Annotated in this window: 65 protein-coding genes and 1 pseudogene (2 of these 66 cut by a window edge); 9 read left to right on the top strand and 57 right to left on the bottom strand. The window is 43.6% G+C overall.

Annotated features, from left to right (window positions below; genetic code table 11):
- From ftsY to IGI76_RS01350, 14 genes are all read right to left on the bottom strand, one after another.
- Positions 1 to 1129, bottom strand: partial view of a signal recognition particle-docking protein FtsY gene (ftsY, locus tag IGI76_RS01415; RefSeq protein WP_194185205.1) — the 5' portion only. It extends 164 nt beyond the left edge of the window; the window shows 1129 of its 1293 coding nt (coding positions 1-1129); its start codon is at positions 1127 to 1129; the stop codon falls past the left edge of the window.
- A gap of 1 nt (position 1130) precedes the next feature.
- Positions 1131 to 1949 carry a Cof-type HAD-IIB family hydrolase gene (locus IGI76_RS01410; RefSeq protein ID WP_005227138.1) on the bottom strand — a complete coding sequence of 273 codons (819 nt, stop codon included), beginning with the start codon at positions 1947 to 1949 and terminating at the stop codon, positions 1131 to 1133.
- A 12-nt stretch (positions 1950 to 1961) separates the two neighbouring features.
- Positions 1962 to 5540 (bottom strand): chromosome segregation protein SMC, encoded by a 3579-nt coding sequence (gene smc / locus IGI76_RS01405; protein ID WP_015508819.1) that lies wholly within the window; start codon positions 5538 to 5540, stop codon positions 1962 to 1964.
- Positions 5541 to 5555: 15 nt separating this feature from the next.
- Positions 5556 to 6248, bottom strand: a complete 693-nt coding sequence (rnc, locus tag IGI76_RS01400) for a ribonuclease III (protein WP_005227136.1) — start codon at positions 6246 to 6248, stop codon at positions 5556 to 5558.
- Between the two features lie 213 nt (positions 6249 to 6461).
- Positions 6462 to 8249, bottom strand: coding sequence for an oligopeptide ABC transporter substrate-binding protein (locus IGI76_RS01395; RefSeq protein WP_194185206.1), 1788 nt, complete (start codon positions 8247 to 8249; stop codon positions 6462 to 6464).
- 16 nt (positions 8250 to 8265) lie between these two features.
- The gene (locus IGI76_RS01390; protein ID WP_153883525.1) at positions 8266 to 9135 is read right to left on the bottom strand and encodes an ABC transporter permease; all 870 of its coding nucleotides are present in this window, start codon (positions 9133 to 9135) and stop codon (positions 8266 to 8268) included.
- A gap of 63 nt (positions 9136 to 9198) precedes the next feature.
- Entirely contained in the window at positions 9199 to 10155 is a 957-nt protein-coding gene (gene opp4B, locus IGI76_RS01385; RefSeq protein ID WP_005227132.1) for an oligopeptide ABC transporter permease, read from the bottom strand.
- Complete coding sequence (locus IGI76_RS01380) at positions 10155 to 11099, bottom strand: ABC transporter ATP-binding protein (protein WP_005227131.1); 945 nt, start codon at positions 11097 to 11099, stop codon at positions 10155 to 10157. The genes opp4B and IGI76_RS01380 overlap by 1 nt, the downstream gene beginning before the upstream one ends.
- A complete protein-coding gene (locus IGI76_RS01375; protein WP_005227130.1) occupies positions 11100 to 12107 on the bottom strand; it encodes an ABC transporter ATP-binding protein in 1008 nt (335 codons plus the stop codon).
- Positions 12108 to 12431: 324 nt separating this feature from the next.
- A complete protein-coding gene (gene acpP / locus IGI76_RS01370) occupies positions 12432 to 12674 on the bottom strand; it encodes an acyl carrier protein (protein ID WP_005227129.1) in 243 nt (80 codons plus the stop codon).
- A gap of 110 nt (positions 12675 to 12784) precedes the next feature.
- Positions 12785 to 13804: a phosphate acyltransferase PlsX gene (plsX, locus tag IGI76_RS01365; protein ID WP_016609182.1), complete on the bottom strand. Its 1020-nt coding sequence runs from the start codon at positions 13802 to 13804 to the stop codon at positions 12785 to 12787.
- A 45-nt stretch (positions 13805 to 13849) separates the two neighbouring features.
- Complete coding sequence (gene recG / locus IGI76_RS01360) at positions 13850 to 15880, bottom strand: ATP-dependent DNA helicase RecG (protein ID WP_015508817.1); 2031 nt, start codon at positions 15878 to 15880, stop codon at positions 13850 to 13852.
- A 111-nt stretch (positions 15881 to 15991) separates the two neighbouring features.
- Positions 15992 to 17674, bottom strand: coding sequence for a DAK2 domain-containing protein (locus IGI76_RS01355; protein ID WP_005227126.1), 1683 nt, complete (start codon positions 17672 to 17674; stop codon positions 15992 to 15994).
- Between the two features lie 46 nt (positions 17675 to 17720).
- On the bottom strand, positions 17721 to 18083 hold the full coding sequence (locus tag IGI76_RS01350) for an Asp23/Gls24 family envelope stress response protein (protein ID WP_005227125.1): 363 nt from the start codon (positions 18081 to 18083) through the stop codon (positions 17721 to 17723).
- A gap of 266 nt (positions 18084 to 18349) precedes the next feature.
- Here IGI76_RS01350 and rpmB point away from each other — a divergent pair, with 266 nt between their 5' ends.
- Positions 18350 to 18538 (top strand): 50S ribosomal protein L28, encoded by a 189-nt coding sequence (rpmB, locus tag IGI76_RS01345; protein ID WP_003128045.1) that lies wholly within the window; start codon positions 18350 to 18352, stop codon positions 18536 to 18538.
- 162 nt (positions 18539 to 18700) lie between these two features.
- Complete coding sequence (locus tag IGI76_RS01340) at positions 18701 to 21349, top strand: YfhO family protein (protein ID WP_208773307.1); 2649 nt, start codon at positions 18701 to 18703, stop codon at positions 21347 to 21349.
- Positions 21350 to 21558: 209 nt separating this feature from the next.
- Here the strand turns inward: IGI76_RS01340 and IGI76_RS01335 are convergent, their stop codons facing one another.
- Positions 21559 to 22545, bottom strand: a complete 987-nt coding sequence (locus IGI76_RS01335) for an Rgg/GadR/MutR family transcriptional regulator (protein WP_194185208.1) — start codon at positions 22543 to 22545, stop codon at positions 21559 to 21561.
- 299 nt (positions 22546 to 22844) lie between these two features.
- On the opposite strand from IGI76_RS01335, the gene IGI76_RS01330 reads away from it, so the two are divergent.
- The gene (locus tag IGI76_RS01330) at positions 22845 to 24158 is read left to right on the top strand and encodes an MFS transporter (protein WP_194185209.1); all 1314 of its coding nucleotides are present in this window, start codon (positions 22845 to 22847) and stop codon (positions 24156 to 24158) included.
- A 57-nt stretch (positions 24159 to 24215) separates the two neighbouring features.
- Here the strand turns inward: IGI76_RS01330 and truA are convergent, their stop codons facing one another.
- From truA to thiD, 34 genes are all read right to left on the bottom strand, one after another.
- Positions 24216 to 24962, bottom strand: coding sequence for a tRNA pseudouridine(38-40) synthase TruA (gene truA / locus IGI76_RS01325; RefSeq protein ID WP_010748617.1), 747 nt, complete (start codon positions 24960 to 24962; stop codon positions 24216 to 24218).
- 155 nt (positions 24963 to 25117) lie between these two features.
- Positions 25118 to 25915 carry an energy-coupling factor transporter transmembrane component T family protein gene (locus tag IGI76_RS01320; RefSeq protein ID WP_005227113.1) on the bottom strand — a complete coding sequence of 266 codons (798 nt, stop codon included), beginning with the start codon at positions 25913 to 25915 and terminating at the stop codon, positions 25118 to 25120.
- Positions 25905 to 26771 carry an energy-coupling factor ABC transporter ATP-binding protein gene (locus tag IGI76_RS01315; protein WP_005232516.1) on the bottom strand — a complete coding sequence of 289 codons (867 nt, stop codon included), beginning with the start codon at positions 26769 to 26771 and terminating at the stop codon, positions 25905 to 25907. The genes IGI76_RS01320 and IGI76_RS01315 overlap by 11 nt, the downstream gene beginning before the upstream one ends.
- Positions 26747 to 27583: an energy-coupling factor ABC transporter ATP-binding protein gene (locus tag IGI76_RS01310; protein WP_005227109.1), complete on the bottom strand. Its 837-nt coding sequence runs from the start codon at positions 27581 to 27583 to the stop codon at positions 26747 to 26749. The genes IGI76_RS01315 and IGI76_RS01310 overlap by 25 nt, the downstream gene beginning before the upstream one ends.
- A 271-nt stretch (positions 27584 to 27854) precedes the next feature.
- On the bottom strand, positions 27855 to 28235 hold the full coding sequence (gene rplQ / locus IGI76_RS01305) for a 50S ribosomal protein L17 (protein WP_003128038.1): 381 nt from the start codon (positions 28233 to 28235) through the stop codon (positions 27855 to 27857).
- 70 nt (positions 28236 to 28305) lie between these two features.
- Positions 28306 to 29244, bottom strand: coding sequence for a DNA-directed RNA polymerase subunit alpha (locus IGI76_RS01300; RefSeq protein ID WP_008376367.1), 939 nt, complete (start codon positions 29242 to 29244; stop codon positions 28306 to 28308).
- Between the two features lie 79 nt (positions 29245 to 29323).
- On the bottom strand, positions 29324 to 29713 hold the full coding sequence (gene rpsK, locus IGI76_RS01295) for a 30S ribosomal protein S11 (protein ID WP_005227104.1): 390 nt from the start codon (positions 29711 to 29713) through the stop codon (positions 29324 to 29326).
- 27 nt (positions 29714 to 29740) lie between these two features.
- On the bottom strand, positions 29741 to 30106 hold the full coding sequence (gene rpsM, locus IGI76_RS01290) for a 30S ribosomal protein S13 (protein WP_005227102.1): 366 nt from the start codon (positions 30104 to 30106) through the stop codon (positions 29741 to 29743).
- A 17-nt stretch (positions 30107 to 30123) separates the two neighbouring features.
- Positions 30124 to 30240, bottom strand: coding sequence for a 50S ribosomal protein L36 (rpmJ, locus tag IGI76_RS01285; RefSeq protein ID WP_002288710.1), 117 nt, complete (start codon positions 30238 to 30240; stop codon positions 30124 to 30126).
- A 32-nt stretch (positions 30241 to 30272) separates the two neighbouring features.
- A complete protein-coding gene (gene infA / locus IGI76_RS01280; protein ID WP_002288695.1) occupies positions 30273 to 30491 on the bottom strand; it encodes a translation initiation factor IF-1 in 219 nt (72 codons plus the stop codon).
- Positions 30492 to 30679: 188 nt separating this feature from the next.
- Positions 30680 to 31324 (bottom strand): adenylate kinase, encoded by a 645-nt coding sequence (locus IGI76_RS01275; protein ID WP_005227100.1) that lies wholly within the window; start codon positions 31322 to 31324, stop codon positions 30680 to 30682.
- A gap of 60 nt (positions 31325 to 31384) precedes the next feature.
- Positions 31385 to 32680 carry a preprotein translocase subunit SecY gene (secY, locus tag IGI76_RS01270; protein WP_005227099.1) on the bottom strand — a complete coding sequence of 432 codons (1296 nt, stop codon included), beginning with the start codon at positions 32678 to 32680 and terminating at the stop codon, positions 31385 to 31387.
- The gene (gene rplO, locus IGI76_RS01265; RefSeq protein ID WP_003128016.1) at positions 32680 to 33120 is read right to left on the bottom strand and encodes a 50S ribosomal protein L15; all 441 of its coding nucleotides are present in this window, start codon (positions 33118 to 33120) and stop codon (positions 32680 to 32682) included. The genes secY and rplO overlap by 1 nt, the downstream gene beginning before the upstream one ends.
- A gap of 40 nt (positions 33121 to 33160) precedes the next feature.
- A complete protein-coding gene (gene rpmD / locus IGI76_RS01260) occupies positions 33161 to 33340 on the bottom strand; it encodes a 50S ribosomal protein L30 (protein ID WP_003128015.1) in 180 nt (59 codons plus the stop codon).
- Between the two features lie 13 nt (positions 33341 to 33353).
- On the bottom strand, positions 33354 to 33854 hold the full coding sequence (gene rpsE, locus IGI76_RS01255) for a 30S ribosomal protein S5 (RefSeq protein ID WP_003128014.1): 501 nt from the start codon (positions 33852 to 33854) through the stop codon (positions 33354 to 33356).
- 20 nt (positions 33855 to 33874) lie between these two features.
- Positions 33875 to 34231: a 50S ribosomal protein L18 gene (gene rplR / locus IGI76_RS01250; protein ID WP_005227097.1), complete on the bottom strand. Its 357-nt coding sequence runs from the start codon at positions 34229 to 34231 to the stop codon at positions 33875 to 33877.
- A gap of 57 nt (positions 34232 to 34288) precedes the next feature.
- The gene (gene rplF, locus IGI76_RS01245; RefSeq protein WP_005227095.1) at positions 34289 to 34825 is read right to left on the bottom strand and encodes a 50S ribosomal protein L6; all 537 of its coding nucleotides are present in this window, start codon (positions 34823 to 34825) and stop codon (positions 34289 to 34291) included.
- Between the two features lie 31 nt (positions 34826 to 34856).
- Positions 34857 to 35255, bottom strand: coding sequence for a 30S ribosomal protein S8 (gene rpsH, locus IGI76_RS01240; RefSeq protein ID WP_005227093.1), 399 nt, complete (start codon positions 35253 to 35255; stop codon positions 34857 to 34859).
- Between the two features lie 32 nt (positions 35256 to 35287).
- Positions 35288 to 35473, bottom strand: a complete 186-nt coding sequence (locus IGI76_RS01235; RefSeq protein WP_003128010.1) for a type Z 30S ribosomal protein S14 — start codon at positions 35471 to 35473, stop codon at positions 35288 to 35290.
- Positions 35474 to 35491: 18 nt separating this feature from the next.
- Positions 35492 to 36031, bottom strand: coding sequence for a 50S ribosomal protein L5 (rplE, locus tag IGI76_RS01230; RefSeq protein ID WP_005227088.1), 540 nt, complete (start codon positions 36029 to 36031; stop codon positions 35492 to 35494).
- A 27-nt stretch (positions 36032 to 36058) separates the two neighbouring features.
- A complete protein-coding gene (rplX, locus tag IGI76_RS01225; protein WP_003128007.1) occupies positions 36059 to 36370 on the bottom strand; it encodes a 50S ribosomal protein L24 in 312 nt (103 codons plus the stop codon).
- A 35-nt stretch (positions 36371 to 36405) separates the two neighbouring features.
- On the bottom strand, positions 36406 to 36774 hold the full coding sequence (gene rplN / locus IGI76_RS01220) for a 50S ribosomal protein L14 (RefSeq protein ID WP_003128006.1): 369 nt from the start codon (positions 36772 to 36774) through the stop codon (positions 36406 to 36408).
- Positions 36775 to 36834: 60 nt separating this feature from the next.
- Positions 36835 to 37101, bottom strand: coding sequence for a 30S ribosomal protein S17 (rpsQ, locus tag IGI76_RS01215; protein ID WP_003128005.1), 267 nt, complete (start codon positions 37099 to 37101; stop codon positions 36835 to 36837).
- Between the two features lie 24 nt (positions 37102 to 37125).
- Entirely contained in the window at positions 37126 to 37314 is a 189-nt protein-coding gene (gene rpmC / locus IGI76_RS01210) for a 50S ribosomal protein L29 (protein WP_002288664.1), read from the bottom strand.
- Positions 37304 to 37738 (bottom strand): 50S ribosomal protein L16, encoded by a 435-nt coding sequence (gene rplP / locus IGI76_RS01205; RefSeq protein ID WP_005226918.1) that lies wholly within the window; start codon positions 37736 to 37738, stop codon positions 37304 to 37306. The genes rpmC and rplP overlap by 11 nt, the downstream gene beginning before the upstream one ends.
- Positions 37739 to 37740: 2 nt before the next feature.
- Positions 37741 to 38397: a 30S ribosomal protein S3 gene (gene rpsC / locus IGI76_RS01200; protein WP_005226916.1), complete on the bottom strand. Its 657-nt coding sequence runs from the start codon at positions 38395 to 38397 to the stop codon at positions 37741 to 37743.
- 13 nt (positions 38398 to 38410) lie between these two features.
- A complete protein-coding gene (gene rplV, locus IGI76_RS01195; protein ID WP_003127973.1) occupies positions 38411 to 38758 on the bottom strand; it encodes a 50S ribosomal protein L22 in 348 nt (115 codons plus the stop codon).
- 23 nt (positions 38759 to 38781) lie between these two features.
- Positions 38782 to 39060: a 30S ribosomal protein S19 gene (gene rpsS / locus IGI76_RS01190; protein WP_005226914.1), complete on the bottom strand. Its 279-nt coding sequence runs from the start codon at positions 39058 to 39060 to the stop codon at positions 38782 to 38784.
- 42 nt (positions 39061 to 39102) lie between these two features.
- Entirely contained in the window at positions 39103 to 39936 is an 834-nt protein-coding gene (gene rplB, locus IGI76_RS01185) for a 50S ribosomal protein L2 (protein ID WP_005226912.1), read from the bottom strand.
- A 39-nt stretch (positions 39937 to 39975) separates the two neighbouring features.
- Entirely contained in the window at positions 39976 to 40269 is a 294-nt protein-coding gene (locus tag IGI76_RS01180; protein ID WP_005226911.1) for a 50S ribosomal protein L23, read from the bottom strand.
- Positions 40269 to 40892 (bottom strand): 50S ribosomal protein L4, encoded by a 624-nt coding sequence (gene rplD / locus IGI76_RS01175; RefSeq protein ID WP_005226910.1) that lies wholly within the window; start codon positions 40890 to 40892, stop codon positions 40269 to 40271. The genes IGI76_RS01180 and rplD overlap by 1 nt, the downstream gene beginning before the upstream one ends.
- A gap of 29 nt (positions 40893 to 40921) precedes the next feature.
- Positions 40922 to 41551 carry a 50S ribosomal protein L3 gene (rplC, locus tag IGI76_RS01170; RefSeq protein WP_003127967.1) on the bottom strand — a complete coding sequence of 210 codons (630 nt, stop codon included), beginning with the start codon at positions 41549 to 41551 and terminating at the stop codon, positions 40922 to 40924.
- Between the two features lie 22 nt (positions 41552 to 41573).
- Positions 41574 to 41882 (bottom strand): 30S ribosomal protein S10, encoded by a 309-nt coding sequence (rpsJ, locus tag IGI76_RS01165; protein ID WP_003127966.1) that lies wholly within the window; start codon positions 41880 to 41882, stop codon positions 41574 to 41576.
- Positions 41883 to 42223: 341 nt separating this feature from the next.
- Positions 42224 to 43054 (bottom strand): bifunctional hydroxymethylpyrimidine kinase/phosphomethylpyrimidine kinase, encoded by an 831-nt coding sequence (gene thiD / locus IGI76_RS01160; RefSeq protein WP_438780921.1) that lies wholly within the window; start codon positions 43052 to 43054, stop codon positions 42224 to 42226.
- A gap of 107 nt (positions 43055 to 43161) precedes the next feature.
- Here thiD and IGI76_RS01155 point away from each other — a divergent pair, with 107 nt between their 5' ends.
- Together IGI76_RS01155 and IGI76_RS01150 are read left to right on the top strand one after the other, a co-directional pair.
- Entirely contained in the window at positions 43162 to 44607 is a 1446-nt protein-coding gene (locus tag IGI76_RS01155) for a PLP-dependent aminotransferase family protein (protein WP_194185212.1), read from the top strand.
- Positions 44591 to 45315, top strand: a pseudogene (locus IGI76_RS01150) (nitroreductase family protein). Before IGI76_RS01155 ends, IGI76_RS01150 begins: the two are co-directional and overlap by 17 nt.
- 128 nt (positions 45316 to 45443) lie before the next feature.
- On the opposite strand, the gene tuf reads toward IGI76_RS01150, so the two are convergent.
- From tuf to rpsL, 4 genes are all read right to left on the bottom strand, one after another.
- Positions 45444 to 46631, bottom strand: coding sequence for an elongation factor Tu (gene tuf, locus IGI76_RS01145; protein ID WP_005226902.1), 1188 nt, complete (start codon positions 46629 to 46631; stop codon positions 45444 to 45446).
- A 148-nt stretch (positions 46632 to 46779) separates the two neighbouring features.
- Positions 46780 to 48864: an elongation factor G gene (gene fusA, locus IGI76_RS01140; protein WP_005226900.1), complete on the bottom strand. Its 2085-nt coding sequence runs from the start codon at positions 48862 to 48864 to the stop codon at positions 46780 to 46782.
- Positions 48865 to 48944: 80 nt separating this feature from the next.
- Positions 48945 to 49415, bottom strand: coding sequence for a 30S ribosomal protein S7 (rpsG, locus tag IGI76_RS01135; protein ID WP_003127957.1), 471 nt, complete (start codon positions 49413 to 49415; stop codon positions 48945 to 48947).
- Between the two features lie 70 nt (positions 49416 to 49485).
- Positions 49486 to 49899, bottom strand: a complete 414-nt coding sequence (gene rpsL, locus IGI76_RS01130) for a 30S ribosomal protein S12 (RefSeq protein WP_003127956.1) — start codon at positions 49897 to 49899, stop codon at positions 49486 to 49488.
- A gap of 304 nt (positions 49900 to 50203) precedes the next feature.
- Between rpsL and rpiA the strand changes: the two genes are divergently transcribed.
- The 4 genes from rpiA to IGI76_RS01110 all read left to right on the top strand — a co-directional run bounded on the left by rpiA (position 50204) and on the right by IGI76_RS01110 (position 53240).
- On the top strand, positions 50204 to 50878 hold the full coding sequence (rpiA, locus tag IGI76_RS01125) for a ribose-5-phosphate isomerase RpiA (protein ID WP_010748612.1): 675 nt from the start codon (positions 50204 to 50206) through the stop codon (positions 50876 to 50878).
- Positions 50879 to 51028: 150 nt separating this feature from the next.
- On the top strand, positions 51029 to 51610 hold the full coding sequence (locus IGI76_RS01120) for a recombinase family protein (protein WP_005226873.1): 582 nt from the start codon (positions 51029 to 51031) through the stop codon (positions 51608 to 51610).
- A gap of 194 nt (positions 51611 to 51804) precedes the next feature.
- Positions 51805 to 52491 carry a 2,3-diphosphoglycerate-dependent phosphoglycerate mutase gene (gpmA, locus tag IGI76_RS01115; RefSeq protein WP_005226871.1) on the top strand — a complete coding sequence of 229 codons (687 nt, stop codon included), beginning with the start codon at positions 51805 to 51807 and terminating at the stop codon, positions 52489 to 52491.
- A 101-nt stretch (positions 52492 to 52592) separates the two neighbouring features.
- Entirely contained in the window at positions 52593 to 53240 is a 648-nt protein-coding gene (locus IGI76_RS01110; protein ID WP_010748610.1) for an SGNH/GDSL hydrolase family protein, read from the top strand.
- Positions 53241 to 53292: 52 nt separating this feature from the next.
- Here the strand turns inward: IGI76_RS01110 and IGI76_RS01105 are convergent, their stop codons facing one another.
- The 4 genes from IGI76_RS01105 to deoB form a co-directional block, all read right to left on the bottom strand.
- Positions 53293 to 54480, bottom strand: coding sequence for an iron-containing alcohol dehydrogenase (locus IGI76_RS01105; RefSeq protein WP_010748609.1), 1188 nt, complete (start codon positions 54478 to 54480; stop codon positions 53293 to 53295).
- Between the two features lie 198 nt (positions 54481 to 54678).
- Positions 54679 to 55383 carry a purine-nucleoside phosphorylase gene (gene deoD, locus IGI76_RS01100; protein ID WP_005226852.1) on the bottom strand — a complete coding sequence of 235 codons (705 nt, stop codon included), beginning with the start codon at positions 55381 to 55383 and terminating at the stop codon, positions 54679 to 54681.
- A 25-nt stretch (positions 55384 to 55408) separates the two neighbouring features.
- Entirely contained in the window at positions 55409 to 56227 is an 819-nt protein-coding gene (locus IGI76_RS01095) for a purine-nucleoside phosphorylase (protein ID WP_005226849.1), read from the bottom strand.
- A gap of 10 nt (positions 56228 to 56237) precedes the next feature.
- Positions 56238 to 56937: the 3' portion of a phosphopentomutase gene (gene deoB, locus IGI76_RS01090; RefSeq protein ID WP_015508806.1), read on the bottom strand. It continues 467 nt past the right edge of the window; 700 of the gene's 1167 nt are visible here — the last part of the coding sequence; its start codon lies off the right edge, out of view; it ends in the stop codon at positions 56238 to 56240.

Raw genomic sequence — 56937 nt, 5'->3', positions numbered from 1 at the left:
TTAAGACGAGACCAGAAACATCCGTCGTTTCTTTAAATTGTTTTGCTTGATTCATCGCGTTTTGACCTGTTGTTGCATCCAACACGAGCAGGACTTCATGAGGGGCCGTTGGGTCCACTCGTTGAATGATCCGTTTGATTTTTTCTAGTTCGTTCATCAAATTGACTTTGTTTTGCAAACGACCCGCGGTATCTACTAATAAAACGTCAGCATTTTCTCGTTTTGCGCGCTCCATCGCATCAAACACGACTGCTGCAGGATCGCCTCCCGCATTGCCACGAACGACTTCAACACCAGCCCGTTCACCCCAGACCACTAATTGATCGATGGCACCGGCACGGAAAGTATCCGCTGCAGCCAATAAGACTTTCTTGCCTTCGGCTTTGAATTGGTGGGCTAATTTCCCGATACTGGTGGTTTTTCCAACACCGTTCACGCCAACAAATAAAATGACGGTCAACCCCGACTGCATATTCAACTCGTTGACTTCACCGACACCCGCTTCCCCATATAGGTCAACCAATTTTTCGATGATGACATTTTGGACATCTGCCGTTTTCTTCACATTACGTAGTTTGACTTCTTGCCTCAATGCATCCGCGATTTTCATCGCCGCATCAAAGCCGACGTCTGCGCCGATCAGCGTTTCTTCCACTTCTTCGAAGAAGTCTTCGTCCACCGTACGGAAGTTGGCAAACAATTCGTTCATCCGTTGCCCAAAGGTTTTCCGCGATTTCGTCAATCCTTTGGTGTATTTATCCTGCACACTTTCCGTTTCTGGCGCTGGTTGAAGGATTGGTTCAGAAGCTGGTACTTCCTCTGATGGTATATTCTTAGCCACTTCTTCTGGAATACTTGGTGCCTCTTCTCCTTTATTCGCTGTCGTTGCTTCTTGCTGCGGGGACACTTCCGCAGTTTCTTGCTCTGCCTCCAAATCACTGGAGTCGGCGGTTTCTGCTGGTGCCACTGGTTCTGAAGCGCCTTGTTCAGCAGGAGTTTGTGCTGGCTGGCTTTCTTCTGAACGCTGTGCCTCTGGTGAGTCAGCATCGACTAACGGTTTGTCGGTTTCTTGCTCTGCTTCTTTGGTTTCTCCAATCAGCGCTTTTTTGATTTTGTCAAAAAATCCCATCTTACGCACCTCCTTTTAAGACATATTCTTCAATCACTGCTGCCACACCGTCTTCTTGGTTTGAAACGGTGACAACGTCAGCTGCCTCTTTAATGATTGGCACGGCATTGGCCATCGCTACGCCAATCCCTGCATAGCGAATCATCGGCAAGTCATTTTCTTCATCACCGATCGCCATCACTTCTTCTTGCTTGATCCCTAAATCTTGCGCCAATAGGCTGATACCATAAGCTTTGGTGATTCCTTTAGGCATAAATTCCAACAGGTTATTCCGGCTTTTGATGATTTCATATTTCTCGCGGATCTCTGAGGAAATCTCAGGGATCTTAGGATCCAAGACTTCCTGATGGTAGGCGATCACCGCTTTATTATAGAGCATCGATTCATCAAGATCAGCTACGGCAAAAGGACGACAATCCAATAAAGGATTTAACGAGCCATAAATCGATGGATGCGCTGCTGAAGTGGGTAAACTCAAGACGATCTCTTCGGAAACCACGTCTAGAGGCAAATTCAAGTCTTCCGCTACTGAAACCAATTCATGGATATCTGCCAGCTGCATCGCTGCTTTTTCAATAATCTCGCCAGTCTCATTTTTTTGAACCAAACCGCCGTTAAAGGTGATGCTATAGTCGCCGGGTTCTTTCAGCGATAATTCTTCTAAGTACGGACGGATCGCCCGTAATGGACGTCCCGTACAAATGACGATTTTTACGCCTTGTGCTTTGGCACGAGCAAGTACCTCTTTGTTGCGAGGAGTCACTTCTTTTTTGTCATTCAATAACGTTCCGTCTAAATCGATCGCAATCAGTTTAATCATATCATCCCTCCTCTATGCTTGATCTGCTGCAAAACTACCGCCTTCACGCACTTCTTCTAAGCGCACGGACACGGTCTTCGACACTCCAGATTCTTGCATGGTCACACCATACAACACATCTGCTGCCTCCATCGTTCCTTTACGGTGAGTTACGACGATAAACTGTGTATCATTTTGGAAAGCACTCAAGTAATGACCGAAACGAGAGACATTGGCTTCATCCAATGCTGCTTCCACTTCGTCAAGCACACAAAACGGTACTGGACGAACTTGAATAATGGAAAACAATAACGCAATCGCAGTCAGTGCCCGTTCGCCCCCTGATAGCAAGCTGAGGTTTTGCAATTTCTTGCCCGGTGGTTGGGCTTCGATCTCGATCCCAGTGTTCAATAAATCTTTCGGATCTGTTAAGACTAATTCCGCATGACCGCCGCCAAACATATTAGGAAATACTTGTTTGAATTGCAAACGGATCGCATCGAAGACTTCGCCGAAACGGGTTTTGACTTCTTCATCCATTTCAGACATCGTATCAAACAGCTGTGCTTTAGCCGACAGCAGATCGTCTCGCTGACTCGTCAAGAACAAATGCCGTTGATTGACTTGCTCATATTGTTCGATCGCATTTAAATTGACTGGACCAATTTGCTCGATCGCTTGTTTTAGTTCCTGAATGTCGACTTTGGCTTGTTCTGCATCCTCGATTTCAGGGAAATCTTGCGCTGCCTTTTCAAAGGTGAGATTGTATTCTTCTTGTAAATACAACAAACGATTATCCATCACCAATTCTGCGCGATTTTTTTCGATCTCAACTTCGGTTTTTTCTGACAGCTTTTCTTTTTGCGTTAAGTTTTCAGCACTCAGGGCTTCGTCTAATGCGCCGATTTCTTGTTGAACGACTTGACGTTGTTCACGAATCACCGTCAATTCCGCTGTTACCTGCTGCTTGGTTTTTGTGAAGGTTTCAATTCGCTGAAGAATGCTTTCTTCTGAAAACTCATGATCGCTGACGTTGCTTGTCAAGGCAGCTAACTGCCGTTCTAAGGAGAGTTGACGCGCTTCGTTTTCTTCTAATGCTTGATTCGTAGCGGCAATTTTTTGCTGCAAATGCGCCACTTGTTCTTTTTGAACTGCGAAAGCTGCCTGCAAGCGCGCACTTTCTTGTGCTAAGGTTTGGCGTTTTTCCTCGATCAAGTCTTCTTCGGCATTCATTTGATGAATATCTTGGTCGATTTTCGCCAATTGCGCTGCAATATTCTTTTGCTGTTCTTCCAAGCTCGTCTTCTTCTCATCATATTCCTCAAAGAAGGCTTGCACTTCGCGATGTTCAAAATCAAACACTTGCTGCTCTTGCTTCAAGCGGCTCAGGTCATTCTCAAGATTTTGTAAGCGGCTTTGCAGCTCATGCTCCGTCATGCGAGCCTGTTCTCCTTGCGTCCGCAATTCTTCTAATGCTGCTTGTGCTTCTTTGGTCGCTGCTTCAAAATGCTGGACTTGCTTTTCCGTTTTTAAAAGCCGCTCATCCAGTTGCGCCGCTTGTGCCGTCAATTGTTGCAGCTCGTTGCTTTGGCTAAACAAACTACCGGCATTTTTCTTCGTTGCGCCACCCGTCATGGAACCGCCAGCATTCATGACATCCCCTTCTAAGGAAACGACCCGATAGCTATAGTTCAATGCCCGTGCTAACGCATTGGCACTTTGCAAGTCTTCGGCAATCAAGATACTGCCTAACAAGTTATCCGTAATCGTTTGGACGTGTTCGGGCGACTGGACCAATTCGCTGGCAACGCCGATAAAGCCAGACACTTGCTTGGCTTGATTGCGGGCATAATCTGGCAAATGACGGGCTTTGATGGTCGTCAGCGGTAGGAAGGTTGCACGCCCCCCTCGATTTTCTTTCAAATACGTGATGGCTGCTCGCGCATCCCGCTCATTTTCAACGACGACATGCTGTGCAGCGGCGCCTAATGCGGTCTCGATCGCCACGGTATAGTCTTGCGGCACATCGATCAACTCCGCTACTGCGCCAACGATGCCGCTGATCTGCTGTTTGTTTTTCAAAATCAAGCGAACGCCTTGATAAAAGCCGCTATAATTTTCTTGAATGTCTTGCAGACTGCGCTGTTTCGCTCGTACCTGCTGCACTTGACTCATTAACTGATACATTTTCTTTTGTTCTTCATCAAAGCGTTTTTTGTTGGTCTGAGCTTTTTCTTGAAGATGGATGTATTGCTTGCGTTGTTCTTCTAAAATCGCTTTAGCCTGCGTCAGCTGCTCTTCCACGATTTGCGCTTCCGTCGTCTTTTCTTTCAACGACGTATTCATTTGCGTCTGCTTGCTTAGCGCCGTTTGATTTTTCGCGGCTTCTTGTTGGTATTGACGCTCCAAGTATTTCAATTCGTTTCCAATCGTTGCCTGCTCCTGCATGGCTTCAACATATTGGCTACGCAACTCTTCAATGATTTCTTTTGCTGAACGTTGGTACTTTTCCTGCTCTTGCTGACACGCCAGCATCGCTGCTTCAACTTCCTGCACACTACGATTTTTTTGTGAAAGCAAGCCGATCAGTTCCGTTTTTTCTTCATTTAAAAGTGTGACCCGCTCTGTGACTTCCTCTAAAGTTTCTTGGTATTCGGCAGAGCTTTTTTGCGTATGCTTTGAACGTTCATCCAAGACTTCTTTTTGCCCTTCGGCTTGCTTCAGTCCTTCGGTGACCTCTAAAAGCTGCTGATTCAAACGCTCCAACGTTTCATCAAAAGCAGTACGTTGTTGCCGCAAAGAATGTAGCGACAGTTCCCCTTGGTTGATCTTTTCGGAAATCTGCGCCAGTTCTTGGTTAAAGGTACTCAGTTGAGCTTTGGCTGTCTCCCACGCTTCTTTTGCTTTCGTGATCTCTAAGACCGCATAGGCCACATCGACCGTCGTCAATTTTTCTTTTAACGCTAAAAAGCGGTTGGCTGCTTCACTTTGGGCTGCCAGAGGCACCAACTGATCTTCTAGTTCATAAATGATATCTTGTAGACGGCTTAAATTGTCTTCAGTTTCAAACAATTTTTGCTCGGCTTTCTTTTTCCGCTGTTTGTATTTCAATACCCCCGCCGCTTCTTCAAAAATCCCACGACGGTCTTCTGGTTTGCTGCTGAAAATTGCTTCTACCTTGCCTTGGGAAATGATCGAAAATGATTCTTTCCCCAACCCAGAGTCCATAAACAGCTCTTGGATATCCTTTAAGCGGCAAGCTTGTTTATTTAAGAAAAAGTCGCTTTCGCCGGTTCTTCTCAAGCGGCGAGTCACGCTGATCTCACTGTAATCCATCGGCAAGTAATGATCGCTATTGTCTAAAACGATCGTCACTTCCGCTATATTTAGCGCTCTGCGGGTGTCAGAACCTGCAAAAATAACATCAGGCATTTTGCCACCACGTAGATTTTTGGCAGATTGTTCTCCTAAAACCCAACGAATCGCTTCGGTAATATTGCTCTTGCCGCTGCCATTTGGTCCGACGACTGCAGTCACTCGATGTTCGAAATCAATGACTGTGCGGTCGGCAAAGGATTTAAAGCCGGCAATCTCTATTCGTTTTAAATACACTCCGCCAGTCCTCTCTTACTGTTCAAGATCCGCCAAGGCATTCGCAGCGGCGTCCTGTTCTGATAATTTCTTCGATTTTCCTTGTCCTTTTCCGATCAAGGTATCATCGCAATAGACTTCCGTCCAAAAAATCCGTTCATGGGCGGGGCCTGCTTCTTTGATCAAACGATAATTGATGGAAACATCGCCGCCACGCTGCAAGACTTCTTGCAAGCGGGTCTTGTGATCCATCTCATGGGAAAAAGCACCTGCTTTTACTTTTGGAAAGACAACTTTCGTCAAAAAGCCGCTGACACTTTCCAGTCCTTGGTCCAAGTATAACGCACCTAAAAAGGCTTCAAATAGATCACAAAGCAAAGAAGGTCGTTTACGACCGCCAGAGTTTTCTTCCCCTTTGCCTAGACGAATGTATTCATCGAATCGGCAATCTTTGGCAAACATGGATAAACTGTCTTCGCGAACGATTGCCGCCCGTAGCTTCGTCAGCTTACCTTCGGGCAGATCTGGCAATTCACGATACAAATACCGTGAAACGATCAACTCTAAGACAGCATCGCCCAAAAACTCTAAACGTTCGTTATCTGACAAGTGCAAGTTGCGGTGCTCATTCACATAAGATGAATGCGTAAACGCTTGTTCAAGCAGATCTACATCATGGAACACAATATCAAACTTTTCTTTTAGTTCTTTCGTTAATTGTGTATTCATTTGTCACATTCCTTCATTAGTTTATCGACACTTCCCTATTATACTGGTTTTTGCCGAATTATGAAATGTTTCCTCCAAATTCTTGGAAAGACTGTAATAAAATTTTATTTACTTAATCTTCTCCTGTATAAAAAAGCCTGTTTTCCTCAGATACCCGCAAAAAAACAGGAAAAAAAGACGTCCTGGAAAGGACGTCTTTTCATCGATCATTGATTAACGAGATTCAGCTGTAACTGAAATTGTTGCCCAAGGATTGTAATTCACATCATAAGCCCATGTGAAGTCTTTGACACGATTTGATACAGGTAACACCGCACTACGGTAAAGTGTTGGGATAACAAACGCTTCATCAGCAGCATATTCTTGCCATGCATCAAATGCTTCTTTACGTTTTGCTTCGTCAAAAGAACCTTTTGAATCGATTGCTTCTAGCAATTTCGTATTTTCTTCTGATTCAAAACGAGTGTAGTTGAACGCAGAGTTAGGTCCATACAAGCCCATTGGTGATGGGTCATAACCAGTATTCCATGCACCTTGATAAACATCAATCTCAGGATCATCATTTTCCAATTTGTCATAGAATGCTTGGAAGTCGATCAAGCGACCTGTTGTGTATTGTACATCAAGTCCGATTTCATTCCATTGTTGGATGTAGTAATCTGCTAATGGTTGTGCTGTTTCGCCACCTGACATTGAAGCAAAGTTAATGGTTAATTTCTCACCATTTTTGTCTTCACGCATACCATCGCCATCGACATCTTTGTAGCCAGCATCATCAAGTAATTGATTTGCTTTGTCGATGTTTAAAGTATAACCTTCAACATCTGTATTGTGTAATGAGCCAAATACTGGTGGGATCAATGTCGTTGCATTTGTACGCAAGCCATTGTAGAAACGGCTTCCGACAGCATCATTATCTAATGCATAACCCATTGCTTGACGCAATGACTTGTCAGCCATTTTTGAATCAGGATTGTATTCAACTTTTCCTTCATCGGCATTCCATTTACCTAATTTGAAACCTAAATAAGTGTAAGCAGTATCTGTTCGGCCTAAGATTTGATAACCGTCAGTATCTTTATAAGTAGGATACGTATCTGTCGGCATTGATAAAGCCATATCATATTGTTTTGCGTTCATCGCTTCAACAATAGATGAAGTTGGAACTGCTTTAAATGATAATTTATCTAGTTTTGGCTTATCTCCATAATAGTATTCGTTTGGAACGTACTCTACGGATTCACCAGCTACGATATTTGACATTACATAAGGTCCAAAGACGATTGGATTTTTACGAACTTGATCGCTTGATTCCATATCTTTGACTTCGATTCCTTCAAAGGCGTGTTTTGGTAATGCTGAAGCCCAAATACCACCACCTGCTTGCATCATACCAGGGTGAACTTCTTTGTATTGAATTTTAACGACTTTGTCACTTTCTTTGGTGATACCAGAAATAGTATCAGCTTTACCATCATGGTAATCTTCCATACCAACAATGTTAGTAAAGTTACTATCATAACGAATACCAGTATAATCTTTGTTACCAATTACTTCGTAAGTGAAGATGATATCATCTGCCGTAACATCTTCGCCATCAGACCATTTCAGGTTGTCGCGTAAAGTAATTGTTGCTGTGTTGTTGTCTTCATCTAGCTCAAGGTTTGCAGCCCCGCCGTCAACAATTTTGAAATCAGCGTCATTGACGAATAAACTTTCATTACTTGGCAACATAAATTGTGCATCATAGTTATCTTGATAAAATTCTGTTTGGAACAACCCTTGGAATTGCGTATCCATCACTACTGCAACATCCAAAGTACCACCTTCGATTGCCTCTGCATCATTGCTAACTTCGATTGGGAAGTTGCTTACATCTTCCGTATCGTTTGCTGCATTGCTGCCGCCACCAGAAGAATCGGTTCCGCCGCCGTTGCTGCCACAAGCTGCCAATGCTAACACTGACAAAAGAGTGACCATACCAAAAATATTTTTCTTCATCCTGTATCCTCCTTGTTTATCCTAGTCGTTGACGCGCATCCGCTGAACGCTTAAATGCTTGACCAACGTAATTGATACTCAACATCAAGACTAAAATTAGAATTGATGCGGGTAACCAGATCCACTGTCTGTTGACCAGCACATCACCGCTGCTGGCATATCCGATCAGTGTTCCCAAACTTGGAACATTGGTCGGCAGACCAAAACCTAAGAATGTTAGTGTCGTTTCAATACCGATATTCGCTGCAAAGTTCATTGTTAAGTTGGTGATGATCAATGAGCTAAGGTTCGGCATAATTTCGCGGAACATGATGACAAAGTCATTGGTTCCAAGGGTTTTCGATGCACTAACATAGTCGCGACGGCCTTCTGAAAGGGTCTTACTTCGGAAGAGCCTTGCTTTTCCGACCCAGTAAAAGGCACTCATGACCCATATAAAGGTCCAAACGTTGTAACGAGGTACGATCGATACGATAACGATAATGATTAACATGATCGGCAAAATCATAACGAAGTCAACGATACGCATCAAAATGTTATCAATGATGCCACCATAGTAACCTGAGATGATCCCTAGTCCGACCCCAACGATCGACGTAATGATCGTGATTGAAAAACCAATCAAGATTGAGTTACGCGCACCGATGATCAATTGTCCCCAAACATCACGGCCACCTTCATCCGCCCCTAAAAGGTAGGTGCCGCCGTTTGGCGAAATCGCGCCAGGTACAGCGTATTTATCAAGGATGCTGACACGCATCACTTGTGATTGGTCGATAACTGCTGAGCCGATAAACACGAACAATAAAACTGCGACTAACAACACTAATGAAAAGATCGCCATTTTATCTTTTAAGAATTCGCGAAAAATCATTTTTAATCCCATAGGCGGGATGCTCTCTTGTTTTAGTACTTTTTCTTTCTTTTCAGACACATTTATCCCCTCCTATTACTGGATTCTGATTCTTGGATCGACAATACTCATGATGATATCTGATAGCAGCGTACCGATCAAGGTCGCTAGTCCTAAGATCAATGTCAGTGAAGTGATCACGGCATAGTCCCGTTGGACGATACTATCGATAAACAGTTTTCCGACACCTGGGTAAGCGAAGATTTTCTCAATGACCACAGAACCTGCGATCAATGAAGTGATCTCGTAGCCCATTTGTGATGCGATCGGCAACGATGCATTACGGAAAACGTGACGTGAGAAGACTTTATTCGTTGGTACCCCTTTTGAACGAGCGGTACGAACGAAATCCAATGATTTCGAATCAATGACTTCACTTCGCAAGTATTGGATCGTCACTGCTGTTCCTAATAATGCAGAAGTGATCGCCGGTAATAGTAGGTGATACAAGCGACTCCAAAACTCAGCCATGCCGCTGACCCCCGGTGCAACGGAACCACCCGTTGGGAACCAAGCCAATCGGTAACCGAAGATGAACAATGCGATCAACGCAAAGATAAACAACGGTACGGCGAAACTGAAGAAGTTGTAAACAACGACGACTTTATCAAGCAATGAATTTTGGTAACGTCCTGCCCACATCCCTAAAGGAATGGCAATCACGTAAGTCAAAATGACCGTCAATAAAGATAACCACAATGTATTGCTGATACGTCCTGCTAATAACGTTGAAACAGGTAATTTAAAGATGAAACTTTGACCAAAGTCCCCTTTTAAGGCATTTCCGATCCAACGGAAATACTGGGTATACCATGGGTCATTCAAACCAGCGGCTTCACGCATCCGCTCAATAACAGCTGGATCTTGGTTTGGATTGATCAAACCGGTAAATGGATCCCCAGGCATTGCTTGTGCGATCAAGAAAATCAAGATACTCAAAATAATGACTTGCGGGATCATCAACAACAAACGACGTAGAATTGTTTTCCACATTATTCAGCACCCCCGTTTTTCAATGCGACTTGGTGCGACTCGGTGATTTTACGCAAGTCATACACTCTGCCAGTTTCGTCGTAGTAATCTTTTTGATGGGTCACATATTCCAACTCGACCTTGCGGCGGTTTTCTTTGTGAGCATCGCGATTTTTTACGTCGATTTGAGGAATCGCTGATAATAAACGTTTTGTATAGATGTGACGCGGGTCTTGATAGATGTCTTCCCGTGTCCCGATCTCAACGAAGCGGCCTTTGTACATGATGGCGATATTGTCACACATGTGTTTTACGACCCCTAAGTCATGAGAGATAAATAAGAAACTTAAGCCAAATTCTTGCTGGATCCGTTTCATAAAGTTTAGCACCTGCGCTTGAACGGATAAGTCAAGGGCTGAAACCGGCTCATCGGCGACGATTAGTTTTGGATTGGATGCTACCGCGCGGGCAACCCCTAACCGCTGACGTTGACCACCAGAGAACTCGTGAGGATATTTGTATAGGGCATCTTCTGGCATCCCAACGATATCCAGAAGGCTTTTCACTCGTTTTTTCTCTTCTTGATCGCTTAAGCGTTCAAAGTTGCGTAATGGTTCGGCGATAATGTCTACCACGCGTTTTTTAGGATTCAAGCTGGACATTGAATCTTGGAAAATCATTTGGACATCTTTGTTGTAGTTCATTTTTTTGCGGACGGAACGTTTGGTCACGTCTTGCCCATCATAAATGATTTCGCCACTGGTGATTTTTTCTAACCCAACGATGGCTTTCCCCGTCGTGGATTTACCAGAACCAGACTCACCAACCAATCCGTAGGTTTTTCCTTTTTCTATGATGAAGTCCACACCGTCAACGGCATACACATGGTCCGTGACGCGGTTGAAAAATCCGCTGCGAATAGGATAGTGGACTTTCAGATCTTTAATTGTAATTAATTCTGTCATCTACACTTCTCCTTCTTCGTCTCTAAAATGAAAATGCTTGTAGCATGTGCAACGGACCAAATGATCAGGTGCTACTTCATGCAAGACTGGGTTTGCTTCGTGGTCGCTTTCAGGAATCCAAGGAATCCGTGCGGCAAACCGACAACCCGTCCGTGGCATATTTTTCAATGAAGGAACTACGCCTTCGATCACGTGCAGTTCACTGTCTTGTGAATTTTCTTGAGGGATCGAGTTAAGCAATGAGCGGGTGTATGGATGTTTCGGATTGGCAAACAACTCTTCGGCTGTTGCGACTTCCACAAACTGACCCCCGTACATCACGGCTACTCGGTCGGCCATCTCTGCTACGACACCTAAATCGTGGGTGATCAAAATGATCCCCGTCTGTGTTTCTTCTTGCAAATCTTTTAGTAGATCAAGGATCTGTGCTTGGATCGTCACATCCAACGCGGTCGTTGGTTCATCCGCAATAATGATTGGTGGTTTACACGCAATCGCGATCGCAATGATGACCCGCTGACGCATCCCACCAGACAATTCATGAGGGTATTGACGTCCTACTCGCGGTGGATTGGGAATCCCCACTTGTTCTAATAATTCTAATGCTCGTGCTTGACGCTGTTCGGCGGTCATATCCGTATGGTAGGATAACCCTTCTTTGATTTGATCTTCGATCCGCATCAAAGGATTCAGTGCAGACAATGGATCTTGGAAAATCATCCCAATATCATTTCCGCGAATTTTGTTGTACAGCGTTTCGTTTAAGTTTGACAAGTTTAAATCTTTATATAAGATTTCTCCAGTGATTTTCGTGTTGTTTGGGTCATGCAGCCCCATGATCGTTGTAGCTAACGTACTCTTGCCGCAACCAGATTCTCCTACGATCGCTAAGATCTCATTGCGATCCAGTGTAAAAGAAATACCATCTACTGCGTCATAGTAATCGTCTTTAATACGAAAACCTGTGTGAAGGTTTTGAACATCTAGTAATTGATTATCTCTGGACAATCGAATACCCCTCTCTACTTTCTAAGATGTCTTGCAATTTAATGTAAAAAAAGAAGGAACATGCATTTCATTTCCAAAAGCTTTCTTAACATTGTATAATATATTCTTAATAATTATATAGAAATGCCACCAATAATGCAAGTCCCAGAAAAGTTAATACACTGAATTTTCAGAAAATTTACATTATGCTTTCAACGCCGTCATGTCAGGTTTAACGACCGTTTTTTAGATTTCACTACCAAAGAAAAGCCGCTCAAAATCACTGCGGATCAATTATGAGAAAGAAAGAGCTAAGTCATCTAGGACTTAGCTCTTATGTCTGTCTTAAGCAAGATGGCTTGAAATATAATCAACCGCTCCACCGACTGTTTCGATCTGCTCGGCATCTTCATCAGAAATCTCGGTACCAAATTCATCTTCTAGTTCAAGGACGAATTCCATCACACTGATCGAATCAGCGTTCAAGTCGTCTTTAATGCTCATCGTATCCGTTACGTTCTCTGCGTCAATTTCAAAATGATTGGCGATCACGACCGCAACTTTCTTGAATACTTCATCTCGTGTCAACTGGCTTCACCTCCACGCGTTTGCACAAAACATAGAATGGCTAACAAACATTGTACTGCTTTCTATGCTTTTTGTCTAGATATTTTTGCAATTTCATTACAATCATTGCATTATGATTGCGTTTCGTCTTTGTCAGTCGGCATTTCTTCAAAATGGGCGACCAATTGTGCCACGACATCTGTCGCTAACATCGTATGGATCTGCTTGATGGTGTACGCCACCGCTTCTGGTCCTGTCGCACCATGGGTTTTGATGACTGGTGCTTTCAAACCAAACAATACGGCACCGCCGTGTTTCGCATAATCCATTTCATTTTTCACTTTCCGCAACGCATCTTTTAATAATAATGCGCCTAATTTCCCTTTGGCACCAGAATCGAGAATCGATTGTTTCAACAGCGCCATCAAATTCAAGGCGGTTCCTTCGATCGATTTCAAAACAGCATTTCCAGTAAAGCCATCTGTCACGACGACGTCAGCTGCACCATCCAATAATTCCCGAGCCTCGACATTGCCGATAAAGTGGATCGTCGGGTCTTGCGAAAGCAGTTCAAAGGCTTTTTTCGTTAATTCACTGCCTTTGGTTTCTTCCGTTCCGTTATTTAACAAGCCGACCCGTGGTCGATTGATCCCGCGAACTTTTTGGGCATAAAAGGACCCTAAGACGGCATAGTTTGCCAAATGTTCTGGTTTATTGTCGGCATTGGCACCTAGATCCAGCATGTCAAAGCCAGCATCTTTGCCGATCACTGGCATCGTGGACATCAATCCGGGACGGTCGATCCCTTTGATCCGACCGACGATAAACAAACCAGCCGCTAATAAGGCCCCAGTATTTCCAGCTGAAAAAATCGCATCTGCCTCACCATTTTTGACCGCTTGTGCTGCCAAGACCATTGAGGCGGTTTTTTTTCGTCTGATCGCTTTGACAGGTTCATCATCACTATTGATTTTTTCATCCGTGTGGATAATGGTGACATTTTTATCATCCGTCATGTATTTTTTGATTTCATTTTCTTTTCCGTAAAGGAGGAATTCAATCTCTGGAAAGTCTTTTTTTGCCAGCATGACTCCTTCTACGATCGCTTTTGGGGCGTTGTCTCCGCCCATTGCATCAACAGCAATCCGCATCTCGCTGCCACTCCCTTCATTTTCCCAATCAGTATAGCATATTCTTTAATCAAAAAATTGTTTGTCTGCTTTTTTTGCTGCTAAATAGTTCGCCAATGCCGAAAATTCTGGCAACAGCTGCCAGCCATTTTTTTGCCAAAGCTGGGCAGCTTCGACTTGTGCCACTTCTAGAATATGGGCATCTGCGACCAAATCGGCAGCCGCAAACTCTGGCAAGCCCGATTGTCGATTGCCGAAGACTTCTCCTGGTCCTCGCAACTGCAAATCTTTTTCGCTGACTACAAAGCCGTTGGTGGTTTCTGTCATGATCTTCATTCGCTCGACCCCTGTTTCATTCTTCGGGTTTGCGATCAATATACAGTAAGAAGCATCGGCACCGCGCCCTACCCGTCCACGCAATTGATGAAGCTGGGCTAACCCGAAGCGATCGGCGTCAATGATCAGCATCACTGTCGCATTGGGGACATTGACCCCTACTTCGATGACCGTCGTGGAAACCAAGATCTGCAGTTGATTTTCTTTGAAAGCTTCCATGATGCTGTCTTTTTCTTGATTCTTCATTTTCCCATGCAGCATTCCCACTTGATAAGTAGGAGAAAAGTAACTTTGCAGCTGCTCATAAATCTCCGTGGCATTCTTGACATCCAGCATTTCGGATTCCTCGATCAAAGGACAGATGACATACATCTGATGCCCTTGTGCCAATTCTTTTTGCGCCCACTCTAAGATCGATTCAAACTGCGGCGGACGGACCCAGCGAGTCTCTACAGGAATCCGTCCTGCTGGCATTTCATCGATCACCGAAACATCCATTTCGCCATAAGCCGTGATCGCTAACGTACGAGGGATCGGTGTGGCGGTCATAAAGAGCACATCAGGCAGATAGCCTTTTTCCCGTAAGACTTTTCGCTGATTGACTCCAAAACGGTGTTGTTCATCGGTGATGACTAAGCCAAGATGTGCAAAGTCCACGCCTTCTTGAATCAGCGCATGGGTCCCAACGATGATGTCGATCTCCCCGGCTGCTAATTGTTCTAAGATGACTCGCCGTTCTTTTGGTTTGGTCGAGCCTGTCAAAAGAGCGGTGGTCACTTCTAAGGGGTCAAAGAGCTGATTCAAGCTTTCTAGGTGCTGCTGGGCCAAAATCTCAGTCGGCACCATCAGTGCGCCCTGAAAGCCAGCCGTCATCGTGGCATAAAGGGCGATCGCCGCCACGACTGTTTTCCCGCTTCCTACATCTCCTTGCAAGAGTCGCTGCATGTGCTGCGGACTTTTCAGGTCATGGCAGATTTCATTGGTCACGCGCTTTTGCGCATTCGTCAATTCAAAGGGCAGTTTACGAGTAAACTCTTTCAAGCGTTGCACATCATAATCGATCGCCAAGCCGTTTTTCTCGGCTTTTTCGCTTTTCTTCAGTCCTTGGATCTGCATTTGGAACAAAAAGAACTCTTCAAAAATCACCCGACGCTTCGCTTGATGACTCTCTTGGGGATCTTTAGGAAAGTGCATCGCAAACATCGCGGATTTCCGATCCAACAAGCGATATTTTTCGATCAATGACAAAGGCAAGATCTCTGTGATCTGATCACCAAAATCAAGGAATGCCTGTTTGATCAGTTCGATCAACACACTTTGACGCACGGCTTTATTGACATGATAAATGGGGGCAAAGTCTTCTGCGCTCTTGCTGCCGAGAATTTTCATTCCCGTCAGTCCTTTGCGTTTGGCGTCCCATTTGCCATAGACGGCGATCTCTTCTGAAACCTCTACTTTATCCTTCAAATAAGGCTGATTGAAAAAGGAGACATTAAAGACATCGTGGTCTTGCATCATGCGAAATTGCAACCGACTTTTTTTATAGCCAAAGCGATTGACGACCGGCGGGGAAACGACGATCCCCTTGATCGTTACTTTTTCTTGGTCTTGAATCTCCGCTAATTGCCGTTCTTGAATGTCTTCATAACGAAACGGATAATACTTCAGCAGGTCTTCAATGGTTTCGATCCCTAAACTCGCTAAGTCTTGGGCGCGTTTTTCTCCGACACCCTTTAATACCGTAAGTGGCTGATTCAGCATAGGTACCCTCCTTTTCCAAAGTGATTTTGTTTATTGCAGAGATTCCTGCATTCATAGAAAAAGACGGAGCCAAAAATCATCTACGATTTTTGCCCCCGCCGCCTAATTTGTTTATTCTGCTGAGAAAAGATACGGATAAACTGGCTGATCGCCTTGATGGATCTCTACTTCGATCTCAGGATGCAGTTCAACGATCGCTTCTTCGATTTTCGCTGCTTCTTTGGCTTTGCCTTCTTCACCGATAATGATGGTGACGATCTCAGTATCTTCTGTGATCATTTTTTCTAAGGTAGTCATGGAAGCAGAGAAACGATCAGGAACAGAAACAACGATTTTGCCGTCGACCATTCCTAAGAAGTCGCCTTCTGTAATTTCGATGCCATCAATTGATGTATTACGGATCGCATGAGTCACTGATCCGCTGACAACACTTGCTAAGACATCGGTCATAGCTTGCTGATTTTCAGCTAGTGTGGATTGCTCGTGGAATGCCAGCATCGCTGTCATCCCTTGTGAGATCGTCCGTGTTTCAACAACCGCTACTGGAATTTCGGAAACTTCCGCTGCTTGCTGTGCAGCCATAAAGATGTTTTTGTTATTTGGTAGAACGATCACTTGGTCGGCATTAACTTCATTGATCGCCAACAAAATGTCTTCCGTACTTGGGTTCATCGTTTGGCCGCCACTGATGACATATGAAGCACCCAGGCTAGTGAACAACTCTTTCAAGCCTTCGCCAGCCGCGATCGCGATGATCGCAAATGGTGTCCGTGGACGTTTCACTGGTGCAGGTTTTGCACCTTGCTGGTCGTGTTCCAAAATCGTTTCATGCTGAAGACGCATGTTGTCGACTTTGATTTTCACCAATGAGCCGAATTTTTGACCATAATTCATGACTTCGCCAGGATGTTCCGTATGGACATGAACTTTGATGATCTCATCGTCGTTGACCACTAATAAGGAATCCCCTAACTCATTTAAGTAATTACGGAATGTTTCATAATCAAATTCACTATCTACAGTCGGACCTTCACCGATCTTCACCATGATTTCTGTACAGTAACCAAAGGTGATATCTTCTGTCGCTAAGTGTCCTTGAACGCTGCGATGATGTTCGGCATTGACCATTTCATCCATAGCCGCTGGGGAAGGTTCGAAGATTTCATCGGCTGGGTATTCACCCGTCAACGCATTTAAGAAGCCTTCATAAATGAACAACAATCCTTGACCGCCGCTATCTACCACGCCGACTTCTTTTAAGACGGGCAATAGATCTGGGGTTTTCGCCAATGAACGTTTTGCACCGTGAACCACGGCTTTCATCACTTCGATACAATCATCGGTAGTTTGTGCTTTTTTCTCGCCATATTCAGCTGCGATGCGTGCCACAGTCAAGATGGTTCCTTCCACAGGTTTCATGACTGCTTTATAGGCGGTTTCTACTCCATGAGTAAAGGCTTGAGCCAATTCTGGTGCAGTGAGTGTTTCTGCGGTCGGGATAGCTTTAGAAAAACCGCGGAATAATTGAGATAAAATGACGCCAGAATTCCCACGTGCGCCCATCAATAGTCCTTTTGAAAGTGTAGCGGCAAGATCGCCGACGTTTTCTGAAGTCGCATCTGCGACCGCTTTTGCTCCACTGGTCATGGATAGATTCATGTTTGTCCCAGTGTCTCCATCTGGAACAGGAAACACATTCAATGAGTTGACAAACTCTGCATTAACTTGTAGACGAGCCGCGCCTGCCTGCACCATTTCTTGAAACTGACTTGCGCTGATATTCGTTACCTTCACTTAGATAGTCCTCCTTAAAATCATCCGCCATGAACGGATCCCTTGCCTAATCTGGCAGTACACGTACGCCTTGAACAAATACATTCACCGAGTTCGCAGATACACCTAGCATCGTTTCTAAGTTGTATTTCACTTTTTCCTGCACGTTGCGGGAAACTTCGGAAATTTTTGTTCCATAGCTGACGATCGTGTATACATCCACTGCAATGCCGTTTTCTTCTTGGCGGACAACGACACCGCGAGAATAATTTTCTTTTCGTAAAATTTCATTGATGTTATCTTTGATTTGTTTCTTGCTAGCCATACCAACAATGCCGAACACATCTGTTGCTGCGCCTCCGACCACTGTTGCAATGACTTCATTGCTGATTTCAATAATACCTGATGAGGTTTGAATTTTTACAGCCATTTTATAGCCTCCTTCAATGGGCATGACCCATCTTTCTTCTTACATATTTTATCATAGCTGTACCGCAAATAAAAGGATGAGACATATGAAAAGGGGCTTTCTGACCAAACGTCTTGCATTTCGACCTTGTTTAATTTACAATGTTTACCGGGAAAAGTCAATGTTTCTTGAAAATTACTCTTGCTTTTTTCACCTTTCTGTGATAAATTCAGATGGTATGAGCTGAAATAGCGCTCCAACATCAAGGCAAAGGAGGAAATAACCACATGGCTAAAGTTTGTTACTTTACTGGACGTAAAACTACAAGTGGAAACAATCGTTCTCACGCAATGAATGCGACAAAACGTACTGTGAAACCTAACTTGCAAAAAGTTCGCGTTATGATTGACGGAAAACCTAAAAAAGTTTGGGTGTCAACTCGTGCTTTGAAATCTGGAAAAGTTGAGCGCGTATAATTAGACCTTTTCGGCCGTTCGTTTTGAACGGCTTTTTTTGTACCCTTTTTTCTTTGGTGCGCTTTCACTTAGGTTTTCATTAAAGAAAACAGGTCTTTGTTTTTTTAATCGATTCACCTGTGGTAAACTAAGAAAAAATTGATAAAGAACAGGTGACTTCTTGTGACGAAAATAAAAACATTTGCCAAACAACATTGGCCTTATATGCTTGCTAGTTTCTTCTTGCCGTTTCTTATCATGGCAGTGATCTATTTGACCATCGGCATCTACCCTGGCAGCAGCCGCAGTGTCTTAGCCAGTGATGCCTTTTCGCAATTCTCAAACTTTCATGCCAGCTTTCGCAATATGCTCTTAGGCAAGCAAAGTATCTTTTATACATGGAATGCCTCTTTAGGCTTGAATTATCTGGCACTGATCTCCTATTACTTAGGTGGGATCTTCACTCCTCTGGTCTTGTTTTTCCCAAATCAGCTGATGCCAGATGCGTTGTACTTCTTGACCTTGATCAAGATCGGCAGTGCGGGCTTGGCGTTTTGGTTTTATGCCAGCCAAACCTTTAAGATCCAACGTTGGCAGCATGTGACCTTAGCCGTCTGTTATGCCTTGATGTCCTTCATCACCGCCCATTCGGAACTGATCATGTGGCTTGATGCCATGATCTATCTACCGCTAGTGATTTTAGGTATTGACCGTTTAGTGAAAAAGAAAAAACCAGTCGTGTTATTTATCAGTTATCTGCTGTTATTTTTATCCAGTTTTTACATGGGCTTTATGATCGGTCTCTTTTCCGTAATGTATTTCTTGGTTCAGTTGGGCCGCAACTGGAAGCAAGCTCGGGGGGCGATCATTCCTTACGGCATCACCTCCTTGTTAGCTGGCGGCGCCTCAATGGTGATCATCTTACCTGCCTTATTGGATTTGCGCTCAAACGGGGAAGAATTGACGACGATATCTTCCTTTAAAACCGAAGCCACCGATGTCTTTGACCTTGTGATGAAAAACATGATCGGTGTTTACGATACGACAAAATACGGCTCCATTCCCTTCATCTATATCGGCTTATTGCCGCTGCTGTTGTGTATTTTATATTTTGTTTCGAAGAAAATCCGCTTGAAGGATAAATTTTTATACGCTGGCATGTTTGCTGTTTTGATCGCCAGTTTTTATATCGTGCCGATGAATCTTTTTTGGCACGGGATGCATGCCCCAAATATGTTCCTTTTCCGTTATGCCTATTTGTTCTCCTTCTTAGTGATCATGCTGGCGGGATACGGGTGGGAGCAGCTGCAGCAAAAAGATCGCGGATTGTTTCTCATTATTGGTCTTTCTACGATCGTGGTGTTTGCCCTCTCCTACGCATTGAAAGGACCTGGAACCTATGAATATGTTTCCGCTGCTTCTTTTGCGCTAACGATCGTATTCTTTGTTCTTTACTTGTTATGTATTGGGTTCGGGCAATTAGGTCTTTTAACACAAAAACGAGTGACGATCTTGCTGCTGATCTTCGTCTGCGGAGAAATGGCCGTCAATACGAGCGGCATGGTTCGCGGAATTTTGAATGATTGGAACTATGCTTCTCGCAGTTTGTATACAGAACCTTATCCGGACATCAAAAAACTAGTCACTCAAGCCAACGAAGACAATGATACCTTTTTCCGATTAGAAAACCTTGATCCTGTTTCTTCCAACGACAGTATCAATTATGGCTACAGCGGTGTCAGCATGTTTTCTTCGATCCGTAACCGCAATTCCTCAAGCTACCTGGATAAGCTGGGCTTTCGGTCCCGCGGCACCAATTTAAATATCCGCTATCCGAACAATACCTTGCTGATGGATGCTTTTACAGGGATCAAATACAATATCTCCAAGCCAAATCTCACCAAATACGGCTTTCAACGTGTGGGGGAATCTGGTGAATACAAGCTTTATGAGAATCAAAATGCTTTACCGCTAGGTTTCTTGGCTGAACCAACCATTGAATCGATTGAACAGCCGCAAAATGACAACTTGACGAGCCAGAAAAATCTTTTCAATGGCTTGGCGGATTTAAATTTAGAGTATTTTGCCTTTCAGCCGATCACGGTGATCCATAGTAAAAATACAGATATCACCAATGACGGCATGTATATGAAATTTACCGAGCAAGAAAGCAATGTCGCAAAAGAAGTGACTTGGCAAGTGGAGGTTCCAGCGAACTCGCAAGCATACTTGAGTCTTTTCCCTGCCAACTTTGGGGAATTGGAAAGCTCATCTGCCACCGTGACAGTCAACGGTCAGCAGCGAGAAACGCAAATCAGTATCAACGGTCAATACTACGACTTAGGGCACTATGAGACCGATACGACGGTTCAATTCACCGTCAGCTTCTACGGAACGCCTGAAATCTCCTTCCAAAACCCGCAAGTCGTGACCTTGGATACCAACGCCTACCAACAAGCAATTGATGCGATCCAAGATCGAGGGGTCGCTATGACGGTCGGCAAACGCAGTGCCAAAGCCGATGTCACGACTGAAAAAGAGCAGCAGCTTGTAACGACCATCCCTTATGACAAGGGCTGGACTGCTACGCTTGACGGCAAAGAAGTTCCAATCACCGCCTTTCAAGACGGCTTTATCAGTGTGACGATCCCAAGTGGTAGCCATCACTTGGAACTGTCCTTCTTGCCGCAAGGCTTTGTTATCGGTGTTTGCTTGTTCTTCGGCTGCATCGCATTGTTTATCCTGTTTGCTTGGTTTTACCAGAAACAAGTAGCCAAAAAGCAAGTTTTAGACGACCAACGTCAACTCATGGATCAACCACCAGAAACCTAATCGAAAAAGAACCAACTCGTCTTTTTGAGGCGCTCCCCATAAGTTAGAGCAAACGCTGACTTATGGGTGTCGCTCAATGATCGGTGAGTTTGGTTCTTTTTTTGTGCTGGCGTTCCGCAGTTGTTCGCTCTATTGGCCTTAGCCTCCACTACCGACTAGATCCTCTTCGATGCGGGGCCAAATGTCTAGCCCGTTAGGCCTTAGAGCGTTTAGCGAAACATAAGATAACTGCTAGGTTCTTCCGCATTTTTCTTGATGGAGTGCAACGATCGCTCCCATAATTTAACCATTTTGGTTTGTTTCAAGACGCGAAAGATCGAAAGCCCTTGGTCGATTTTCAACAGTCCTTTTTCTTGATCGCCATAAATATACCAGTACCACCCTTGATAGCAAAGAAGATGCGTGCTGTTTAGCATGTCTCCGCGATCTGCCAATAATTCCTCTGCAATGGTCAACACCTCTTTTGCCCACTCCAGGCGGCGAAAATTGACAAACGTCGTAAAACAACTAAAAATCAAATTCATTTGAATTTCTCGCATCAAGGACAAGCCTTGCTCTTTTTTTGTGCGGGAAATAGCGATCTGCAGTAAGTGATAGGAGGTTTCGACAGGAAACAAGAATTGAAAATACCGAAACAGCAAAATCTCATAAACGCCCCAGTTGTCTACTTTCGTAAGGTAGGAAATGACGGGGCGAGTTTTGGTGCGTAGCTTTTCCATATAGTCACCAGAAGAGTGATTGGGTTTAAGACCTGAGAGATTGATTTCATGTATCTCCTTTGTGATCTCAAGGTACAGAAAAACAAAAGAATGCTGTTTGGAAGCGGCGATCAGTTCGCTGCGCATTTCCTCCAGCCCTTCTTTGCTTCGCTGGGCGTGGGCGTTACTCAAGAAAGCTTCTTTGTTGATCCCTAAAATTCGATCCAGTAAATCCATAAATTCGCTCGTCATATAGCTGGGGAAGCTCATCAGGTTGTCGTGACTTTTTATGCCTTTTTGCTGCGCACGTAAATAATAAAACTCCTCTACCGTAACATGGATATTTTCTAATAAGCGTTCCAATCGATGAATACTGATACTTGAAGCACCTTGCTCAAATTTACTGATAAACGAGCGACTGTTTTGTTCATCCGCCACTTGAGCGATCGTATAGCCGCGCTCTTTGCGCAATTGTCGGTACAGTTTTCCTTCTTCCATAACCATCCTCCTAGCGATCAGTCTGCAAACGCCAAACCAAACTTGCTTTACGAATGAAGCTCTGCCATTAAATGCTACTATTTTAGATTCAAATCTAGATTCAACCTTATAAAATGTTGAGGAACAAAATCTACGGTACCCTATTTACATGCCACTCTTTTAGCTGTTAGCCACTCGTGGCAGTAACCTCTGGTACGCTCCTGGTACATTTAAATTCCACTATAGTGGATTATTTTCTCTTCTTAGTATAAAGCATCCTATACTGATTTTACAACGTAGAACGTGAAAGGATGATTTCGATGAAAGAATATCAACAAAACAAAGGCTATCGTGCCTTAGTCAACGCCGCCTTACTCAGCGGCATCGGCATGAGTTTATTTAATATCGTCTTTGTAGTTTATGCCAGTACATTACCCTTTAATGCCCTTGCTGTTTCCTTAGCCTCCATGGCACTGTTAGTCCCTGATCTCTTACGGATCCTGACTGGCTATCTAGCCGATCGTACCAAAAACAAAGTGCAATGGATGATCAGCAGTCGACTATTACAAGGGGTCCTTTTTGTGGCACTCGCTTTTTTGATCCAACTGCCGCCTAGTTTATGGTCTTTCTTCCTTTTGCTAGGCATCAACATTGTATCTGATTGTTTGGGCGCTTATTGTTCTGGGTTGCAGCTGCCCTATGTTCGCCGTCTTGTGCCTGCTGACGCCTTAGACAGTGCCATGGGCTTTCAAATGGCGTGTCAAACCACCGTTCAAATCGTCTTTCAAGGGATCGGTGCTTGGGGGATCATTTTACTGAATAATAATTTTGCCGCTTTTGGTTTGATCAATGCCGTGACGTTTTTCTTAGCCGCCATCGTGATCTTCTGGAACCGCTCGCTCTTTTATGCGGTGCCAGGGAAAATCAATCAAGCACCAACACCACTCTTTCAGAATTTCTCGGAAACCTTTAAATTATTGACTGGTACAGCTTTTCTTAAAAAGATGATCCTCTTTGCCTTACTGATCAATACCTTAGCTGCTAGCACGAGCGGTCTACTAAATCTCCAGCTGTTGGATGACCTTGCGCTTTGGTTTGCCACTTATGGCAACACCGTTGCGATGGCAGGCATCGCCACTTCCATCGGCATGGTCGCTGGCGCCTTATTTGCTGCCGACTGGTTCAAGAATACTGGTCTGGTTCGCTTGATTGCGTATACCTCCTTCGTTTTATGTCTATTGACCTTGAATTTTCTCTTTCTGCATAACCGTTGGCTTATGATTGCGCTGCTCTTTGCTGAAGGCTATCTGATTGGGAAAATCAATCCCCGCTTTTCAGCACATCTGATTCGTGAGATCGATGAAGAACATCTCGCCATCAGCAGCGGGATCTTTTCCACCATTGTGATGCTAGGGGGACCCGTCGGTCAAATGGTCTTTTTAGGCATCGGCAATCGCTACCACGTTGCTTGGAGCTGGCTGCTTTACTTGCTTTTCGCATTTTTGGTAGCCATCGCCGCCTTAGTCGCTGCCAGTACGTTAGAAAAAACACCCACCACTGCTGCGCCTAAAACCGCTGCGGAAAGGACTGAAGATTGGCAAGAAACTGCCCCTGTTTTGCCTGAGAAAAAATAAAAACACAAGCTTTCGCTTTCTCTTTTTGGACAAGAGCAGCGAAGCTTGTGTTTTTTCTTATTCATAGGCAACGTGAACCAAATACAATCCTTCTGGATGAGCTGTGGGTCCTGCCGCATTTCGGTCTTTTTGCGCAATGATCGCAGGAATACTGTCAGGTGCGAGTCGTCCATTGCCGATTTTCAACAATGTGCCCACCATGATTCGGATCATCTTGTACAAAAATCCATCGCCGCGAAAGGTGAAAATCAACTCATCTCCAGCGTCATTGACCGCCATGGACGCTTCATGGATCGTCCGCGTTTTGTCATCGACGGAACTGCCCGTCGCGCAAAAACTGGTAAAGTCATGGGTGCCTAAAAAATCTGGCAACGCTCGTTGGATTTTTTCCAAATCTAGCGGATACGGATAATAGCTGGCATAATGACGGCGGAAAGGACTGCGAGGTTTCCCAATGTCCACTCGAAACTGGTAGGTTTTTTCAACGACTAAGTAGCGGGCATGGAAGGTATCGTCAACGATCTCCACCGATTTTACCGCAACATCTTCTGGCGTTTGGGTATCTAAACCAAAGCGCATTTTTTCCAGTGGGCGCTTTTGAGGGAAATCGAAGTGGATCACTTGCCCTTGCGCATGGACCCCCGCATCGGTGCGTCCAGAGCCATGAATCTGAATCGGCTGACCATTGTTCATCTTCGTTAATGTCTTTTCAATCTCTTCTTGAACCGTTCGTCCATTGGGTTGACGCTGAAATCCTTGAAAATTCGTGCCATCATAAGCGATCGTCGCTTTATAGCGGACCATTGAATCACCTGTTTCTTTCTATTTTTTCACAAAAAAGCCTATGAGAAAAGTCTGATCGGTCGACAGGCCTTTTCGAACCAGCCGCTGGGATCGCCAGCAGCCTCGTTGCTTCGTTAAGAACCTTTCGTGGATTGACTTCAATCATAGGTCTTCGATTATCCTCTTAAGAACACTAACGCTACTGTAAAGAGCGCAAAAACGATGACAACCAATGTGTCCCGTTGATGCCAGTGCAAAATCCGATACTTCGTACGCCCTTCGCCGCCTTGATAGCCTCTGGCTTCCATAGCGGTTGCTAGATCTTCCGCACGGTTAAAGCTGCTGACAAATAAAGGAATCAATAAAGGAACGATCGCCTTCATCTTCTGCAACAGTCCCCCTTCGCCGAAATCGACCCCGCGGGCACGCTGAGCATTCATGATTTTTTCTGTTTCATCCATCAAGGTTGGCACAAAGCGCAACGCAATCGACAGCATCAGTGAGATTTCATGGACAGGGAAACGGATCGCTTTTAAAGGACGCAAAATGTATTCGATCGCATCTGAAAGCTCTAATGGGGGCGTCGTTAACGTCAACAAGGTCGACATGAAAATGATCAAAACAAAACGGCAAAAAATAAAAATCCCGTTTTGGACACCAAATTCTGTGATGTTAAAGATCCACCAAGACCAGTAGACGTCGCCGCCGGTAGTAAATAAAATCTGTAACGCCACAGTAAATAAAATCAGCCAAATCAAAGGACGCACGCCTCGAATAAAGAAGCCAAAATCGATTTTTGAAAAGGAGATACAAAAGAGCGTAAAAGCACCCGCTAATAAATAGCTTTGCCAATTATTCGCCAAAAAGATAATCGCGATAAAATAAAAACTAGCAATCAATTTGACTCGTGGATCTAAACGGTGGATCAAGGAGTCCCCAGGAATAAAACGACCGAAAATCAGTTTATTCATCATGGGCAGTCGCCCCCTTTGCTACTAAAACATCTGCCAGCTCATCAGCTGTTAGCGGCAACTGCTCAAATGCCAATCCTCTGGCTTGTAGTTGCTCCGCAAATGCGGTTGCTGTCGGTACCCCCAACTGCTTTTCTTGCAGCCAGGCAGTGTCTTGAAACACAACAGACGGCGTGCCTGCTTTGACGAGACGGCCTTTTTCTAACACATAGACATAATCAGCATAGTTTGCCACATCATCCATCAAGTGGGTCACTAAAATGATCGTCATGTTCTTTTCCCGATGCAGGCGATCAAACATTTCCATCATCTCTTTGCGTCCTTGTGGATCTAAGCCAGCTGTCGGCTCGTCTAAGACCAAAACTTCTGGTTCCATAGCCAAGACCCCAGCAATCGCTACACGGCGCATTTGGCCCCCTGAAAGGTCAAAGGGTGAACGTTCCAGAAAACTTTCATCTAAACCTACCAATTGAATGTATTCTTGGGCTAAACCTTTGGCTGCTTCTTCGGAGACCCCAAAGTTTTTCGGTCCAAAAGCGATATCTCTCGCAACGGTTTCTTCAAATAATTGGGATTCAGGAAATTGAAAAACAATCCCGACTTTTTTACGTAACGGTTTTAGATTTTTGTTGTCTGTCTCGGGTTTGATGACTCGCTCACCGATCGTGACCGTGCCGGTCGTTGGTTTTAATAATGCATTCAAGTGCTGCAACAACGTAGATTTTCCGCTCCCTGTATGACCGACTAAGGCAGTATAAGAGCCTTCTTTGATCTCTAAATCAATATCGAACAAAACCCGTTGTTCAAACGGAGAATGCGGTTGGTAGGTGAATCCTACTTGTTCAAAACGGATGTCCATAGCCAATCCACCATCCCTTCTTCAGTTAAGTACGCTTGCGGTACCGTGACGCCCCGCTGTTTTAGTGCCGCCTTTAATTTTTCAGGAAATGGCAGATCTAAGCCTAGCTCAATCAGTTCTGGACCTGCAGAAAAAATCTCTGCGGGTGTCCCTTCGCGGACGAGCTCTCCTTGACGCATCACCAGCACCCGATTGGCGTTGGCTGCTTCATCGATATCATGGGTGATCGATAACACGGTCAAATTGTTTTTTTCTTTGATTTTTTTGATCGTTGCGATCACTTCTTCACGACCTTCTGGATCTAGCATACTAGTGGCTTCATCAAGAATGATGATATCTGGGCGCAATGCAACGACGCCCGCAATGGCTACCCGCTGTTTTTGACCACCAGAAAGACGCGCGGGTTCCCGGGTCGCAAACTCGCTCATCCGTACTTGTTCCAGAGCGTCTTTGACACGAACCAGCATTTCTTCACGTGGGATTCCTTGATTTTCCAAACCGAAAGCCACATCATCTTCCACCGTCGAACCAACGAATTGATTGTCAGGGTTTTGAAAGACCATACCGACCATTTTTCGAATATTCCAGATATTTTCTTCATTCAAAGGCAATTCGCCGACAGAAACACTGCCTTCTTGCGGCAAGATCAAGCCATTGATGGTTTTTGCTAAAGTTGATTTACCAGAGCCGTTATGGCCGATCAACGCCACCCATTCCCCTTTGTTGATGGAAAAGGATACGTTATTTAACGCGGCACGCTCTTCTTCGCTATAACGCACAGTAATAGCATTCAATTCAATGATTGGCTTCATGATAGACTCCTTCATTTGCGATTAATTCTTTCTAACACTACCAAAAAAGCGCACGTTTTTCAATGATTCACGCACGATTTGTCTCCAGATCTTTTTTTCACTTGCCATTACCTGTCTTGACAGGTAATCGAAAGTAAAAAAAAAGCACTTTATGATGAGTGCGTACACCTCGAAATACATCGAGGTGTAGGCGCTGAGCTAGACTCGGAAAGTTTCTTCCAACATCATAACACTCTTAGTAAACATCTATAAAGTGATGATAAGTGTGATTTTAAACAAGTTCTAGGATAACCATTGGTGCAGCATCTCCGCGTCTTGGTTCTGTTTTCAAGATACGAGTATATCCACCTTGGCGATCTGTGTAACGAGGAGCGATATCATTGAATAATTTTTGTAATGCTGATTCAATAACTACTTCTTCGTTTTCTTCACGTACACTTGCAACTTCATTACGAACGAATGCTGCTGCTTGACGACGTGCATGCAAATCACCACGTTTACCTAAAGTGATCATTTTTTCTGCAGTTGAACGAACTTCTTTCGCACGAGCTTCAGTCGTAACGATACGTTCGTTAATGAATAAATCAGTTGTCAAATCACGCAACATCGCTTTACGTTGGCTAGATGTGCGTCCTAGTTTACGATAACTCACGTGGTTTCCCTCCTTCACTTTCGAATGTTGTATCGGTCAGACGAACCGAACTAACGTAATCGAAAACGGTTTAATCGTCTTTACGTAGTCCTAAACCTAAATCATGTAATTTCACTTTGACCTCTTCAAGAGATTTGCGGCCTAAGTTTCTTACTTTGATCATTTCTGGTTCAGATTTGTTTGTCAATTCTTGTACAGTATTGATTCCTGCACGTTTTAGACAGTTGTATGAACGAACAGATAAGTCTAATTCTTCGATCGTCATTTCCAACATTTTTTCTTTTTGTGTTTCTTCTTTTTCAACCATGATTTCAGCGTTTTTCGCTTCATCCGTTAGGTTAACAAAGATGTCTAAATGTTCAGTCATGATCTTCGCAGACAAACTCATTGCTTCCAATGGTTCGATTGAGCCATCAGTCCATATTTCCATCGTTAATTTGTCGAAATCATCCCGACGACCGACACGTGTGTTTTCTACTTGGTAGTTGACACGACGTACTGGTGTATAGATTGAATCGACTGGAAGAACGCCGATCGGCATGTCTTCTTTTTTGTTTTCGTCCGCTTGAACGTAGCCGCGGCCAGGTTTCACTGTTAAGCGAGCATGGAACGTAGCACCTTCAGAAACGGTACAGATATACATATCTTTGTTAAGGATTTCTACATCACTATCAACGATGATATCGCCAGCAGTTACTGTAGCAGGTCCTGAAATATCAATTTCAAGGGTCTTTTCTTCATCCCCGTACATTTTCAATGCAAGACCTTTAATATTCAAGATGATTTGAGCAACGTCTTCCCGAACACCCTTAACAGTTGAGAATTCGTGTAAAACTCCATCGATTTGAATATTGGTGATTGCCGCACCAGGTAAAGAAGATAATAAAATACGACGTAGGGAATTTCCTAGTGTAGTTCCGTAGCCTCTTTCAAGAGGTTCCACGATGAACTTGCCATAATCTTTGTCTTCATCAATCTTTGCGATTCTTGGTTTTTCGAATTCAATCATTCTTATCTATTACCCCTTTCAAAACGAAAAGTGTCTTGTTCAATGACGTATTTGTTACACTCAAAATGAGCAGCACTCATTAAACACGACGGCGTTTTGGAGGGCGGCATCCATTATGAGGGACTGGAGTCACGTCACGGATCGCACTCACTTCCAAACCTGCTGCTTGTAATGAACGAATTGCTGCTTCACGTCCAGAACCAGGTCCTTTAACTGTTACTTCAACAGTTCTTAATCCGTGTTCCATTGCTGCTTTGGTAGCTGTTTCTGCTGCCATTTGAGCGGCAAAAGGAGTAGATTTTTTGCTTCCTTTGAAACCTAATGAACCAGCTGATGACCATGCTAATGCATTACCATGAGTATCAGTGATCATTACGATTGTATTATTGAATGTTGAGTGAATATGTGCAATACCCGCTTCAATATTCTTTTTCACACGGCGTTTACGACTCACTTTTTTTGCTGCCATGAAGTTTTAACCTCCTTCACTTAGGAATTATTTTTTCTTGCCTGCGACTGTTTTAGACGGGCCTTTACGAGTACGTGCATTGTTTTTCGTGTTTTGTCCACGAACTGGCAATCCACGGCGATGACGGATTCCACGGTAAGAACCGATTTCCATCAATCGTTTGATGTTTAAGTTCACTTCACGACGAAGGTCACCTTCAACTTTTAATTTATCAACTTCCGCACGGATAGCATCTGTTTGTTCATTCGTTAAATCACGAACGCGAACTTCTTCAGACACGCCAGCGTCAGCTAAAATTTGTTTTGCAGTCGTGTTACCAATACCATAGATATAAGTAAGTGAAACGACCACACGTTTATCACGAGGAATATCTACTCCTGCAATACGAGCCATATTTGTTACACCTCCGATTATCCTTGACGTTGTTTATGTTTTGGATTTGCTGGGCAAATCACCATAACGCGTCCTTTACGACGAATTACTTTACAATGTTCGCACATTGGTTTTACTGATGGTCTTACTTTCATGATAATACCTCCTGTGGTTTTACGGAGTACAATTATTTAAAGCGATAAGTAATGCGGCCACGGTTCAGATCATACGGGGATAATTCCACCGTCACTTTGTCTCCAGGTAAAATACGAATGTAGTGCATCCGGATCTTACCAGAAACGGTCGCTAGAACTTGGTGTCCGTTTTCCAATTCTACTTTAAACATTGCATTCGGCAAAGTTTCGACGACTGTACCTTCGACTTCAATCATATCTTCTTTTGCCACGCACAGTACCTCCTTGTACTTGTGATTTTCACACGATAAAATGGCGGAAACTCGGTTCCCACCTGATATTCTCAAACTATGCTCCTACTTAATAAAAAGTAGAAGTCGGACTGACATATTCTATCATATCCTGTCAAAGATTTCAAGAGAAAGTTTTAAGCTGCAAGTTGGACTCGGGCAATCTATGATTAGTCAATGATCTTTTGAACATCTTCGAATACAGCGTCGATGTCGCGATCCCCATCAATCGATTGCAATAACCCTTTGTCTTTGTAATAAGTCAAAATTGGTTCACTGCTTTTGATATTGACAGCTAGACGATTTTTGACCGTCTCAGGCTTATCATCTTCACGTTGGTAGAAGTCATGACTTCCACAACGATCACATGTTCCTTCCTCTTTTGGAGGATTGAACAATTTATGATAAGTTGCCCCACAATTGCGGCACATGAAGCGGCCGGCTAAACGTTCTACAAGAACTTCTTCAGGAACATGAATATCAATAACGGCATCAAGTTTTTTGTTAAGGTCAGCTAGCATCTCATCTAACGCTTTTGCTTGATCCAATGTACGAGGAAAACCATCTAATAAGAAACCTTTCTCGGTATCAGGTTCAGCTAAACGTTCTTTAACGATCCCATTTGTAACCTCATCAGGAACTAATGCGCCTTGATCCATGTATGATTTTGCTTTAAGGCCTAGTTCTGTTTCGTTCGCCATCGCAGCCCGAAACATATCGCCTGTTGAAATATGAGGAAGACCGTATTCAGCAACGATACGTTCTGCCTGAGTACCTTTTCCAGCACCAGGTAATCCCATTAAAATGAAGTTCATTCTAATTCCTCCTGTAAGTTTTTGAATAGTGTTGAGGAAACCCTCAACACTTCAATAACTTTAATTGATGAAACCAGTATATTTCCGTTTCAGCATAAGCCCTTCTAACTGCTTGGCAGTATCAAGTGCCACACCGATAATGATCAATAGACTCGTTCCACCTAGACCGATCGATTGCGGTAGATTCCAAGCCATCTGAGCGATGATTGGAAGTAAAGCAACCAATCCTAAAAAGATCGATCCAACCGTGCTTAATCGCATCAACAAACGTGATACATATTCTTCGGTTCCTTTACCAGGACGCACACTCGGAATGTAACTTCCTTGTTTTTGCAAGTTTTCCGCTAATTTCTCAGGGTTCACTTGAACAAATGCGTAGAAGAAAGTAAACGCAACGATCAAGACAGTATAGATGATCGCACCCGGTACAGTGTTGTAACTAAAGATCGTTTGCACCACTTCGTACCAAGTTTCTCCTCTATATGAACTACCTAATGCTTGAATGATCGCATTTGGTGTTGTAATAAAAGAACTGGCAAAGATAACTGGGATAACCCCGGCAGCATTTACTTTCAAAGGAAGGTAACTGCTGGTAGGCGCTCCTGCTACCCGTTTTGTATATTGGATCGGAATCTTGCGTTCTGCTTGTTGAACATACGTTACTAAAGTAATGACGATCAACACAGCGATCACAAGCAGCGCCATAAAGATAGCATTTAGCCAGATATCCGATTGATCCACGTTAATGAAGTAATCTTCAATCAATTCTTTGATGCTTGCTGGTAAGCGTGAAATGATCCCTGCAAAGATGATCATTGACACACCGTTTCCGATACCACGCTCGGTGATCTGCTCTCCTAACCAAGTGACTAACATCGTTCCGGCTGTTAAAATCAGACCGATCACGATATAGGTTGCCATATTAGGATTGTTTACAAACCCGAGTTGAGTGTAATAGTTAAATCCAGCCGTTAATGTCATGGATTGGACAAAGCCCAATACCAACGTCAAGTAACGTGTTGCCTGATTTAGTTTCTTACGACCCACTTCACCTTGTTTCGACCATTCAACAAATTTAGGGACGATATCCATCTGCAACAACTGAATAACAATTGAGGCAGTGATGTAAGGCGAAACCCCCATCGAGAAAATCGAAAATTGTTGCATGGCGCCACCACTTACCAAGTTTAACATGTTTAAAAATGGTAGATCCGCGATGGTATTTAGGCGACTTGCGTCTACGCCTGGCACAGTAATATGTGTTCCCAGACGAAAGACAAACAAGATTAAGACGGTGAACAATATTCTGGATCTAATATCCTTAACCTTAAAGGCATCCTTCAATAGTCTGATCATTAGATCACCTCGATTGATCCACCAGCAGCAACGATTGCTTCTTCAGCTGCTTTTGAGAATTTAGCTGCTTTCACAGTCAATTTCTTCGTTAATTCTCCGTTAGCTAATACTTTGATTCCAGCTTTTTCGTCTTTAACGATTCCAGCTTCGTGTAAAGCAACAGGTGTTACTTCAGCACCGTCTTCAAAGCGGTTCAAGACATCAAGATTGATGACTGCATATTCTTTGCGGTTCACATTTGTAAAGCCACGTTTTGGTAAACGACGGAACAATGGTGTTTGTCCACCTTCGAATCCTAGACGTACTCCGCCGCCTGAACGAGCTTTTTGACCTTTTTGTCCACGTCCAGCTGTTTTACCGTTACCAGATGAAGTTCCTCGACCGACACGGTTACGTACTTGGCGTGAGCCTTCTGATGGTTTTAATTCATGAAGTTTCATAGGTTTGGCACCTCCTTAATCAAACTAGATCTGCTGATCCTTAGACCTCTTCAACGTCCACTAAGTGAGAAACAGTGTTAACCATGCCTTTGATTGCATCATTAGCAGGTTTTACAACTGTTGAATTCAACTTTGTAAGACCTAACGCTTTTACAGTATCACGTTGGTTTTGGGGACGTCCGATAATACTGCGTTTTAAAGTAATTTTCAATTCAGCCATTATAGTGTCCTCCTTAACCGATTAATTCTTCTACTGATTTGCCGCGAAGTGCTGCCACTTCTTCAGCGCGTTTTAATTGTTTTAAACCTTCAACTGTTGCGCGAACAACGTTGATTGGTGTGTTAGAACCTAAAGATTTAGATGTGATATCAGCTACCCCAGCTAATTCCAATACGGCACGAACTGGTCCACCAGCAGCTACCCCAGAACCTTCTACAGCAGGTTTCATAAGGATGCGTCCGCCGCCGAATACACCGATAACTTCGTGAGGGATTGTAGAACCAACCATTGGTACTTCCACCAAGTTTTTCTTCGCGTCTTCGATTGCTTTACGGATTGCTTCTGGTACTTCTTGTGCTTTACCAGTACCGAAACCTACGTGTCCGTTTTTGTCACCGACAACAACTAATGCAGCAAAACGTAGACGACGTCCACCTTTAACAACTTTAGTTACACGGTTGATCGCAACAACGCGGTCTTCTAATTCCAAATGTTTTGGATCAATATAAACCATGAATGGTGTTCCTCCTTCTCTTAAAATTCCAGTCCATTTTCGCGAGCTGCTTCAGCTAAAGCTGCTACACGGCCATGGTAAAGGTATCCACCACGGTCAAAGACTACTACTTTAATACCTTTTGCTGCTGCACGTTCTGCGACTAATTTACCGACAGCTTGTGCTTGTTCAGTTTTTGTTGCACCTGAAACTTCTTTGTCTAAGGCAGAGGCACTTGCTAGCGTCACACCCGCTACGTCATCAATTACTTGTGCGTAGATGTTTTTGTTCGAACGGAACACGTTTAAGCGTGGGCACTCAGCAGTACCAGAGATTTTGTTACGTACACGACGATGTCTTTTCTGACGTGTCTTGTTTTTATCTGGTTTTGTAATCACAATTTGTCACCTCTTTTAATTTTGCTAGCCTAAGCTGCTAGTCGTAAAGAATTACGACTATTTACCAGTTTTACCTTCTTTACGGCGTACAAATTCGCCAACATAACGAATTCCTTTGCCTTTATAAGGTTCTGGAGGACGAACGCCACGGATATTGGCAGCCAATTCGCCAACGACTTCTTTATCTGATCCTTTAACGATCACAGAAGTGTTTGAAGGAACTTCGATTTCGATTCCAGCTGGCGCTTCGATTTCAACTGGATGAGAGTAACCAACGTTCAATACAAGTTTTTTCCCTTGTAATTGAGCACGGTACCCAACCCCGATTAATTCTAACGCTTTTTGGAAACCTTCAGAAACACCAACAACCATGTTGTTGAAGTTTGCACGGGTAGTTCCGTGGATAGTTTTCATTTCTTTACTATCATTTGGACGAGTGAATGTTACTTCGTTTCCTTCGATATTCATTGTGATATCAGAAGAGAAAGTACGTGTTAATTCACCTTTAGGTCCTTTAACTGTAATGTCGTTTCCGTTTTGCTTGATTTCAACACCAGCAGGAAGAACGACGATCTTATTACCGATACGACTCACTTAGAGGCACCTCCTTGTGGAATATTTTAAATTACCATACATAAGCGACTACTTCGCCGCCAACATTTTTTGCTCTAGCTTCTTTGTCAGTGATTACACCGTCAGAAGTTGAGATAATCGCGATTCCTAGACCATTCAATACTTTTGGTACTTCGTCAGCTTTGACATAAGCACGCAAGCCTGGTTTAGAGATACGTTTTAAGTTTGTGATAACACGTTCACCGTTTTTACCGTATTTAAGAAATACGCGGATCACGCCTTGTTTGTCATCTTCAATGTATTCAACATCGCGGACGAAACCTTCACGTTTCAAGATTTCAGCGATATCACGTTTGATTTTTGAAGCAGGTACTTCTAGGCTTTCGTGTTTAACCATGTTTGCGTTACGCACGCGCGTTAGAAAATCTGCAATTGGATCTGTCATGACCATGGGATAATTTACCTCCTTTATGCGAGTATAGTTTACCAGCTAGCTTTCTTCACGCCGGGAATTTGTCCTTTATAGGCAAGTTCGCGGAAGCAAATACGGCAAAGATGAAATTTACGATAAACTGAATGTGGACGTCCGCAACGTTCACAACGAGTGTATTCTTGCGTTGAGAATTTAGCAGGGCGTTTGTTTTTAGCAATCATTGATTTTTTAGCCACGTAGTTCGCCTCCTTTTTTTATTTTTGGAATGGCATGCCTAATTGTGTCAACAATTCACGAGATTCTTCATCTGTGTTTGCTGTTGTTACAATCACGATATCCATACCACGTACTTTGTCGATCAAATCATAATCTACTTCAGGGAAAATCAATTGTTCTTTGATACCTAAAGTGTAGTTTCCGCGTCCGTCGAACGCTTTTTTGCTCACACCGTGGAAGTCACGGACACGTGGCAATGACACACTTACTAGTTTATCTAAGAATTCATACATTCTTTCGCCGCGTAGTGTTACTTTCGCACCGATTGGCATTCCTTCACGTAAACGGAATCCTGCGATAGATTTTTTCGCTTTTGTGATCAATGGTTTTTGACCTGAGATCAATTGTAATTCTTCAACAGCTTTGTCTAAGTTTTTAGCATTAGAAACAGCGTCACCGACACCCATGTTGATAACGATTTTATCAACTTTTGGTGCTTCCATGATTGAGCTGTAGTTAAATTTGTCCATTAATGATGGGACAACTTCTTTTGAATATTTTTCTTTAAGGCGGTTCATCTGTTAGCCCCTCCTTCCTTCATCAGATTATTTATCAAGAACTTCTCCGGTTTTCTTAGAAACGCGGACTTTTTTGCCGTCAACTTCTTTGTAACCGACACGCGTAGCTTCACCGTTCGATGGATCAACCACCATCACGTTAGAAACATGAATTGGTGCTTCCATTTCAACGATTCCGCCTTGAGGAGCAGTTTGAGAAGGTTTTTGGTGTTTTTTGACAACATTGACACCTTCAACAACGACTTTGTCTTTTTTAGGAAACGCTGCTAGCACAACGCCTTCTTTGTTTTTGTCTTTACCAGTGATAACTTTAACTTTATCGCCTTTTTTAACAAACATGTTTGTTTCGCACCTCCTTTAGATAAGAATCACTATTACAATACTTCTGGTGCTAGGGAAACGATCTTCATAAAGTTGCCTTCACGCAATTCGCGGGCAACTGGGCCAAAGATACGAGTTCCACGAGGGCTCTTATCGTCACGGATAATAACCGCAGCATTTTCATCGAATTTGATGTATGAACCGTCTGTACGACGAGCTCCTGATTTAGTACGAACGATAACGGCTTTAACGACGTCACCTTTTTTGACAACCCCACCTGGCGTTGCTTGTTTAACCGTAGCAACAATCACGTCACCAATATTGGCAGTTTTACGACCAGATCCGCCAAGGACTTTGATCGTTAGAATTTCACGGGCACCTGAGTTGTCCGCCACTCTTAATCGGCTTTCTGCTTGGATCACGATGTGTATCCTCCTTTCAGATTTTGCAATTCACAATCTATATAGGAAAATCTCGTGTGATTAGATAATCACTGCCTTTTCAACAATCTCTACTAGACGGAAACGTTTCGTAGCTGATAATGGACGAGTTTCCATAATTTTCACGATATCGCCAACTTTTGCTTCGTTGTTTTCATCGTGTGCTTTGTATTTCTTAGAATAGTTCAGACGTTTGCCGTAGATAGGGTGGTTTTTCTTTGTTTCAACGACAACAGTGATAGTTTTATCCATTTTGTCTGATACCACGCGACCTTGGTAAACTTTGCGTTGATTTCTTTCTTCAGTCATACGCTAAATGGCCTCCTTCCACTATTACTTAGCTTGTTCACGCAATACTGTTTTAATGCGTGCAATCGATTTACGTACTTCTTTGATACGTGCAGTGTTTTCTAATTGACCTGTTGCTAATTGGAATCTAAGATTGAACAATTCTTCTTTCAATTGTTTTTCTTGATCTAGCATTTCGGCAGTGGTTAATTCTCTGATTTCTTTAACCTTCATTCGATTCACCACCCATTTCCTCACGTTTTACGATCTTCGTTTTCACTGGTAATTTGTGAGAAGCAAGACGTAGCGCTTCGCGCGCAACTTCTTCAGGTACACCGGCAATTTCAAACATGATTTTACCACGTTTAACTGGTGATACCCATCCTTCAGGAGCCCCTTTACCAGAACCCATACGTACCCCGATAGCTTTGGCAGTATAAGATTTGTGAGGGAAAATTTTGATCCATACTTTCCCGCCACGTTTCATATAACGAGTCATTGCGATACGGGCAGCTTCGATTTGACGGTTTGTGATCCAGTGTGATTCAACAGCTTGTAAGCCGTATTCACCGAATGCTACTTCTTTTCCGCCTTTCGCTTCGCCACGCATTTTTCCGCGGAACTCACGACGGTGTTTTACACGTTTAGGTACTAACATGTTTATTTCCCTCCTTTCTCAGTGTTCTTTTTAGTTGGAAGAACTTCTCCACGATAAATCCACACTTTAACTCCTAGTTTTCCGTATGTTGTATCTGCTTCTTCCCATGCGTAATCAATGTCCGCACGTAATGTATGAAGTGGAACGGTTCCTTCTGAGTAACCTTCTGAACGAGCGATATCCGCACCATTTAGACGGCCAGAAACTTGTGTTTTGATTCCTTTAGCGCCAGAACGCATTGTGCGTTGGATCGCTTGTTTTTGAGCACGACGGAAAGCAACACGGTTTTCTAATTGACGTGCGATTCCTTCGCCTACTAATTTAGCATCTAAATCTGGTTTTTTGATTTCAACGATGTTGATGTGAACTCGTTTGCCAGTTAGGCTATTTAATTCTTTTCTTAGGTTTTCGACTTCAGATCCGCCTTTACCGATAACCATACCTGGTTTAGCTGTGTGGATTGAAATATTCACGCGGTTTGCTGCACGCTCGATCTCAACTGTAGACACAGCGGCATCAGCAAGTTTAGATGCGATAAATTTACGGATTTTCAAATCTTCATGTAGAAATTCAGCATACTCTTTTTCAGCATACCATTTAGCATCCCAGTCACGGATGATGCCTACACGCATTCCAATTGGATGTACTTTTTGACCCACTGATTGTCCCTCCTTATTTTTCTGATACGACTACAGTAATATGACTTGTACGTTTGTTGATCGGTGAAGCTGAACCTTTCGCACGTGGACGGAAACGTTTCATCGTTGGTCCTTCGTTTACGAATGCTTCAGAAACAATCAAGTTTTCAACATCTAAGTCAAAATTATTTTCTGCATTGGCAATAGCTGACATCAAGACTTTCTCGATGATTCCAGCTGCTTTATTTGGTGTGAACTTTAAGATCGCGATTGCTTCAGCAACGCTTTTCCCTCTGATTAAGTCAATAACTAGACGAGATTTACGAGGAGAAACGCGGACTGTTTTAGCAGTTGCTTTCGCTGATGTGATTTGTTCTGCCATTTTTGGATATCCTCCCCTCAAAATTAGCGTCTTGTTTTCTTATCATCGGCAGCATGTCCGCGATAAGTTCTTGTTGGTGCAAATTCACCTAATTTGTGTCCTACCATGTCTTCTTGGATGTAAACTGGTACATGTTTCCGTCCATCATACACAGCAATTGTAAATCCGATAAAATTAGGGAAAATTGTAGAACGACGTGACCAAGTTTTGATCACTTTTTTCTTTTCAGCGCCTTCTTGTGCTTCGACCTTTTTCATCAAATGGTCATCGACAAAAGGTCCTTTTTTCAAACTACGACCCATGGTGTACCTCCTCTCAAAATGTGCGACACACGGTCAAGTATATTACTTAGTTTTACGACGACGAACGATAAGTTTGTCTGATTTTGCTTTTTTGTTACGTGTTTTGTAACCAAGTGCAGGTTGTCCCCAAGGAGAAACTGGTGCTTTACGTCCGATTGGTGCTTTACCTTCACCACCACCGTGTGGGTGATCATTAGGGTTCATTACGCTACCACGTACAGTTGGGCGTTTGCGCATCCAACGAGAACGACCGGCTTTACCGATGTTGATCAATTCGTGTTGTTCATTACCAACAGAACCGATTGTTGCACGACATGATGCTAAGATCATCCGTACTTCACCAGAGTTCAAGCGGATCAATACGTATTTGCCTTCTTTACCAAGTACTTGAGCACTTGTTCCAGCTGAACGAATCAATTGTCCACCTTTACCAGGTTTCATTTCGATGTTGTGGATAACAGTACCGACTGGAATGTTTTCTAGTGGTAATGCATTCCCTACTTTAATATCTGCATCTGGACCAGAAACGACAGTCATGCCAACTTCTAATCCTTTAGGTGCTAAGATGTATGCTTTTACTCCATCCTCGTAATGTACTAACGCAATGTTAGCAGAACGGTTTGGATCATATTCAATCGTTTTAACCGTAGCAACGACGTTGTCTTTGTTACGTTTGAAATCGATCAAACGGTATTGACGTTTGTGACCGCCACCTTGATGACGAACCGTGATACGTCCGTTGTTGTTACGACCAGCATTGTTTTTCAAAGGAGCTAACAATGTTTTTTCTGGTGTTGAAGTTGTGATTTCAGCGAAATCAGAACTTGTCATATTACGACGGCCGTTCGTGGTAGGTTTGTACTTTTTAATCGCCACGTCTTTTTCCCTCCCATGTAAAGTTTATGCGTGAGTTGCTTATTCAGCAGCTTCGAAAATTTGGATTTCTTTAGAATCTTCAGTTAAAGTCACAACAGCTTTGCGACGTTTTTTTGTATATCCTGCATATTTACCCATGCGTTTGAATTTCGGACGAACGTTGATGATGTTCACGTTTGCCACTTTCACTCCGTCAAAGGCAGCTTCTACAGCTTGTTTTACTAAAGTTTTGTTAGCTTTTGTGTCCACTTCAAAAGTGTATTTCTTGTCATCCATGGCAAGCATTGATTTTTCAGTGATCACTGGGCGTTTAATAACGTCTAGTAAGTTCATTATGCAAGCACCTCCTCGATCTGAGTAAGAGCAGTTTGTGTCACTAACATTTTGTCGTTAGAAACGATGTCTAAAACACTAATGTTATCAGCAGTAACTACAGAAACTTTTGGCAAGTTGCGCGCAGATAAAGCGGCAAAGTCGTTTTCAGATTCTAAAACTACCAATACTTTAGAGTCAATTGTCAAGTTAGCTAAAACTTGTTTGAATTCTTTTGTTTTTGGAGCATCAAAGCTTAATCCTTCTACTGCTACCAAGTTATTTGAAGCAACTTTTTCTGACAATACAGATTTCATTGCTAAGCGACGAACTTTTTTAGGAAGTTTGTAGCTGTATGAACGTGGTGTTGGTCCGAAGACTACGCCACCTCCACGCCATTGTGGTGAACGGATTGAACCTTGACGGGCACGTCCAGTTCCTTTTTGGCGCCATGGTTTACGGCCACCGCCACGAACGGCACTGCGGTTTTTCACAGCGTGTGTTCCTTGTCTTAATGAAGCGCGTTGCATGATGATTGCATCATAGACAACTGATTCATTTGGTTCGATTCCGAAGATTTCTTCGTTCAATGTAATTTCGCCATTTTGGCTTCCATCTTGTTTGAATAATGCTACATTCGGCATTCCTTAGTTCCTCCTTTCTTCCTATCTACTTATTTAGCTTTCACAGCTGATTTGATTGTAATCAATGATTTTTTCGCGCCAGGTACATTACCTTTGATCAAGATAACGTTGCGTTCTGCGTCTACGCGTACGATTTCCAAGTTTTGGATCGTGATGCGATTTCCGCCCATACGTCCAGCAAGACGTTTGTTTTTGAATACACGGTTAGGTGCAACTGGACCCATTGATCCAGGACGACGGTGGTAACGAGAACCGTGAGCCATTGGTCCGCGGCTTTGTCCGTGACGTTTGATAACGCCTTGGAATCCTTTACCTTTCGAAGTGCCGGTTACATCGATGATGTCTCCTGCTTCAAAAATATCAACTTTGATTTCTGATCCTACTTCTAAGCCCTCTAGCTCTACATTCTTGAATTCGCGAATGAAGCGCTTAGGAGCCGTGTTTGCTTTTGCAACATGACCTTTCGCAGGTTTGTTAGACAAAACTTCACGCATATCTTGGTAGCCGACTTGAATTGCTTCGTAGCCGTCATTTTCGATTGTTTTCACTTGTAGCACTACGTTTGGTGTAGCTTCTACTACAGTTACTGGAATCAATTCGCCAGATTCAGTGAAGATTTGAGTCATTCCCACTTTTTTCCCTAAGATTCCTTTGGTCATGATTACACCTCCATCTTAATTATTATAGTTTGATTTCGATATTAACACCGCTTGGCAAGTCTAGCTTCATTAAAGCATCAACAGTTTTTGGTGTTGGATTCACAATGTCGATTAGACGTTTGTGTGTACGCATTTCGAATTGTTCGCGTGAATCTTTGTATTTGTGCGTCGCACGGATGATCGTGTACAAGCTGCGTTCAGTTGGTAATGGAATTGGACCAGATACGCCAGCTCCAGTTCTCTTTGCAGTTTCTACGATTTTATCCGCTGATTGATCTAAAATACGATGTTCATACGCTTTTAAACGGATACGAATTTTTTGTTTTGCCATTGTTTTCCCTCCTTCGCCTATTTTGAAAAGTAGACATAGCTCCACGAAAATTTTCCGTCACGCTCGTCCATGGCAAAGCGTCCGGGCGTGTCGCAACCTCTCGTTTCGTAGCCGGCAGAAAATTTCTTTGCTGCCAGTGTGACTTACGTATTTACGTAAACAGCACCTTTATGATTATATTACGGATAAACATTGATTGCAAGCTTTTTTTATGGAAAAACCGGGATTCTTTTGCATTTCTTTCAGAAAATTTTCTTTTGGTTTCGTAACACAAAAAAAGAAGCGTTGACCGCTTCTTTTAAGCACTTCTTCATTTCCTATTTATTATAGAAGAAAACCTGCTATTGCGGCGCTTCCTCCTCCATACGGTCTCGGGCGTGGGTATAGGCACCATGCCACACATGACCCACATAAGGATTGATCACCACTCCTTCTTTGATTGCCGCTGTGACAAAGGCTTTCGCTAACCGAACGCTTTCCACGACGGGTTTGCCTTTTGCAAGACCCGCAGCGATCGCAGCTGAAAAGGTGCAGCCTGCCCCGTGATTGAAATCGGTAGCGATTTTTTCACTTTCTAACAAGAGGAAGGATTGCCCATCATAAACGAGGTCAATGGCTTTTGCTCCTGGCAAGCGATGCCCCCCTTTGATCACGACGTATTTAGCACCTAATTCATGGATTTTTTCAGCAGCTTGCTTCATGGCCTCCACACTCGTCAAATCACCCAAACCTGAAAGCATCCCCGCTTCTACTAAATTGGGGGTGACAACATCTGCTAACGGCAACAAATGCGTGATGATGGCATCGACGCTTTTTGGCTGTAAGATTTCTGCAGTCCCTTTGCAAGCAATGACAGGATCGATCACCACATTTTTGACTTGCTGCTGTTGGATCATCTGCGCAGCTTGGACAATATTGTCTTCATTGCCTAACATGCCCGTTTTTAGAGCATCCATCGGATCACCTGCAAAAGCAGAGATCATTTGTTTTTCGACAAGCGCTGTTTCCATCGCCGTTACTTCATGGCTCCAACCTGCTTGTGGGTCCATCGTGACGATCGAAGCGATCGTGGCAAAACCAAAGACACCATATTCCTGAAATGTTTTTAAATCTGCTTCGATACCGGCACCTCCGGTTGAATCCGACCCAGCAATTGATAGGACTTTTTCCATCTTCCTCATCTCCTTGTGCTTTTTGCTAAGTATAGTCAATCTTTCCCTTGACGAAAAGAGCCATTTGGCTTATTTTTAAACCATCCAATTGAAAAAGGTGGTGCAGGATGGCTTCATCAAGTATCGACAAACAGAAGAAACAACCGATTTACCAGCAGATCGTGACTCATTTTATCGAAGAGATCCAAGCGGGAATCTATGGACCTGGGGATCGTTTGCCACCAGAGCGCAGCCTCGCCCAGACTTTTGGCGTCAATCGTTCCACCGTCGTCAAAGCGTTAGATGAATTGAAAAGCTTAGGATGGATCGAACGAAAACAAGGCAGCGGCTCTCGTGTATTGGAAGGTCGTTGGGGGAACCGCCAAACGCCACTTTCTTATTTGCGCTCGTCTTTAAGCAGCCCTTATCTGCAGCAAGACCCTTACGTTCAACAGATTCAGCATTTGCGCACCGAGAAGGATGTGCTGGATCTGTACACAGGTGATCTACCTGCCGATCTGATCCCCGATTTCACGTTTCCTGCCTTTACCTGGGAAGAGATTCGCAAGGAAAGCACCAAAGTATTACCGACGGGTTATGAACCTTTGCAAGAAATCTTATTGCAGCACCTTGCTGATTCCTTCAATTTGCCCACCAACGGACAAAAACTAGTGATCACTGCTGGATCGACACAAGGAATCACCTTGCTAATGCAAGTCTTATTGCATGCGGGGGATTGTATCGCGACAGAGGACCCTTCTTTCTTGTTCTCTCTCCCCTTGTTTTCCACGATGAATGTCCAGTTGATCGGGATCAAGCAAGATAGCGAAGGAATGCGGCCTGCGGCATTGGAAAAAGTGTTGAAGGAAAAGAAGATCAAATTCGTCTATCTGAATCCCACCTTCCAAAATCCAACGGGTCATACTATGAGTGACCATCGGCGCCAAGCGATCATCCGCCTTTGCCAGACCTACCAAGTACCGATCATAGAAGACGATGTTTTTAGCGAGTTGGCTTTTGATAAAGTACCGCCCAAGCTAAAATCCATGGCTCCCGAAACCGTCATTTATTTAGGCTCGCTTTCAAAATTACTAGGATCATCCATCAAAATCGGCTGGCTTTTGGTGCCAGAAGCGTTAGCCGACCAATTTGCCCAAGCGAAAAAACGGATGGCGATCGATACCACGATCTTCCCGCAAGTCCTTGCCAACATCGCCTTACGCTCCTCTGATTACCACCAGCAGCAGCGGACACTGCTTGCAGAAATGGCCCAGCGCCAGCAAGACTTACTCCAACTCTTGCAGGCATTTCAGGAGGATTGGCAATGGCAGTCGACGAAAGGTGGTCTTTACCTGTGGTTGACTTGGCGTCACCGCACATTGACTCGCAAAGATTGGTCACTCTTTTTGGCGAACGATTGCTTAGTAGCACCTGCGTTTCTTTTCAGTAACGATACGAATGGCTTGCGTTTGAACTATAGCCGCTTAGCCAAAGATGATTTACCGCGATTTCAAGAACGATTCACAAAAATCACCCAACAGTTAAAGGAGCAAACCTATGAACGAAACCATTGAGCTTTTACACAACCACCGCACTTACCGACAATTTGATCCTGACTACCGCTTGAGCCAAGAGCAAGTAACCGCGATTTTGACTGCGGCTCGTCAAGCACCTAGCTGGATGAACGGGCAAGCCTATTCGATCTTAGTGATCGACGACCCGCAGATTCGCCAACAAATGGTCGAATGGAATCCTGGCAATCCTCATATCGCAGCAAGTTCACTCTTTCTGCTATTCTTAGCTGATTTAAACCGAACCAAAAAAGTTGCTGAGGAAAACAGACTCCCTATCCAATCGATGAGGGCTATCAGCCATTATTGATCGCCACAACTGATGCCAGCATCGCTTTGCAATCTGGTGCGATCGCTGCTGAATCACTGGGCTTAGGCACCGTCATTTCTGGCAGTGTCCGCAAAGACAGCGCCAAAATCGCTGAATTGTTGCACTTACCAGAATATGTCTATCCTGTGGCTGGTTTGAGCATCGGTAAACCAATCGTAGAAATGAAGGTCAAACCTCGCTTGCCAGAAGAAGCGGTCATTCATTACAACCATTATCAGGACTATTCTTATGAGGCGATCGAAGCGTACGATCAAACGATGACTGCTTTTGGAGAAGCCCGCGAGACCAAACCATGGTCAGAAAAATTCGCTGGCTTTTACAGCAATCGTCCTGACCAAGGATTTGACACCTTCTTGAAGAAGCAAAATTTAATAAAATAAAAGGCACCGCTCTCTTTAGCTTCGATGAACCGTAACGGATTCATCTACGCTAGAGAGAGCGGCTTTTTTTCTACAAGAGTCAAAAAAAGAGCAAAAGCGCGTACGCTTTTGCTCTTCGATCAATCAAATTAAGCTTGGATTGAAGTTACAACGCCTGAACCAACAGTACGTCCGCCTTCACGAATTGAGAAACGAGTTCCGTCTTCGATAGCGATTGGGTGGATCAATTCAACGTCGATTGTTACGTTATCACCAGGCATAACCATTTCAGTTCCTTCTGGTAATTCAACAACACCAGTTACGTCAGTTGTACGGAAGTAGAACTGAGGACGGTAGTTAGTGAAGAATGGTGTGTGACGTCCACCTTCTTCTTTTGTTAAAACGTAAACTTCAGCTTTAAATTTTGTATGAGGTGTGATTGTACCAGCTTTAGCCAATACTTGTCCACGTTGGATGTCTTCACGAGCAACACCACGTAGCAATGCACCAATGTTATCCCCTGCTTCAGCATAGTCTAACAATTTACGGAACATTTCAACACCAGTTACAGTTGTTTTAGCAGTTTCTTCAGCAATACCAACGATTTCAACTTCGTCACCAACGCGAACTTGTCCACGTTCAACACGGCCTGTAGCAACAGTACCACGTCCAGTGATTGAGAATACGTCTTCGACTGGCATCATGAATGGTTTGTCAGTGTCACGTTCTGGAGTTGGAACGTATTCGTCAACTGCAGCCATTAATTCCATGATTTTTTCTTCGTATGAAGCATCGCCTTCAAGAGCTTTCAAAGCAGAACCAGCGATTACAGGAACATCGTCGCCTGGGAAGTCATATTCTGACAATAAGTCACGAACTTCCATTTCAACTAATTCTAGTAATTCTTCGTCATCAACCATATCCATTTTGTTTAAGAAAACAACGATGTATGGTACACCAACGTTACGTGATAACAAGATGTGTTCACGTGTTTGAGGCATAGGACCATCAGCAGCAGATACTACTAAGATCGCGCCGTCCATTTGAGCAGCACCAGTGATCATGTTTTTAACGTAGTCCGCGTGTCCTGGGCAGTCAACGTGAGCATAGTGACGTGCTTCAGTTTCGTACTCAACGTGAGCAGTTGAGATAGTGATTCCGCGTTCGCGTTCTTCTGGAGCGCCATCGATTTGGTCGTAAGCTGAAGCTTGAGCCAAACCTTTTTTAGATAATACAGTTGTGATAGCAGCTGTAAGTGTAGTTTTACCATGGTCAACGTGTCCGATCGTACCAATGTTTACGTGGGGTTTAGAACGGTCAAATTTTTCTTTTGCCATTTTAAAATGTTCCTCCTAAAAATGCAGTTTATTTTTTATATTTGATAGGTAGGGAGCCGCAGCTCCCCATCCCTTATCATCGATAATATTGTACACGAAACTCAGAAAAAAATATAGCTTTTTACTTAATTTCCTATACTTCCATCAATTATTCAGCTTTGCCGCCGTTTTTCTTGATGATTTCTTCTTGAACAGATTTAGGTACATCTTCATAGTGATCAAATGTCATCATGAACGTACCGCGACCTTGTGTTGATGAACGAAGTGTTGTTGCGTAACCGAACATTTCAGCTAATGGAACGATTGCGTTCACGATTTGTGAGTTACCGTGTGCTTCCATTCCTTCTACGCGTCCACGACGAGCAGTTACGTGACCCATAACATCACCTAAGTAATCTTCTGGTACAGTGATAACTACTTTCATCATTGGTTCAAGAATTACTGGGTTTGCTTTCTTCGCTGCAGCACGTAAAGCCATAGAAGCTGCAACACGGAAGGCAGTTTCACTTGAATCGACATCATGGTATGAACCATCATAAAGTTTTGCTTTGATGTCTACTAATGGGTAACCGGCTAAGACACCGTTCGCCATTGAGTCTTCAAGTCCTTTTTCAACTGCTGGGATGTATTCACGAGGAACCACACCACCGACAATCGCGTTTTCGAATTCGAAGCCTTTACCTTCTTCGTTTGGTGTAAATTCGACCCATACGTGACCGTATTGACCTTTACCACCAGACTGACGTACAAATTTACCTTCCGCTTGTGTTGCTGCACGGAATGTTTCACGATAAGAAACTTGAGGCGCACCTACGTTTGCTTCAACTTTAAATTCGCGACGCATACGGTCAACTAAGACGTCCAAGTGAAGTTCTCCCATACCAGCGATAACAGTTTCGCCTGTTTCAGCGTTTGTTTCCACACGGAATGATGGATCTTCTTCAGCAAGTTTTTGTAAAGCAACCCCCATTTTATCTTGGTCAGCTTTTGATTTAGGCTCAACAGCGACTTCGATAACTGGTTCTGGGAATTCGATTGATTCAAGGATTACTGGTGATTTTTCATCACATAGTGTATCCCCAGTTGTTGTGTCTTTCAAACCAACAGCAGCGGCGATATCGCCTGAGTATACTGTTTGGATTTCAGCACGAGTGTTGGCGTGCATTTGTAGGATACGACCGATACGTTCGCGTTTGCCTTTTGAAGCATTCAATACGTATGATCCAGAGTTCAAGATACCTGAATACACACGGAAGAATGTCAAACGACCTACGAATGGGTCAGTCATTACTTTAAATGCTAATGAAGCAAATGGTGCTTCATCGTCAGCCGGACGATCAGTTTCTTCGTCTGTTTTAGGATTGATCCCTTTAATCGCAGGAACATCAAGTGGTGAAGGCAAGTAGTCGATGACTGCATCCAACATCAATTGAACCCCTTTGTTTTTAAAGGCAGATCCGCAAAGAACAGGGAAAAAGTCAACAGTCAATGTTGCTTGACGAATACCAGCTTTCAATTCTTCTTCAGTGATTTCTTCACCTTCCAAGAATTTCATCATTAGTTCTTCATCAGTATCAGCAACAGCTTCGATTAATTTTTCGCGCCATTCTTCAGCTAATTCTACGTATTCTTCAGGAATTTCAGTCTCTTGGATTTCAGTTCCTAAGTCATTTGTGTAGATTTCAGCTTTCATTTTTACTAAGTCGATAATACCAGTAAAGTCATCTTCCGCACCAATTGGTAATTGGATTGGGTGAGCATTTGCTTGTAAACGATCATGTAAAGTTGATACAGAGTATAAGAAGTCTGCACCAATTTTGTCCATTTTGTTACAGAATACAACACGCGGTACGCGGTAATCTGTCGCTTGACGCCAAACTGTTTCTGTTTGAGGTTCTACACCTGATTGTGAGTCCAACACAGTTACAGCACCATCAAGTACACGCAATGAACGTTGCACTTCGATTGTGAAGTCCACGTGTCCTGGTGTGTCGATGATATTTACGCGGTTTTCTTTCCATTGCGCAGTTGTCGCAGCAGAAGTGATTGTGATCCCACGTTCTTGTTCTTGTTCCATCCAGTCCATTTGAGAAGCACCTTCATGTGTTTCCCCAATTTTATGGATTTTACCTGTGTAATAAAGGATACGTTCAGTTGTCGTTGTTTTACCAGCGTCAACGTGGGCCATGATCCCGATATTACGAGTTTTTTCTAGCGAAAATTCTCTTGCCATTCTAGGTTGTTCCCCTCTCATTCTTACTTAACTTAAGCTAAGGTTGTCTCAGTACCTTCCAATAAAAAGCAGTGAGGATCTTACCAACGATAGTGAGCAAATGCGCGGTTGGCTTCCGCCATTTTGTGTGTGTCTTCGCGTTTTTTCACAGAAGCACCAGTGTTGTTCGCTGCATCCATGATTTCTTTTGCAAGACGTTCTTCCATTGTGTGTTCGCCACGCAAACGAGCGTAGTTTACCACCCAACGAAGACCTAGAGTTGTACGACGTTCAGGACGTACTTCTACTGGTACTTGGTAGTTAGAACCACCGACACGGCGAGCTTTAACTTCCAATACAGGCATAATGTTTTTCATTGCTTGTTCGAAAACTTCCAATGGATCATTTCCTGTAGATTCTTTGATAATGCCAAAAGCATTGTAGATAATATTTGCAGCAACACCGCGTTTACCATCAACCATTACACGGTTGATCAAACGAGTTACTAATTTTGAGTTATAAATAGGATCTGGTAAAACATCACGTTTTGCAACAGGACCTTTACGAGGCATCCGTAACTCCTCCTTCCGAGATATCAGTTCTGATTTAAATAAGATTCATTTGATCTGTTTGTCTTAAAGATTAAGCTTTAGGACGTTTTGTACCATATTTAGAACGAGATTGTTTACGATCGTTAACACCGGCAGTATCCAATGCACCACGAACGATATGGTAACGTACCCCTGGTAAGTCTTTTACACGTCCACCACGTAACAAGACCACGCTGTGTTCTTGTAAGTTGTGTCCGATACCTGGAATATAAGCTGTCACTTCAATCAAGTTTGACAAACGAACACGCGCATATTTACGTAGAGCTGAGTTCGGTTTTTTCGGTGTCATAGTTCCCACACGAGTAGCTACCCCACGCTTTTGAGGTGAGTTAACATTCGTTTGAGCTTTCTTGAAACTGTTATATCCTTTGTTCAATGCTGGTGAATTTGATTTTTCAACCTTGGATTTACGAGGTTTACGTACTAATTGATTAATTGTAGGCATCCCTAGTTGTCCTCCTTCCTTGATTCGCTTTATAGTCCCACACATCCAGGTGGTTCTTTTTTTGCGATAAAAAATAATGCATTCTCTGCATTCATATCAACTATGCTTTGATAGACAGTCAGCACGTCTCCAACGAGAGACCTGTAGATAAAGCACCTTTGATAGAATATCATGCTTATTCTTACCTGTCAAGTATCCTCCTAGGCTTTTTTCAAAAGAAATCTGTTACGAAAAAATCCGCAAATTTTGCGCTTCTTCCTATATAATAGAGACAAAGCATTTATTTAAAAAAGGCGGGAAGAAAATGAACCTAAAAGAAATGGTCGGCATTGAAGCGGCTAGTTATGTAAAAGATGGCATGGTCGTTGGCTTGGGCACTGGCTCAACAGCCTACTACATGATTGAAGAACTGGGTCGACGGGTAAAAGAAGAAGGTCTATCGATCACGGGTGTCCCAACTTCTTGGGCATCGAAAAAACAAGCAGAAGGATTAGGTATCCCGATTCGCACCATCGATGAAGTGGACGCTGTGGATCTTACGATCGACGGTGCAGATGAGATCAGCCAGGATTATCATGGCATCAAAGGCGGCGGTGCAGCCCTTTTATTCGAAAAAATTGTGGCGTCTAACTCCAAAAAAGTCTTGTGGATCGTTGATGAATCGAAAATGGTCGAAACACTTGGTGCCTTCCCGTTGCCAGTGGAAGTGATCCCTTATGGCAGCCAACAGCTGTTGCGTCTGTTCGAGAAGAAAAACTACCATCCAAAACTGCGTCTGAATGAAGAAGGCGAACCGTTAAAAACCGATTGCAGCAATTACATCATCGATCTTCATCTAGAAACGATCACCGCCCCTACTGAGTTGGCACAGGAATTAGATGCTACAGTGGGCGTGGTTGAACACGGTCTATTTTTGGATATGGTCCACACGATCATTGTCGGATTGCCTGAAGGCCCGAGTACCAAGCACGTTAGATAAAGGAAACAAAAAAGAGGAGCGATATCGCTTCTCTTTTTTTCGTTATTTTTCTTCAATCGACTTAATTTTTATTATTTTTTGTGCAGATTACCCTATCATTTAAGAAATAATTATGATACATTCAATAAAAAGGGAAAGGTAGGAGGGTTTATGAAAATCATAGGCTATGCTCGTTCAACGATCACCGACAACTCAACAAGTGAACAATTAAACAAGCTCGAAGAATTTGGGTGTCATGAATTTTTCCATGAGACATTTAGCGTGGAAGAAAGTGAAGAAAATCATTCATTGGAGTCAGTGGTGGCACAAATGCAGCCCGGCGACACCTTAGTCGTTACGGAACTGCATCGTTTAGGGAAAACCACCAGACAGCTGACCGATCTCACTGATCTATTAAAACAGCGAGAGCTTCATCTGGTTTCACTGGCAGAACAAATCGATACCCGCGGTCCGATGGGACAGGTTTACTTCAATTTAATGGAAGGACTTGCGATCATGGAACGCTCACTCATCAAAGAGCGCACGCTGGTCGGCTTAAATAAAGCCCGCAAAAAAGGCAAAATTGGCGGTCGTCCAAAAATCGATCCGAAAACGATCAAAAAAATCCGTCAATTGTACTACGAGAAAAAAGAAACGATTCAATATATTTCTGAAAAATGCGGTGTTTCTGTAGGTACATGCTATAAATACATAAAATTATCCGAAGAAGAATGGAACAAGTTACGTTCATAGTTGTCGACTCCCCCTAGAACAGCATGAAACAAAAGCGGTCCTCTTTTTAATGATCCCCTTTTGTTTTTCCTTAAGAATGGCGTTTTCCCCCAGCTTTTCCTCCAAAACCATGGAAATTCTTTGAGAAAGAGTGTACAATAAATACGGAATTGAAAATTTCAGAAAAATATCGAATATCTAAAGGAGAGTTTTACATGCCAAAATTAGTATTTTCTCGTCATGGACTAAGCGAATGGAACAAATTAAACCAGTTTACCGGTTGGGCTGATGTTGATCTAGCGCCAGAAGGTGTCGAAGAAGCAATCGAAGGCGGACGTAAAATCAAAGAAGCAGGCATCGAATTTGACGTTGCTTACACATCTGTTTTAACTCGTGCCATCAAAACTTGTAATTACATTTTAGAATATTCTGATCAACTTTGGGTACCAACGATCAAATCATGGCGCTTAAACGAACGTCATTACGGTAAATTACAAGGTTTAAATAAAAAAGAAACTGCTGAAAAATACGGTGACGAACAAGTACACATCTGGCGTCGTTCTTACGATGTTTTACCTCCATTGATGGAAGCTTCAGATGAAGGTTCTGCTGCAAACGACCGTCGTTATGCAATGCTTGACCCTCGCGACGTACCTGGTGGAGAAAACTTAAAAGTTACTTTAGAACGTGCATTGCCTTTCTGGCAAGATGAAATCGCCCCAGCATTAAAAGACGACAAAACTGTCTTAGTTGCGGCTCACGGAAACTCTCTACGTGCATTAGCAAAACATATCGAAGGTATTTCTGACGAAGATATCATGGATCTTGAGATCCCAACTGGTCAACCACTTGTTTATGAATTGAACGATGATTTGACTGTTGCGAAAAAATACTACTTATAAGCCTCGCTTATCGCTGCCCTTTTTTAAAAAAGGGCAGTTTTTTTATTGGCATTTCCTCCCCCCTCTTTTATAATTGAGGGCGTACTCGAAAGGAGCTTACTATGAAACTAGTCAAAAATGATACCGTTTTATTTTTAGGTGACAGCATCACAGATTGCGATCGTGATCGCCAAGATCCCCACGATTTAGGACATGGGTTTGCCCGTCTCGTTGCCGATCAGCTGGCAGAAACATTCCCCACTGCAGGATTTATCTTTTATAATCGGGGGATCGGCGGCAACAAAGCTGCCGATGTCTTAGCCCGTCTCCAAGAAGATTGCCTTCAATTAGCACCTGACGTCTTGGTCTTTATGATTGGGATCAACGACACGTGGCACAATGCCGGTGGTCCCGATTTTGGTTCAGAAGCTGCGGCAACGTCCTTTGAGGAAACCTACCGTCAAATTCTGGAACAAGTGACCCAACAGGGGATCACGCGCATTTTCTTACTGGAACCTTTTGTTTTGCCATATCCTGAAGATCGTCAAACCTGGCGGATCGATCTTGATCCGAAAATCCAAATCGTTCGTCGCTTAGCTGCCGCCTTTCATTGTCAGTTGCTGCCGCTGGATGGCTTGTTTGCCGAAGCAGCCGTTGCTAGCTCCCCGCAGGCACTGACAGGTGATGACGGGGTGCACCCCACTCCTGCAGGACACGCCTTGATTGCGAATCAGCTAATGGCCCGTTTGGCTTTTTCTTCTGAAGGGTAAATAAACAGACCGCTCCGCGACAACCAAGTCGCAGGAACGGTCTTTTTTATGATTAAAGATAGGTTGAAGGAGTCAAGGAATCTTGGTAGATTGCAATCACGTCTTCTTCTTGCAGCGGTACATACGCATTTGTTGCAATAGAGCTGAATTGAACTGCTTGAGCCGCCATTTCAGCAAAATGGGTGTCATCGGCGATCCCTACTTCTGGCAAAGTCATTGGAATATCGCAAGAAGCAAAAAAGTCATACAGTTTTTGAATCCCCATTCGGGCAGCTAATTCTGGCACTGCTTCTTGGACACCAAAGACTTCTCTAGCAAACCGCGCAAATTTCGGCGCCGTTTCTTCATTCAATACATGAAGCATCCAGCGTGGGGTCAGGATCGCTAAGCCGATGCCATGGGTAATGTCATAAAACGCACTCAACTCATGCTCCATCGCATGACAAGACCAAGCACCACCCTTGCCGCTTCCAGTCAAACCATTTAAGGCTAAGGTGCTCGCCCACATCAAATTCGCCCGTGCATCATAGTCTGTGGGGTCATTTAATGCGATGGGCAGATTTTTAATGACTGCTTTTAGCAATCCTTCTGCTACACCGTCTTGGACATCTGTTCCTTCTGTTTTACTGAAATAATTTTCAATCAGATGGCTCATGATATCCGCTGAACCGGCAGCCGTTTGATAGCGACTGACACTAAAGGTCGTTGTTGGATCTAAAAAAGATACTTTCGGTAAAAATTCGGGTCCGTGAACACCAAGTTTTTGTTTCGTTTCTAGATTAGAGATCACCGCGCCGCGATTCATTTCACTGCCAGTAGCCGCAAGGGTCAAGATCGTTACTAATGGAATCGCTGGTCCTTGATAGCTTCTGGAAAGAACTAAGTCCCAAGGCTCTTGCTCACTGCAAGCCGCCCCAGCGATCACTTTGCTGCAATCAATTACAGAACCGCCGCCAACAGCTAAAATGACGTCGATCTTTTCTGAACGACAAAGAGCGGCTCCTTGACGAACGGTTTCGATTCGTGGATTTGGATCGACACCAGTCAATTCAGTGACTTGATTGCCGTTGGCAGTCAATTGCGCCATGACTGCATCGTACAAGCCGTTTTTCTTGATACTGCCGCCACCATAGACTAGCAAGACGTTTTTTCCAAATGTATTCAGTACTTCTGGCAGCTCGTTCAGACGGTCTTTCCCAAAACGAATGTCCGTCGTTACATGAAACGTAAAATTATTCATTGTCTCGTCTCCTTTTTACACCTTTTCTTTTCATTAAACCATTTTCTGGCAAAAGTGCAACGCTTCTTCGTGGCTTTTTGCCAACAAAAAAAGATAACACATTCTCGGTTGCATGCAAACCAATACGATTTGGCTGCTTGCTCTATCAAAAGCAAGCAGCCTTCGCATCGTTCATGCACCGATCCTGCGGTATCTTTTTTACGCGATCGCTGTTTCTAAGCCAACTTTGATCATGTCGTTAAATGTCGTTTGTCTTTCTTCTGGCGTTGTTTCTTCTCCAGTGATGATGTGGTCGCTGACAGTACAGATCGCTAAAGTTTGAACGTGGAATTTCGCCCCTAAATAGTATAAGGCTGCGGCTTCCATCTCAACACCCATCACCCCAAGGTCTGCCAACTGTAACGTTTCCGTCATGTCATCTTTGTAGAAGGTATCTTCAGATAAGATGTTGCCGACGTGAGTCGTAAATCCTGATTCAATCGCTGTATCATAGGCTTTACGCAACAGTGCAAAGTCAGCGATTGGTGGGAAATGGAAACTTTGGAAGTTTTTTGCTACCATCGATGAACTTGTTGCTGCCGCTTGGGCAATCACAAGATCACGCACGTGGACATCTTTTGAGATGGCACCACACGTACCGACCCGAATCAATTTCTTTACGCCGTAAGAGTTGATCAATTCATGGGCATAGATGCTCGCTGAAGGCATGCCCATGCCAGTTCCTTGGACAGAGACCCGCTCGCCCTTATAAACGCCTGTATAGCCCAACATCCCCCGAACGTTGTTGTAACAGATCGGGTCTTCTAAAAATGTTTCAGCAATATATTTTGCCCGCAGTGGATCACCTGGTAACAAGATTTTGTCTGCGATCTCGCCTGCTTTTGCTTCGATATGAACGCTCATTCGTTTTTCTCCTTTGATCTGCTTTTTATAGGACTGCTAACGTTTCTTTGATCAACGCTTTAAATTCTGCCTTGACCCGTTCCGTCGTTTCCACGACTTCTTCATGATTCAAGCTCGCTTGCATACCAGCAGCCAAGTTTGTGATACAAGAAACACCTAAGACTTTCAAGCCACTGTGAACAGCAACGATCACTTCTGGGACAGTCGACATACCGACAGCATCGGCACCGATCGTCCGAGCAAAGCGGATCTCTGCTGGCGTTTCATACGTAGGACCTGAGAAGCCCATATAAACGCCTTCTTTTAAGTGCAATCCTTTTGATGCACCAACTTTTTGTGCCGCTTCCCGATAAGGCAAATGGTAGGCTTGGCTCATATCTGGGAAACGTGGCCCCATTTCTTCTTCGTTTTCACCAATCAGTGGGTTGTCCCCCATAAAGTTGATTTGATCGGTGATCAACATCAAGTCTCCCGGCTGGAAGCTTTCGTTTACGCCGCCACAGGCATTGGTCACGACTAAAGAGTGAGCTTTCAATGCCGCCATCACACGGACGGGGTAAGTGACCGTCTGCATCGAATGGCCTTCATAATAATGGAATCGTCCTTGCATCGCTAAGACTTTTTTCCCAGCTAATGTTCCATAGACCAATTGTCCTGCATGACCGACCACTGTCGAAACAGGAAAATGCGGGATATCGTTGTAAGGCAACACGATTGGGTTTTCGATCTCATCGGCTAATTCACCTAAGCCAGATCCTAAGATCAACCCAAATTCCACTTCACCGACGCCGCTTTCTTGGATAAATGCCGTTGTTTCTTGTAATTTCTCATGTAACGTTGTCATCTCATCACCTCTAGTTTAAATGTTGTAAAAAGCTTGTTCCGTTTTCTGTAGCTGAAACACCAAAGTTTTCAGCGATCGTTGCGGAAATATCCGCATAGTAGCCTTGTGGCAATTTGCCTTGGCCTTGGAATTTCTTGCTGTACGCTAATAATGGCACATATTCTCTCGTGTGATCCGTTCCCGTAAAGGTTGGGTCATTGCCGTGGTCAGCTGTGATCAACAACAGATCCTCGTCTCCCATTGCTTCTAAAAGTTCTGGAATACGCAAATCAAAATCTTCAATGGCATGGGCATACCCTACGACATCGCGACGGTGACCATAAAGCGCATCGAAGTCGACCAAGTTCGTAAAGCTTAGACCCGTAAAGTCTTGTTTCATCACCTTCAGTAACTGATCCACACCGTCCATATTGCTCTTCGTCCGTACAGAATCGGTGATTCCTTGTCCGTTGAAGATATCATTGATCTTCCCAACGGCGATCACGTCTTTTCCAGCTTCTTTCAAGGAATCTAATACTGTATGGCCAAATGGATCGAGTGCGTAGTCATGACGATTGCTCGTACGAGTAAAGTTTCCAGGCTCACCGACATACGGACGCGCGATGATGCGGCCGATCATATATGGCTCATCTTTCGTGATGTCCCGAACGTACTGACAAATACGATACAATTCTTCTAATGGAATGATTTCCTCATGCGCGGCGATCTGC

It is taken from the genome of Enterococcus sp. DIV2449a (genome assembly GCF_051711225.1).
In the GTDB taxonomy this organism is placed as follows: Bacteria; Bacillota; Bacilli; order Lactobacillales; family Enterococcaceae; genus Enterococcus_D; species Enterococcus_D casseliflavus.
The sequence above is the reverse complement of the archived record's forward strand: the minus strand, read 5'-3'. Positions and strand labels throughout refer to the sequence as shown.

What these genes read in the sequence shown, in the direction of transcription:
- IGI76_RS01410 (WP_005227138.1), bottom strand. Translation starts at nt 1,949, where the DNA reads ATGATTAAACTGATTGCGATCGATTTAGACGGAACGTTATTGAATGAC.
- rnc (WP_005227136.1), bottom strand. Translation starts at nt 6,248, where the DNA reads ATGAATACACAATTAACGAAAGAACTAAAAGAAAAGTTTGATATTGTG.
- IGI76_RS01395 (WP_194185206.1), bottom strand. Translation starts at nt 8,249, where the DNA reads ATGAAGAAAAATATTTTTGGTATGGTCACTCTTTTGTCAGTGTTAGCA.
- IGI76_RS01390 (WP_153883525.1), bottom strand. Translation starts at nt 9,135, where the DNA reads ATGGGATTAAAAATGATTTTTCGCGAATTCTTAAAAGATAAAATGGCG.
- opp4B (WP_005227132.1), bottom strand. Translation starts at nt 10,155, where the DNA reads ATGTGGAAAACAATTCTACGTCGTTTGTTGTTGATGATCCCGCAAGTC.
- IGI76_RS01380 (WP_005227131.1), bottom strand. Translation starts at nt 11,099, where the DNA reads ATGACAGAATTAATTACAATTAAAGATCTGAAAGTCCACTATCCTATT.
- plsX (WP_016609182.1), bottom strand. Translation starts at nt 13,804, where the DNA reads ATGCGGATTGCTGTTGATGCAATGGGCGGAGACAACGCCCCAAAAGCG.
- recG (WP_015508817.1), bottom strand. Translation starts at nt 15,880, where the DNA reads ATGCTGAATCAGCCACTTACGGTATTAAAGGGTGTCGGAGAAAAACGC.
- IGI76_RS01350 (WP_005227125.1), bottom strand. Translation starts at nt 18,083, where the DNA reads ATGGCTGTAAAAATTCAAACCTCATCAGGTATTATTGAAATCAGCAAT.
- rpmB (WP_003128045.1), top strand. Translation starts at nt 18,350, where the DNA reads ATGGCTAAAGTTTGTTACTTTACTGGACGTAAAACTACAAGTGGAAAC.
- IGI76_RS01335 (WP_194185208.1), bottom strand. Translation starts at nt 22,545, where the DNA reads ATGGAAGAAGGAAAACTGTACCGACAATTGCGCAAAGAGCGCGGCTAT.
- IGI76_RS01330 (WP_194185209.1), top strand. Translation starts at nt 22,845, where the DNA reads ATGAAAGAATATCAACAAAACAAAGGCTATCGTGCCTTAGTCAACGCC.
- truA (WP_010748617.1), bottom strand. Translation starts at nt 24,962, where the DNA reads ATGGTCCGCTATAAAGCGACGATCGCTTATGATGGCACGAATTTTCAA.
- IGI76_RS01320 (WP_005227113.1), bottom strand. Translation starts at nt 25,915, where the DNA reads ATGATGAATAAACTGATTTTCGGTCGTTTTATTCCTGGGGACTCCTTG.
- IGI76_RS01315 (WP_005232516.1), bottom strand. Translation starts at nt 26,771, where the DNA reads ATGGACATCCGTTTTGAACAAGTAGGATTCACCTACCAACCGCATTCT.
- IGI76_RS01310 (WP_005227109.1), bottom strand. Translation starts at nt 27,583, where the DNA reads ATGAAGCCAATCATTGAATTGAATGCTATTACTGTGCGTTATAGCGAA.
- IGI76_RS01300 (WP_008376367.1), bottom strand. Translation starts at nt 29,244, where the DNA reads ATGATTGAATTCGAAAAACCAAGAATCGCAAAGATTGATGAAGACAAA.
- rpsK (WP_005227104.1), bottom strand. Translation starts at nt 29,713, where the DNA reads ATGGCAGCAAAAAAAGTGAGTCGTAAACGCCGTGTGAAAAAGAATATT.
- rpsM (WP_005227102.1), bottom strand. Translation starts at nt 30,106, where the DNA reads ATGGCTCGTATTGCAGGAGTAGATATTCCTCGTGATAAACGTGTGGTC.
- rpmJ (WP_002288710.1), bottom strand. Translation starts at nt 30,240, where the DNA reads ATGAAAGTAAGACCATCAGTAAAACCAATGTGCGAACATTGTAAAGTA.
- IGI76_RS01275 (WP_005227100.1), bottom strand. Translation starts at nt 31,324, where the DNA reads ATGAACTTCATTTTAATGGGATTACCTGGTGCTGGAAAAGGTACTCAG.
- secY (WP_005227099.1), bottom strand. Translation starts at nt 32,680, where the DNA reads ATGATCAGACTATTGAAGGATGCCTTTAAGGTTAAGGATATTAGATCC.
- rplO (WP_003128016.1), bottom strand. Translation starts at nt 33,120, where the DNA reads ATGAAACTTCATGAATTAAAACCATCAGAAGGCTCACGCCAAGTACGT.
- rpmD (WP_003128015.1), bottom strand. Translation starts at nt 33,340, where the DNA reads ATGGCTGAATTGAAAATTACTTTAAAACGCAGTATTATCGGACGTCCC.
- rpsE (WP_003128014.1), bottom strand. Translation starts at nt 33,854, where the DNA reads ATGGTTTATATTGATCCAAAACATTTGGAATTAGAAGACCGCGTTGTT.
- rpsH (WP_005227093.1), bottom strand. Translation starts at nt 35,255, where the DNA reads ATGGTCATGACAGATCCAATTGCAGATTTTCTAACGCGCGTGCGTAAC.
- rplE (WP_005227088.1), bottom strand. Translation starts at nt 36,031, where the DNA reads ATGAACCGCCTTAAAGAAAAATATTCAAAAGAAGTTGTCCCATCATTA.
- rplX (WP_003128007.1), bottom strand. Translation starts at nt 36,370, where the DNA reads ATGTTTGTTAAAAAAGGCGATAAAGTTAAAGTTATCACTGGTAAAGAC.
- rpsQ (WP_003128005.1), bottom strand. Translation starts at nt 37,101, where the DNA reads ATGACTGAAGAAAGAAATCAACGCAAAGTTTACCAAGGTCGCGTGGTA.
- rpmC (WP_002288664.1), bottom strand. Translation starts at nt 37,314, where the DNA reads ATGAAGGTTAAAGAAATCAGAGAATTAACCACTGCCGAAATGCTAGAT.
- rplP (WP_005226918.1), bottom strand. Translation starts at nt 37,738, where the DNA reads ATGTTAGTACCTAAACGTGTAAAACACCGTCGTGAGTTCCGCGGAAAA.
- rplV (WP_003127973.1), bottom strand. Translation starts at nt 38,758, where the DNA reads ATGGCAGAACAAATCACATCAGCGAAAGCAACTGCTAAAACAGTCCGC.
- rpsS (WP_005226914.1), bottom strand. Translation starts at nt 39,060, where the DNA reads ATGGGTCGTAGTTTGAAAAAAGGACCTTTTGTCGATGACCATTTGATG.
- IGI76_RS01180 (WP_005226911.1), bottom strand. Translation starts at nt 40,269, where the DNA reads ATGAACTTACTAGACGTTATTAAACGCCCAGTGATCACTGAAAAATCA.
- rplD (WP_005226910.1), bottom strand. Translation starts at nt 40,892, where the DNA reads ATGCCGAATGTAGCATTATTCAAACAAGATGGAAGCCAAAATGGCGAA.
- rplC (WP_003127967.1), bottom strand. Translation starts at nt 41,551, where the DNA reads ATGACCAAAGGAATCTTAGGGAAAAAAGTGGGAATGACTCAAATCTTC.
- rpsJ (WP_003127966.1), bottom strand. Translation starts at nt 41,882, where the DNA reads ATGGCAAAACAAAAAATTCGTATCCGTTTAAAAGCGTATGAACATCGT.
- thiD (WP_438780921.1), bottom strand. Translation starts at nt 43,054, where the DNA reads ATGGAAAAAGTCCTATCAATTGCTGGGTCGGATTCAACCGGAGGTGCC.
- IGI76_RS01155 (WP_194185212.1), top strand. Translation starts at nt 43,162, where the DNA reads ATGGCTTCATCAAGTATCGACAAACAGAAGAAACAACCGATTTACCAG.
- tuf (WP_005226902.1), bottom strand. Translation starts at nt 46,631, where the DNA reads ATGGCAAAAGAAAAATTTGACCGTTCTAAACCCCACGTAAACATTGGT.
- fusA (WP_005226900.1), bottom strand. Translation starts at nt 48,864, where the DNA reads ATGGCAAGAGAATTTTCGCTAGAAAAAACTCGTAATATCGGGATCATG.
- rpsG (WP_003127957.1), bottom strand. Translation starts at nt 49,415, where the DNA reads ATGCCTCGTAAAGGTCCTGTTGCAAAACGTGATGTTTTACCAGATCCT.
- rpsL (WP_003127956.1), bottom strand. Translation starts at nt 49,899, where the DNA reads ATGCCTACAATTAATCAATTAGTACGTAAACCTCGTAAATCCAAGGTT.
- rpiA (WP_010748612.1), top strand. Translation starts at nt 50,204, where the DNA reads ATGAACCTAAAAGAAATGGTCGGCATTGAAGCGGCTAGTTATGTAAAA.
- IGI76_RS01120 (WP_005226873.1), top strand. Translation starts at nt 51,029, where the DNA reads ATGAAAATCATAGGCTATGCTCGTTCAACGATCACCGACAACTCAACA.
- gpmA (WP_005226871.1), top strand. Translation starts at nt 51,805, where the DNA reads ATGCCAAAATTAGTATTTTCTCGTCATGGACTAAGCGAATGGAACAAA.
- IGI76_RS01110 (WP_010748610.1), top strand. Translation starts at nt 52,593, where the DNA reads ATGAAACTAGTCAAAAATGATACCGTTTTATTTTTAGGTGACAGCATC.
- IGI76_RS01105 (WP_010748609.1), bottom strand. Translation starts at nt 54,480, where the DNA reads ATGAATAATTTTACGTTTCATGTAACGACGGACATTCGTTTTGGGAAA.
- deoD (WP_005226852.1), bottom strand. Translation starts at nt 55,383, where the DNA reads ATGAGCGTTCATATCGAAGCAAAAGCAGGCGAGATCGCAGACAAAATC.
- IGI76_RS01095 (WP_005226849.1), bottom strand. Translation starts at nt 56,227, where the DNA reads ATGACAACGTTACATGAGAAATTACAAGAAACAACGGCATTTATCCAA.